A 55,630-nucleotide genomic window follows, 5' to 3' on the forward strand; every position below is an offset into this window, starting at 1 on the left:
GTCAAACTGCGCAGGGCGGGCGCCGGGCTCCTGCCCCGCGCCCGCCCTGGAGACTCATCAGTTAAGAATGCTCATGGTGAAGCTCTGGTTGTCGCCGGTGTGGCAGTCCCACAGCCGCGCGGGGGCGCCGTTGTCCGTGCGCCAGTCCGCGATCTCGAGGCACTTGTGCTGGGCGTACCAGAAGTCCATGACTATCTTTGCCTGGCCAGTGACGAACACCTGGTTGAGGCCCCAGTGGCAGTCCCACTGGTTCGCGGTCGCACCGTTGTTGGTTCCCCAGCCGCCGATCTCCATGCACTTGCCGCTATGAATGTTCCTGTAGTAGTACTCCCCGGGGAGGTCCCTCGAAGGGATCTGCTCCCACTGCTGGTTGGCGCCACCGGTGCAGGTCCACTGACGGATAGCCGCGCCGTTGGCCGTACTCCAGTCCGCCACCTCAAGACACTTGCCAGAGTGGTTCGCACGGAACTCGACGATCCAGTTGTCGGAGAGCGACGCCGTCGTCGCGGCCTGGGCCGGAGCGGCCGACAGGCCGAAGACGATGCCCAGGGAGGCGGCAAGAACAAGCAGCCCGTGCCTGGCACGGGTAAACGCGGTGAGTTTCATGGTCCTCGGCTATCGATGAGAGAGATCCGGCAAGCGGCCGGAAAGCGACGTTCATGATCGCATAGGGCTGCCACGTAACTCATCGTCTGGACGCCCCACTTGGACCGCGACACGTCGTAGGTTCCGCCGGATCGACGGAACTCACCCTTCCGCTTCATTCCTCCACCAAGCATTCATGAAGAGCCTGATCACAGCCCTCGACCCCGTCGCCCCCCGCCCGGATCATCGGCGTGGAGGCATCACCTCGACGCTAGGCAGTGTCTTCAAATGATCTAGCCCGTTGGATCACGGTGTCGTGATACGTCGTCATGAGCTGTCCGATGCGGAGTGGGAGTTCGTCCGGCCGTTCCTGCCCGAGTCGTCGCGGGGACGTAAGCGGCTGGACGACCGCACGGTCCTGAACGGGATCGTGTGGAAGTTCCGGACCGGGACGGCCTGGCGGGACGTGCCCGAGCGCTACGGCCCGTGGGCCACACTGCACACGCGTTACCGCAGGTGGGCGGCGGACGGAACGTTCGACCGGATACTGCGGGCCGCGCAGGCGAAAGCGGACGCGGCGGGCGATCCGGTCTTCGACCTCACCCTGGACTAACTGGCCACGTGGTACGACACCGCGTCCGGACAGCGTGAACGGGACGCCGCCGCCCGCGGCATCGACCGCGAGCTCCGCGGCCAGCTGATGCCGACCTGGCGGCTGATGTGGCAGGGCGTCCACAGACTGCGCGAGCTCCCGCCGGGGGCGCATGTGGACCCGCGCCGGGTGTACGACCGGCGCCAGTTCGGCGAGTTCGCCGCCTACCTCGACGACGACGGCCGTCTCAGGCCCGCCGCGACCACGCGGTCGGCGCGGCCCGCCGCCTGGCCCGCATGGAGGAGGCCCAGGAGCGGTACGAGGCCCAGCGCGCGTACGACGATCCCTGGTGATGGCGGAGCACGAACTGACGGGCAAGGCCTTCACGGGCGTCGTCACGGACCGGGACGAGGAGCGCACCGTGCCGGGCGACCGGCCCGGCTCCGCGCTCTGGCGCCCCTCCCTCACCGTGCGCTGCGAGCTCCCGGTGCCGATGCCGGCCGGGACCGCGGTCAAGTCCCCCGCCCGGCCGGGGCAGAAGGCCGCGATCCTCGACGTCGTCCCCGACGGCGCCGGACCCACCGTACTGATCCAGCTGAACGGCGGCTTCGCCAACAAGCGCAAGCCCCCGGCGCCCGAGGGGACCATGGCCACCCTGGGCGAGACCGTCACCTTCACCTCCATCGACCCGCAGAACATGCCGTCCCGGCTGCCCGACGACGAGGACACCCCCTGGACGCACGGCGGTCCGCCCCAGCCGTACGAACCCACCGGCGCCGACGCGGAAGAGGCCTCGGCATGACATCCACCCCGCAGGACGGCGACGCCGCGACGCCCGACGCCATGTCGCCCGGCGCGCTGGCCGACCGGGCGGTCGCCACCGTCCTGTCCGACCTGGAACATCGCCCGGGAATACCCGGACCTCCCCGTCGGCCGCCTGCACAAGAGAGACTTCCTCCTGCCCGAACGAGTGCGCCGGCACGCCAACGTGCGGGGCAGCAACGAGGCACCCGCCCTCCGCGACCTGCCGGTCGTCGTCTCCACCGCCAAGAAGTGGTCGCACGTCCCCGCGAGAAGTGCGCGCCGTGGCGCTGGGTCATCGTCGACGAGGCCTACCAGACGCGCTCGCAGCTCCTCGAGCGGGTGGAGAAGCTGCAGCCGGCGGTGAAGTTCGCCCGCGAGGAGGCGAACAGCGCCGAGGTCACCGACCAGCGGGTCGGCGACGCCGTCTTCGGCACTCCAGGCTCAGCATGCGGCGCTCATCGCCGGATCGACCGGGCCCGGGCCCTGGTACGTCGAAATGCCAGTTCGAATCTGGTCCGCCGCGCTCGATCGGCGGTGGTCCAAAGACAGGACGCGACGCAATGACGAATGACCCGGGTCCTCGAGCGTGCCGGCGTGTGATGGGAGCGGCATCCACAGGGTCCGGGGGCAGGCCACGCCCCCGGACCCGCTCCTTTTCCCGTGCCTGTCAGCTGGGCTGGGCCGTGGGCATGAGGGTGACCTGCTGCAGGTTGGCCCGCGGCGGGAGGCTCGCGACGAAGCCGACGGTCTGCGCGACGTCCTCGGGCGTGAGCCACTCCATGGTCTCCTTGGAGTCCTCCAGCCATGCGAGGGCGCCCTCGTCGGTGACGTGGCTCTGCAGCTCGGTGCCGACGATGCCCGGCTCGATCGCCGAGACCCGGACGTTCTTCGCGCCCAGCTCGGCCCGCAGGTGCCGGGAGAGGTGGGTGACGTACGCCTTCGTCGCGGAGTAGACCGCGAAGTTCGGGAAGATGTTCTGCGCCGCGATCGACGAGGTGTTGATCAGGTCCGCGACGCCACGCTCCGCGGCCGCCCGCACCAGCTGCGGGGTGAACGCACCGATCACGTGCATCAGGCCGGTGATGTTGAGGTCGATCTGGCGCTGCCACTGCTCGGTGGCCAGCTCCTCGACGGGGGCCGGCAGCATCACGCCCGCATTGTTGAACAGCAGGTCGGCGCCGCCGCGTTCGGACGCCACCCGCTCCGCGGCCGCCCGTACGGCCGCCGCGTCGGTCACATCGACCGGCAGCGCCGTGGCTTGGCCACCGTCCTTCTCGATCCGGGCGACGAGTTCCTCCAGCCGGTCCGCGCGTCGCGCCAGGACGACGACCCGGGCTCCCAGCGCGGCGAGGTGCTCGGCCGTCGCCTCACCGATGCCGCTGGAAGCACCGGTGACGACCGCGACGCGGCCGGTGAGGGGGCGGACGGAGGTGTGCGGGGTGTGCGTGGTCATGGGACACGCCTTTCGGGGTGGGTGAGGTGAAGGGGTTCAGGGCCTCGGCCTCGTGCCGTCGGCCCCCGAACAAGAACACCACCCCGAGGCGGCCTCCGGGACGCCCGAAAGTGCCCTGACCAGGCAGGTATCCCCGGGGCAGGTACCGGCAGTACCACCCGCCGCCGGGCTGCGGCCCGCGCGCGCCCGTCACACTGGGGGCATGGATGACCGTGGCCGCGAACTCGCCGATTTCCTCCGCACCCGCCGCTCCCGGGTGACCCCTGACCAGGCCGGACTTCCCGAGGACCACCGGGTACGCCGCGTGCCCGGCCTGCGCCGCGACGAGGTCGCCCGGCTCACCGGAGTCAGTACGGAGTACTACACGCGCCTCGAACAGGGCCGGGCCCAGAACCCCTCCCCCGAAGTCGTCGAAGCCCTCGCCGGCGCCCTGCGCCTCGACCCGTCCGAGCGGGAGCACCTCACGGACCTCCTGGCGCGGCCCGCCCCGGCCCGCCGTTCCCCCGCCGGGCCCCAGCGGGTGCGCGGCGGCCTGTACCTGATGCTGCAGACCCTCGACCACGTGCCCGCGTTCATCCTGGGCCGGCGCACCGACGTCCTGGCCTCCAACCGGCTCGCCCGCGAAGTCCTCACCGACTTCGACGCCCTGCCCGCGCCGCACCGCAACCTCGCCCGCTACTACCTCCTCGACCCCGAGGCCCGCACACGCGTCGGCGACTGGGGGCGCATCGCCGCCGAGACGGTCGCCATCCTCCGTCTCGAGGCGGGCCGCAACGCGCACGACCGTCGACTCGCCGACCTCATCGGCGAACTCACCGTGAAATCGGCGGAGTTCACGACGTGGTGGAACGACCACCGGGTGCTGCGCCGCACCCACGGGGCGAAGCACTACCACCACCCGAGCGCCGGTGAGCTGCACTTCTCCTACGAGTCCTTCCAGGTCCCGGGTGACGCCGAACAGACCCTGTGCGTCTACAACGTCGAACCGGGCTCCGCCACGGCCCGGGCGCTCCGGAGCCTCACAGGTCTCACCGCCGAGGCGCCGGACGACATCGGAGCCGTACAGGCGTTCTGAAGGCGGTGGGCGCCGTGAAGCCGGTGGGTTTCGTGGTGAAGCCGGTGGGCGTCGCCTCCGTGCGCCGCTCGCTGCGCCGGGCGCGCCTCTCGGCGGGGCCACCACGTCGCGCGCTCGCTGGATGAAGTGAATACAGATGCCTGCGTGTTGGTCTGTTTATGCCATCGGGCACCTTCCCGTCAGCGGTTCTCACCGTTGAGAGGGACACGCAATGACGAGCCACGCTACCGAAGTCGAGCTGGAAGACCTCCTCCGCCGAGCGCTGCACGCCACGGGTACGGGTGCGCGCTGGGCGGTCGAGGCGGACGAGATGTGGTGCCGGGTCGCGCCCGTGGCCGGGACGCGTCGCGCACAGGGGTGGAAGCTGCACCTCTCGGCCACGGCCGCCTCCGCGCCGGCGGTCCTCACCAGGGCCCTGGGCGTGCTGCTGCGGGAGGAGGCGGGCTTCAAGTTCGCGCGGTCCCTGGAGCAGGTCAGTGCCCTCAACTCCCGTGCGACGCCCCGCGGAAGCTCCGGGAAGTTCATCACCGTCTACCCGCGGTCGGACGCCGAGGCCGCCGCGCTCGCCCAGGAGCTGCACGGCGCCACGGCGGGCCTTGCCGGCCCCAGGATCCTCTCCGACCAGCCGTACGCCGTGCGCAGCCTGGTGCACTACCGCTACGGGTCGTTCGTCGGCCGCCGGCGTCTTTCGGACGACGGTCTGCTGGTGTGGTTCATCGAGGACCCCGACGGCAATCCCGTGGAGGACCGGCGCACCGGCCAGTACGCCCCGCCGCCCTGGGCCGAGTGTCCGTTCCCCGCCGTGGTGCCGGTGGCGCCGCCCAGCGGGGATGCGAAGAACCGTCCGGTGGTGCTCGGTGGCCGCTTCGCGGTCCGGGAGGCGATCCGGCAGACGAACAAGGGCGGTGTGTACCGGGGCAGCGATGCCCGTACGGGCGAGGGCGTGGTGATCAAGGAGGCCCGACCGCACGTGGAGGGCGATGCCTCCGGCGGCGACGTGCGGGACTGGCTGCGCGCCGAGGCCAGGACGCTGGAGAAGCTCAAGGGGACGGGGCTCGCCCCGGAGGCCGTGGCGTTGTTCGAGCACGGCGGGCATCTGTTCCTGGCCCAGGACGAGGTGCCGGGCGTGACCCTGCGCACCTGGGTCGCCGAGCACTTCCGCGATGTGGGGGGCGAGCGCTACCGCGCCGACGCGCTCGCGCAGGTCGTACGGCTCGTGGACCTGGTGGCGGAGGCGCACGCCCGTGGACTGGTCCTGCGGGACTTCACGCCGGGCAATGTGATGGTCCGCCCGGACGGCGAACTGCGCCTCATCGACCTGGAGCTCGCCGTCCTGGAGGACGAGACCGCGCTGCCGACCCGCGTGGGGACGCCCGGGTTCAGCGCCCCCGAGCGCCTGGCCGACGCGCCCGTCTCCCCGACGGCCGACTACTACAGTCTCGGGGCCACCGTCTGCTTCGTCCTGGCCGGGAAGGTGCCGAACCTGCTGTCCGAGGAGCCCGGCGACAGGCCCGCGGAGGAACGGCTCGCCGCCTGGCTGACGGCCTGCACCGGCCCGCTCCAACTCCCCGACGGCGTCGTGGAGATGATCCTCGGCCTGATGCGCGACGATCCCGCGGGGCGGTGGAATCCGGCCATGGCCCGCGCGGCCCTGAGGCCGGCGGACCCGGCGTCGCCAGGCGGTGCCGTACGGTCGGCGCCCCGTGCCGACGCGGGCGGCGCGGCGCATGGCGGCACGGTGCACGGCGGCGCGGTGCAAGGGGGAGCGGTGCAGGGCGGCACGGCGCAAGGTGGATCGGCGCAAGGTGGATCGGCACACGGCGGCACGGCGCACAGCAGCACGGTGCAAGGCGCCTCGGTTCACGATGACGCGGTCGCCGGGCTCGTGAACCACCTCGTCGACTCGATGACTCCCGAGGACGACCGGCGGCTCTGGCCCGTGTCGACCCTGGCCGGGGAGAGCGACCCCTGCACCGTGCAGCAGGGTGCCGCGGGTGTCCTGGCCGTACTGACGCGGTACTTCGAGGTCACCGGCGACCCGCGCCTCCCCGGGCTGCTCTCCACCGCGGGTCACTGGATCGCGGAGCGCACCGACCTCCGTTCCCAGCGCCCCGGTCTGCACTTCGGCGGCCGCGGCACGGCCTGGGCGCTGTACGACGCCGGGCACGCCGTCGACGACCGCCGGCTCATCGACCACGCCGTGGCCCTGGCGCTGGCGCCGCAGCAGGTGACGCCCCATCACGACATCACGCACGGCACGGCGGGGAGCGGACTCGCCGCCCTCCATCTGTGGCGGCGCACGGGGGACACGCGGTTCGCCGAACGGGCCGTGGACGCGGCCGACCGGCTGGCCGCCGCCGTCACGCGCGAGCCGACGGGGGTGGGCTGGGCCGTGCCCGGGGAGGCCGATTCCCCCGAGGGCGGCAAACGCTACCTGGGCTTCGCGCACGGGACGGCCGGCATCGGCTGCTTCCTCCTCGCCGCCGCGGACCTCTCCCGAAGTCCCGATCACCGGGAACTGGCCGTGGAGATCGGCGAGGACCTGCTGTCCGCCGCCGTACGCACGGGGGAGGCGGCCCAGTGGCCCGCTCAGGCGGGTGACGTGCCCACGGCTCCGTACTGGTGCCACGGCTCGGCGGGCATCGGGACCTTCCTCGTCCGACTGTGGCAGGCCACCGGGGACGACAGGTTCGGTGAGCTCGCCCGCCGCAGCACCTGTGCCGTCACGGAACGCGCCTCGCGTGCCGCACTCGCGCAGTGCCACGGGCTCGCGGGCAACGGCGACCTCCTCCTCGACGTGGCGGACGCCACGGGAGAACCGGTCTACCACTACATGGCCGAGGATCTGGCCGGGCTCCTCCTGGCCGAGAGAGCACACCGTCGGGACCAGGTGGTCTTCCCCAACGAGTACGGGGACGTCTCGACGAGCTGGAGCGACGGGTCCGCCGGGATCCTCGCCTTCCTCCTGCGGGTCCGCCGCGCGAGCCCCCGGCACTGGATGGTCGAGCCGGCGGCTTGAGCGCCACCCCTCCCACAGACTCCCGGCGCCGGCTCGACCGGACGCCGGGGCGAGCGGCAGAGCAGTGCTGCCGCCATCCCAGAGAAAGAAGGAAGATCCCATGGAGAACCAGGACCTCGAACTGCTGGCCCGTCTGCACGCCCTTCCCGAGACCGACCCCGTCGGCGTCGACGGAGCGCCGTTCGCCGCGACGTGTGAGTGCGTCGGCCTGCTGACCCTCCTCAACACGGTCTGCATCGGCGTCAGCTGCGCGTAGGACAGCCGGCACCATCCGGCCGGCGGCTGTCCCGGGCAGCCGCCGGCCGGAGCACCGACGGGAAGAGCGGCACGCACCTGTGCCCGCCGATGCGGCGAACGCGGAGACGAGGACCAGACCCCATGCAGCGACACGCCGGTGAAGACGGGCTCGCCCCGGCGGCCCTCAGGACGGCCGCGGCCGCGCGCCCGCACGCCGCACAGCACCCGCCCGGGCCTCCGTACGCCATCAGCACGCGCGGTCTGGTCAAGAGCTATCCGGGACCGGAGGGTACGAGCACCCACGCCGTACGCGGCCTGGACCTGGACGTGACGGAGGGCGAGACGTTCGCCTTCCTCGGCCCCAACGGTGCGGGGAAGTCCACCACCATCGCCCTGCTGTGCGCGCTCGCCCGCCCCACCTCCGGTCACGCGACGGTGGCCGGCGCCGACGTGCTCACCGAGCCTCAGGAGGTACGGCGGCGGGTCGGCATGCTCTTCCAGCACGGCGCCGTGGACCCGGACCTGACGGCCGAACAGAACCTCCACATCCACGCCCGCCTCTACGGACTGTCCCGCCGCGACGCCCGCGAACGCACCGCCGAGGCACTCGAGACCGCGGGTCTCGCGGACCGGCGCCGCTCCCCCGTACGGACCCTGTCCGGCGGCATGCGGCGCCGACTGGAGATCGCCCGCCAGCTGCTGCACGCCCCCGCGGTGCTGTTCCTCGACGAGCCGACCACCGGGCTCGACCCGCACGCCCGGGCCCAGGTCTGGGAGCAGCTGCGGACCCTGCGGGAACGGCACGGCAGCACCCTCTTCGTCACCACCCACTACCTGGAGGAGGCGGAGAACTGCGATCGCCTCGCCATCATCGACCGCGGGCGACTGGTGGCACAGGGCACGCCTCTCGCGCTCAAGTCCGCGATCGGGGACGACCGGATCGTCCTGCGCACCGGCGACGACCGGGCGGCGCAGCGCGTCGTGCGCCGGATCGTGCCGCCCGACCGTGCCGTCGCCGTGGACGGCGACGGCGTCTGTCTGCGGCTGCCCGGCGGCAGTGGCTGGATCCCCCGGCTGTGCGCTGCCCTGGAGGCCGACGGCATCGCGGTGCACGCCGCCTCGGCGACCCCGCCCACGCTGGACGACGTCTTCTTCCACCACACCGGCCGCAGCATGGACGCCGCACGCCCCGTCCGGCCGGTGGCCGAGGTCGTGGAAACCGGCGGCGGCCGATGACCACCCCCACACGGAAGCCCGCGGAGGCGCCGGCCGTTCAGCGGGGCAGCCGTCTGCGGCACGAACTGCGCGCGGTGCACGCCCTGATCCACCGCGACCTGCTGCGCCTCGCCGGCCAGCGCAGCCACACGGCGCTGATGCTGCTCCACCCCGTGCTCTACCTCTTCATCCTCGGAGGCGGACTGGCCGCCCTCATCCCCCAGTCCTCGCTGGGCGTCGGCTACCAGACGTATCTCTTCCCCGGCATGCTGATGATGACCGTGCAGACGCCCGCGATCATGGTCGGGATCCGTCTGATCACCGACCGGGAGAGCGGCTATCTGCGGGAGCTCCTGATGGCGCCGGTGCACCGCTCCACCCTGCTCCTGGGAAGCTGCGCCGGCGGCACTCTGACGGCCGCCGTGCAGGGTGCCGTCCTGCTCGGCCTGGCGGGCGTGGCGGGCCTGCCGTACGACCCCGTGCTCCTGGTGCTGCTTCTCGCCGGGATGATCCTGGCGTCGTTCACCATCACCGCGCTGGCGCTCGCGCTGGCCGTGGGCCTGCGGAGGGCCGAGACGTTCCACACGCTGCTCGGCCTGGTGATGATGCCGCTGCTGTTCCTCTCGGGCGGCTTCTTCCCGCTCGCGGCCCTGCCCGGGTGGGTGCGCGCGCTGTCCGACGTCAACCCGCTCGCGTACGCGGTCGACCTCCTCCGCCGCACGATCGCCCTGCGGGTGCCGGACCGGGCGGCCACCGCCGGCATCGAGTGGGCCGGCGGGCCACCGCCCCTCTTCCTGGAAGCGGTCCTCCTCCTGGCGGGCGGCGTCCTCGCCCTGTCGTGGGCCGCGCACCGGTTCCGCCGTCCCGAATGACCGGCGGCGCCTGGGGCTCCATTCCCCCGCCTCGGCGTCCGAGGTCGATTGTCAGTGGTGGATGAGAAGGTAGAACCATCACGACGGAATGAGGGGGAACCTGTCTTGTCCGGAAAGCAGAACTACATCAATCACGTCGCCCTTGTGCTGGACGCCAGTTCGTCCATGTCGCATCTGAGCGGCAAGGTCGTGGAAGTCGCCGATCAGCAGATCGCCTATCTGGCGCGCCGGTCCAGGGAGCTGGACCAGGAAACGCGAGTCACGGTGTACGTCTTCGCGGACAAGGTGGAGTGCGTCATCTACGACAAGGACGTGCTGCGAATGCCGTCGCTGAAGCAGCTGTACCGGGTCGGCGGAATGACGGCGCTTCTCGCGGCCGCGCTGAAATCGCAGCGGGAGCTGGCGCAGACGGCGCAGCTGTACGGCGACCACAGCTTCCTGACGTTCCTCCTGACGGACGGCCAGGAGAACGCCAGTCACCGCTGCCCCGACAGCCCCATCCGGAACGCTCGTCAACTGGTGGACGCGGTCGCCGAGATGATCCAGGGCCAGGAGGACAACTGGACCCTCGCCGTGCTCGTACCGGACCAGATGGGCAAGCGCGAGGCCATGAACTGCGGCTTCCCGAAGGAGAACATCGCCGTCTGGGACGCGACGAGCACACAGGGTCTCGAGGAGGCCGGTCAGGTCATCCAGGAGGCCACCGAGAAGTTCATGGTGGGACGCACCAAGGGAATCCGCGGATCGCGGGCCGTGTTCTCCACGGGCGCGGACGCGGTCAACAAGGACACCATCAAGGCGGCCGGTCTCACCCCGGCGGATCCGTCGGCGTACCAGCTGATTCCGGTGGCCCGTGACGCGGGGATCCGGGAATGGGTCGTCGAATCCGGGCACACCTATCGCACGGGGTGCGCGTACTACCAGCTGAGCAAGCCGGAAAAGATTCAGGCGCGTAAGCAGATCGCGGTACTGGAGAAGAAGACGGACCGGGTGTACACGGGACCCCAGGCACGGGCTCTGCTCGGCCTTCCGAACGTGGAGACGCGCGTCAAGCCCGACCAGAACGACGAATTCACGATCTTCGTGCAGAGCACGAGCGTGAATCGGAAGCTGGTCTCCCAGACGCGGCTTCTCCTCATGGTCTGAGAAATTCCGTTCGGCGAAGAATCGTCATTCGACACCGAGATGCGCGGCGATGCGTGAGATGGTCCGGGCGTTGTCCTCGAACAGATGGGCGTGCATGCCCGCCGCCCGGGCCGCCTCCACGTTGACCGCGACGTCGTCGATGAGGAGACAGTTCTCCGGCCGCACGTCCAGGCTGGTGCACGCTGCCTCGAAGGCGAGCCGGTCGGGCTTCTCGATGCCGATCTCGTGCGAGTAGACGATCCGCTCGACCAGTTCGTCGAAGCGGTACAGCGCCGTCTCCCGCTCACGGGCGCCGACGAAACTGTTGCTCAGGATGCCCAGTCGGCAGCGACCGCGGAGCTCTCGCACATGGTCGATGAGCTCGGTGTTCGGGGTCCCCAGGTATTCCGTCCAGAGATCGTCCATGAATTCCTGGACCTGGGGACCGTCGAGCGCGAGACGTTCCGCCACTTGTTCGTGCACATGACGCTCGCTGATGCTCCCGACGCTGCCGGCCAGCCAGACGTCACGCATCCGCTGATGCACGGTGCCGGCGGGCAGCACCAGCCGCTCCTCCCACCGTTGCACCCATCCCGTCTCCGGCGTGAGCTCCAGCACGCCACCGATATCGAAGATCACGCAAGCCTCGGACACAAGCACTCCCCCTCATCGCTCAGGCCCCACCTTCGCCACTCCCCCCAGGCCGTGGTCAAGCGATCTCCGCAGCCTGTGACGCCCCTGTCGCCATCGCGGACCAGGTGGCTGTTCCGTACCCTGGCGGCATGCGCATGCGCCCCACTCTGAGCTGGATTCCCGACGAGGACCTGCCACCGGGTACGACGGACCTGGGGCCGGTCGCCGAGGCGCTGGGGGCCGGTGGTGTGCTGGTGCTCAGTGGTGCGGGGATCTCCACGGAGTCCGGGATCCCCGACTACCGGGGCGAGGGCGGAAGCCTCAGCCGGCACACGCCGATGACCTACCAGGACTTCACCGGCAGCGCCCAGGCCCGCCGCCGGTACTGGGCGCGCAGTCACCTGGGCTGGCGTACCTTCGGGCGCGCCCGGCCCAATGCCGGGCACCGGGCCGTGGCCGCCTTCGCGCGCCGCGGCCTGCTCTCCGGCGTGATCACCCAGAACGTCGACGGCCTGCACCAGGCCGCCGGCAGCGGAGGCGTCGTGGAGCTGCACGGCAGTCTGGCCCGGGTCGTCTGCCTGTCCTGCGGCACGTACAGTCCGCGCCGCGAGCTCGCCCGGCGGCTGGAAGAGGCCAACGCGGGCTTCGAGCCGGTGGCGGCCGGAATCAATCCGGACGGTGACGCCGACCTCACCGACGAGCAGGTCGCGGACTTCCGTGTGCTGCCGTGCGCGCACTGCGGCGGCATCCTCAAACCCGACGTGGTGTTCTTCGGCGAGACCGTCCCGCCGCAGCGGGTCGAGCACTGTCGCACGCTGGTCGGCGAGGCGGCGTCGCTGCTGGTCCTCGGCTCCTCACTGACGGTGATGTCGGGCCTGCGGTTCGTCCGTCAGGCGGCGCAGGCCGGGATCCCGGTGCTGATCATCAACCGGGACCCGACCCGCGGCGACCGGCACGCCCTCACCCGTATCGCGCTCCCCCTCGGAGCGGCGCTCACCAGCCTCGCCGAGCGGCTGGGCGCCCCCGTCGGCGAGCAGGCCGGGCTGGACTGAAGCCCGCGGTGCTGCCGGCTATCGGTGCTGCAGCCAGTACACGAGCCACGTCACGGCCGCGGAGCCGGCGGCCCCTGCCGCGCCGATCGCGGCTTGCAGGAGCAGACGGCGCCACACGGGGGTACGGGGCTGCTCGCGTGTGACGTCATCGGTGCCGCTCATGGGGTCGTCCTCCTGGGTCCGCCGGGTCGCCGTCCATCGACGATCCCGGCCCGTGGTGTGTCGCGATCAACGGTGCCCGGCCGAGAGCCCGAACGGGGGCCTGCGCTGTTGCCGCTTGGAGGTGGCATCGGACGGGCGGGCGTCCGCGAAGTCCGGCCGACGAGCGTCGTGTTGCCGTTTCAGGTGGCAACACCCGCAACAGGACACGCCCTTGGCACACGGCGGATACTGCGGGCATGCCTGACAGCACCTTCGAGACGACCGATGCGAAGCCCGGCCGGCAACGCAAGCCCGCGCAGCTGGCGGCGCTCAAGGACAGCCTGCCCGCGGAGAAGCGGGCGCTGGCCGAGGACCTCCGCGCACTGTTCGGTGCTCTGGGCATCAGCGTGCGGCGCTACGCCGCCCGCCGGCACCTCGACGCGAGTTCCGTGACGCGCTACCTCAACGGCGAGCGGGTCCCGCCGTGGGAGTTCGTCGCCGACCTGATCGGCACCGTCCGGGAACTCTCCGCCCCGTTGACGCCGCAGGCCGAGGCCGCGCTCCGGGAGACCCACCGGACGGCCCTGAAGACGAACCGCCGCAGCAGCAAGATGCAGGAGCTCCAGGACGAACTCGCGGACGTCGACGAGGAGAGCCGCCGGATCAGGACCCGGCAGCGCGCCCTGGAGGAGGCCCTGCTCGACCGCGAGCGCAGCCTCTCCGATTCGCTGAGGCGCTGCGAGAGCCTGGAACTGAAGCTGGACGAGCAGCAGTCGGCCCATCGCGCGGACGTCGCGCTGTGGGAGGGCGAGTACGAGCAGCTGCGGAGCGAGTGCGGCGACCTGCGCCAGGAGGTGCTGTTCCTGCAGGAGGCGCTCGCCGTCACCAGGGCCGAGCTGATCGCCGCGGAGGACCAGTGCCATCGACTGGAGGTCGAGCTCGACGCGCTGGCCGCGCTGGAGCAGCCGGGCGAGGGCGCGTCGTCGTTGATGGCGGCCCTTGAGGCGGCGGACCGTACCGCTTCCGTCGCGGAACTGGTCGCGGTCGTCGGCGATCTGGAGGCCCGTACCCAGCAGGCGATCGCGCGGGAGCTCGTCTCGTCGGCCAGTCGTTCCCGTCGGGTGGAGGAGGTCGCGGCGCTCCTTTCGGGCTTACGGCAGGCCGGCCTGCACGCCCACGCGGAGACGGCGGTTCCGGCGCTGGTGATGACGCGGCCCGTGGCCGAGACGGCGGCACTCGCCGCCGAGCTGCACCGCGCGGGCTTCGAGGACGGCGTGGCGACGCTGCTGCGCTCCTCGGTGGAGCTGCACGCGCCGTGCGACATCGTCGGTCTCGGCCTCGGTCTGCACCGGGCTCACCTGGGGGAGCTGGCGGAGAGCCTCCTCGCGGCGGCCTTCGCCGTCCGCACGGTGACCGATGTCGTCGCGATCGTGGTGTGGGCCGCCGGCACCGAGGTCGAGCAGGCGACCGCCTCGGCGCTCGGGCTCGCCGCGGCCCACCGCAACGCCCAGGAGCTGGCGCAGCTCACCATCGCCCTGCGCAACGCCGGTCGCGACCGGGAAGCGCTCGCGCTGCACGACGCGGTGGCCGACCGCGGTACGGCCAGGGACCTCGTCCACACCGTCGAGTACTTCTGGGCGCGGGGGTTGGGCGCGGACGCCGACCGGATCCTGAGCGCGACGCAGGACCGGGGTGTGTCGCATGTGCTCCCCCTGGTGAGGTGCCTGGTGCAGGCGGGGTACAGCGGGGCCGCCTCGACGGTCGTGGACCGTGCGGTGGAGCGCTGGCGGGCCGACGACATCGCCACGATGATCGCCGCGCTGTACAGCACGGACTTCTTCCCGCAGGCCTCGCAGGCCTTGATGGGTGCCATGGGCCACTCGGCCGAAGCGACGAGGGTCCTCTTCCGCTCCCTGGACGATGCGTACCCCGGCGCCGAGGCGGTGGTGGAGATGGTCTCCGCGTCGGGCAGCCCCGAGCGGGCCGCCTATCTGCTGACGTCCCTGGACCGCGGTGGACTGCCGTCGCTGGCCGAGGTGGTGTTCCAGCAGACCCTGGAGCAGCGGCCCACGGGCTACGCGGGTCTGTTTCTGCAGGTCCTCGACGTGTCCGATGCGGCGGTGATGCGGGAGGCCGCCTTGTACGAGCGGGCGTGCGCGGCGCCCGGGCCGGAGATGGCGCCGCTCCTGCTCGCGCTGGCCGCCGCCCGTCTGCTCTCCGCGGTCGACGCGGTGGGGCGCGGTTGTGTCGGCAGCCGCGACACGGGTGCGCTCGTTCTGCTGTTCAAGCAGCTCCATCACCTGGACCATCCGACGCAGCCGCGCGCCGAGTCCGTCGTCGTCCGGATCACGGACGTGGTGACGGGCTCCTGGACGGTGGAGGAGCAGGTGTCGCTGGCGATCGCCCTCGTCCGGGCCGAACTGACCGACGACGCGGAGCTGTTCACTCGCCGGGCCGGTGTCCGGCCGGGGTTCAGGAGCGCCTTGAGGCAGGAGCAGAACAAGCACGCGCAGAAGGTCTTCTCGCGCGCGTTCTGGAAGAAGGGCGTCCACGGCGCGGAGTAGCGCACCCGCCCCTTCGCTTTGCCGTACCGGCAACTTCGTTGGCCGCGAGCGAGGGTGCGGGCGCAGCCTGTCGTTCCACCGACGGTCATCGAGAACCGGGAGGAACAGCACGATGACGACCCAGGACAACGCGCCGAGGAACAACCGCGTCCACCACGTCCGCTCCGGCCGGTTGGACGGCTACGCCGCGATCAGCGGAGGTACGGTCGGTTCGCGGAAGCTGTGGATGGGCCTCGTGGAGAACCCGCCGCTGAGCACGACGGACAACCACCATCACGGTGATTCGGAGGCGGGGATCTACGTGGTCAGCGGGCACCCCGTGTTCGTGTTCCACGACGGCACCGGCGAGGTCCGACTCCCCGCCGCACCGGGCGACTTCTTCCTCGTCCCGCCGTTCGTCCCGCACCGCGAGGAGAATCCGGACCCGCACGAGCCCGCGGTCGTCGTGATCGCCCGTACGACCCAGGAACCGATCAAGGTCTCGGTGCCGGAGCTGTACCAGCTCACGGAGCCCGGGACGGACGACGGATCCCGCGGTTGACCCCGTCCGTACAGGCCCTAACGTGGGCGCATGCTCACGACGACGCCGCGGGTCGAACTCCACCCGCTCACCCTCTCCGACCAGGACGAGTTCTGCGCGCTCGTGCGGGCCAGCGCGGAGCTGCACCATCCGTGGATGCAGCTGCCCGCGACCGCGGAGGACTTCCGGGCCTGGATGCACCGCTTCGACGACGGCAGCAACCTGGGCTTCCTGATCCGGGTCCGGGAGACCGGTGCGGTGGCCGGCACGGTCAACATCAACTCGATCATCCGGGGGCGCTACCAGGGCGCGTCCATCGGCTACGCCGCCTTCGCCCCGTCCGCGGGGTCCGGCTACATGACCGAGGGAATCGCCCTCTCCCTCCAGTACGCCTTCACGGAACTGCGGCTCCACCGGGTGGAGGCCTCCATCCAGCCGGGCAACAAGGCGTCCCTGGCTCTGGTCCAGCGGCTCGGCTTCCGCTTCGAGGGGGTGTCGCCGGCCTACCTCTACATCGACGGCGAGTGGCGTGACCACGAACGCTGGTCCCTCACGGCCCCCACCCCCTGGACCCCGGACCCGTCGCTGCCGGAGGTCTGACGGGACGTCCGGTCGTGGCCCGTGATGCACCGGGACCGTCGACCACGAGACCCGGTGCGTCGCTTTTCCGTTCGGAAACTGCCGCGAGGCATGGAAACATGCCCCGGGCGGGGTGGTGCCTGCCTCCCCGGGTCGAACCAGACGAAGGGGTGCTCACATGGGGGACATATCGGCGGAGCGGCGTCGCATCCTGCAGTCGCCTCCGCCCGAGCTCGTCGCGGAGGCGGCTGCGAACCCGGGCGGGTCGGTTGCGGTGATCGACCCCGAACTCATCGGCGACCCCGACGGCTACGTCCCGGGGGAAGCCGTCCAGGGCGTCTGGGTGGTCGGTGCGGACGGGAAGCTGACCGGCGAGTTCGTGGAGAACCCGAACTACGGACCGCCGAAGGACGACTTCAGCAAGTTCACGGACACCGACCACTGGCTGGACTGGCTCGGCGAGCAGCCCGCCGTTACCGTGCGCGACTCCATCGCGGGCATCTTGCAGGAGCAGGTCGCCGGAGCGGTTCTGGAGTGGATCAAGGTCGTCGACCTTCCGCGCTACCTCACCGGGGGTCGTCCCCAGCCGGACGACGCCAGCCGCATGGTCGTCACCCGGGCCGGTCTCGCCCTGCCCTTCGCGCTCTCCGTGACCAGCCCCGGCCGCAGGCGGGAGATCCTCCAGGGTGTGTTCTCCTGGGTCGCGGTCCATCTCGACCAGCCCGGACACCGCAAGGACCGGGTCTGGCTCGATCTGCGAGCCGACCTGGACTGGGCCGAGACGGAACTCCGCGACCGGATCTACCTCGTCGGCCAGGCCCCCTCCCCCGGTGCCACCACCTGAAGCCGGCCCCGCAACCCGTCCTCACGTGCGGTCGGTCATGAAGTCGGTCAGGTCGCGGAGTACGCGTTCCGGGTCCTCCCAGTACGCGACGTGGCCCACGCCCTCGTAGACGAGGAGCCGGGAGTCGGGGATCGTGTCGAGGATCGTCTGCTGGTCCTCGCGGGTCAGGATGGGGTCCTGGTCGCCCCAGACGACCAGGGTGGGGACGAGGATCCCCGACAGGGTGGCCCGGAGGTCGGTCTCGAGCAGGCCGCGCAGGGTCTCGCGCCAGACGTGGGCCGGGGCCTTCAGGGTCTCGTCGACGAGGGTCTGCAGGAAGCCGCGTCCCATGGGGGTCGCCGTCCAGCCGTCCACGAAGGACGACGCGAGCTCCGGATCCACGGGGTCCTTCAACTCTCGTACGGTCGCCCAGAGTTCGGCTGCCTTCGGTTTGTCCGTGAGGGTGGCCGGGACGCCGAGCAGGACGAGGCCCGCCACCCGGTCCGGTCGTCGGCCCGCGACGATCCGGGCGTACACCCCGCCGCTCGATCCGCCCACCAGTACGGCTCGTTCGATGCCGACGCTGTCCAGGAAGGCGACCAGGTCGTCGGCGAAGTCGTCCGGCAGGTAGCCCTCGGCCGGTTTGTCGGCGTCTCCGTGGCCGCGCTGGGTGGGCGCGTAGGCGTGCAGCCCGGCCGGCAGACGGCGCAGCATCGGTTCGAAGGCCCACCAGGAGTCCAGGTAGCCGTGCACCAGGACGAGCGGTACGCCCCCTGAACGGCCGGCCTCCGCGTACGGAAGCGTGGGGCGCCCCTCCCCCAGGACGGCGCTGTGCACGGCGACGGCGGCCATCGCGGCCCTCCTCACCTCTCCTTCCTCCAGCATAGGAAGGAGAGGGGTGGGGGGACAGTCGGGGCGTTCCACAGAGGCGCGCTCAGCGGGTCAGCGTGGTCTCCCGTCCCAGGTGGGACGGCTTCTCCGGGTTGCGTACGGCGTACGGGCCGGTGATGAGGCCCTCGTCGATCCGCGTCGCCAGGACCGTGTCGATCTCGCCTCCCAGGAGGACGATCAGCGCCGGGTCGCCGTTGGAACGCGTCGACCGTGCGGCGCGTGTCCGCGGCCGATGCGACCCCGCGTGGGCGGCGCGCGGCGACGTGGGCCCGTGCCCGGTGGGCGATCTGGCGGACCGCCGCCGGGGTCTTGTCCACGACCTCGGCGATCCCCTCGACCTGCGGGAAAGAGCGCGGGCCCGTGCCGTACGGAGGAGCTGTTCAGCTCCGCGCGGCCGCTCTGTCGCGGACGTGCCGGCGCAGGCCGTCGAGGGACACGTGCTCCAGGCTGTCCGCGAAGATCCGGGCCGGGCCGGGCGGCACGGGCAGCATGGAGGGGACCACGAGGACCGTGCAGCCGGCCGCGTCGGCCGAGGCGGCTCCGTCCGGGGAGTCCTCGACGGCCACGCAGGCCGCCGCCGGCACGCCGAGACGGGCGGCGGCCGTGCGGTACGGGTCGGGGTGCGGCTTGGTGCGCGCGGTGTCGTCGGCGGAGAGCGTGAGGGCGAAGGGGACGTGCGCGAGCGCGCCGCCGACGACCGAGTCGACCACCGAGCGGGGCGAGGCGCTGACCAGCGCGAACGGCAGTCCTGCCTGCTCCAGTTCGGTGAGGAGCCGGTCCGCTCCCGGGCGCATGGGCGCGCCCTCGTCGATGCGCTGCTGGAAGGCGGTGGTCAGGGCCGTCGCGATGCCGTCCGGGTCGGGCGTGCCGGTGGCTCGTACGAGGTGGGCGGCGGTGTCGTCGACGGCGCGGCCGACGACCTCGGGCGCGTCGGTGTCCGTGAGCCGGTGTCCGAGACGGGCGGCGACCTCCTCCGTCGCCTGCCACCAGAGGACCTCGGTGTCGACGAGGGTGCCGTCCATGTCGAACAGGACGGCCGCGAGTCCGCTCACCGCTTCCTCCACGGTGGTACGCGTCACCGCTCCGTCCTCGGGACGACGAGGGCGGGGTGCGGGGCGAGGCCGACGGTGGCGCGGGTCCCGGGGGTCAGGTCGGCCGCGTCGCGCGACGGGAGGTCCGCCTTGACCGTCGTACCGCGGTGGTCGAGGTGGACGCGGGTGACGGAGCCGAAGAAGGAGGTGGAGACGATGACGGCCTCGCCGTCGGTGTCGGCGGTCACGGTGACGTTCTCGGGGCGGACGAGCACCTCGACGTCACGGGTGTCGGGGACGTCGCCGTCGACGGGGAGCCTGCTGCCCGCGGCCTCCACGAGGCCGGAGTCCGTGAGGCGGCCCGGGAGACGGTTCATGGTGCCGACGAACTCGGCGACGAAGGCGGTCGCCGGCCGGCGGTACAGCTCGGCCGGGGCCGCGCACTGCTCCAGCCTGCCCGCGTTGAGGACGGCGACGCGGTCCGCCATGGACAGCGCCTCCTCCTGGTCGTGGGTGACGAACACGGTGGTGATGCCGAGGGAGAGCTGGAGCCGGCGGATCTCCTCGCGCAGGCTGAGCCGGACCTTGGCGTCGAGGGCGGAGAGGGGCTCGTCCAGGAGCAGGACGCGCGGGCGCAGGGCGAGGGCCCGGGCGAGGGCGACGCGCTGCTGCTGGCCGCCGGACATCTGGTGCGGGTAGCGGTCGCCGTGCTCGGGGAGGCCGACGAGTTCGAGGAGTTCGGCGGCGCGGGCGTGGCGCTCGGCGGCTCCGGTCTTGCGGACGCGGAGGCCGAAGGCGACGTTGTCGCGGGCGGTGAGGTTGGGGAAGAGGCTGTACGACTGGAAGACCATGCCGGCGTCGCGGCGGTTGGCCGGGACGTGGGTGATGTCGGCGCCGTCCACGAGGACTTCGCCGGAGTCGGGGCGTTCGAAGCCGGCGAGGACCCGCAGGGCGGTGGTCTTGCCGCAGCCCGACGGGCCGAGGAGCGCGAGGAGTTCGCCGGGTTCGACGGTGAGGTCGAGGCCGTCGAGGGCGAAGGTGGTGCCGAACGCGCGGCGCAGGCCGCGGAATTCGACGCGGGCCCCGGTGGCGGCGGTGGACTCGGTCCGTTCCGCTGTGGCAGAGGTCATGGGTCAGGACTCCTTGCGGGAGGTGCGGGGGGCTCCGGGCGTGCCGGTCGGGGCGGTTCCGGCCCGGGACAGGACGAGGAGCAGCGCCCAGGTGATGAGGAGGCTCAGGAGGGAGACGGCCACCGACATGCGGGCCTGGGCGCCGGAGATGGAGACGATCCAGACGGCGAAGGGCCGGAAGCCGAGGATCGAGGCGATGGTGAACTCGCCGAGGACCAGGGCCAGGGTGAGGAAGGCGGCGCCGGCGAGCGAGGAGCGCAGGTTGGGCAGGATCACCCGGAGCATGACGTACGGCCAGGACGCGCCGCAGTTGCGGGCGGCCTCGACGAGGGTGGGGACGTCGACGGCGCGCAGTCCCGCGTCGAGGGAGCGGTACACGAACGGCAGGGCCATGACGGTGTACGCGAGGACCAGGACGAAGGGGAAGTTCTCGTTCTGGACCGCGAGGAACGTCTGGTAGAGCGGGGTCCGCGACAGGTGGTCGGGGCCCCAGCGCAGTACGGTGCTGATCCCGGTGACGAGCGCGATCGGCGGCACGACGAGCGGCAGCATGCACATCACCTCGACGACCGGCCGCAGGCGGGGCGCGCCGAGGCGGACCGCCACCAGGGCGGGTACGGCGAGCAGCAGGGCGAGCGCGATGGTGGCGGCGGCGAGGCCGAGGGAGAGCAGCAGGCTCTGGGTGAATCCGTCGGCGGAGAGCAGTGCGGTGTACGCCTCGAAGGAGACGCCCTGGCCGGGGGTGTGCACGGTGAAGACGAACGAGGCGATCAGCGGGACGAGGAAGTACGCGCCGCCGAGGCCGAGGACGAGGCCGCGCCACAGGCGGGGGCGGCGTCGGGTCCGTACGGGGGTGGTGGGCCGGGCCGCCGCCCGCGCCGCGGAGTCCGGGGTGACGTCCGGGGCGGTGGGGGTCATCGCAGCCATCGGGCGCTCCTGCGCTGGAGGGGGAGGTAGACCGCCATGACCAGGCCGGCGATCAGGATCATGTCGACGCCGAGGGCGAGGGCCACGTTCTCCTGGCCGACGAGGACGTTGCCGGAGAGGGCGTCGGCGATCTTCAGGGTGACCAGGGGTACGGAGCCGCCGACGAGGGCCGCGGCGGTGGCGTGGGCGGCGAAGGCGCTGCCGAAGAGCAGGACGAAGCCGCCGAGCAGCGAGGGCGCGAGGACGGGGATGCCGACGTGGCGCCAGTACTGCCATCCGCCGGCGCCCGCGTTCTGCGCGGCCTCCCGCCACTGGGGGCGCAGGCCGTCGAGGGCGGGCAGGATCACCAGGACCATGAGGGGGATGAGGAAGTACAGGTAGACGACGGCGAGGCCGCCGAAGGAGTACAGGTTCCAGCCGAGGCTCGTGAGGTCGGCGAGCTGGGTGACGACGCCGGAGATGCCGACGGTCGCGATGAACGCGAACGCGAGGGGGACGCCGCCGAAGTTGGCGAGGACTCCGGAGGCGGTGAGGACGGCGCTGCGCAGGGCCTGGGACCGGGAGGTGACGACGGCCTGGGCGATGAGGACGCCGAGGACGGAACCGATCAGGGCGGTGAGCGCGGAGAGCTGCAGGCTGCCGAGGAGCGAGCCGAGGTAGGGGCCCTGGAGCGAGCGGCTCAGGTGCTCGCCGGTGAGGGCGGTGGTGCCGGTGGCCGGATCGGTGCGGGTGACGGCGCCGTACAGGAGGGCGCCGAGGGGCAGTCCGAAGGCCAGGGCCGTGAAGGCGATCAGGGGGAGGGCGGCGAGCCAGGTGCGGGGGCCGCGCCGCCGGCGGCTGGTGCCGCCGGCGGTTCCCGTGGCGGGGGTGGCTGAGGACATCAGGAGAGGGCCTTGTCCCACTTCTCGGCGAGGGTGGCCTTGGCCTTGTCGAGCTCGGCGGAGGCCGGGAAGGCGGGGGTGCCGTCGACCTTGGGGAGCTTGGCCACGAAGGTCTTGTCGGCGGTGCCGTCGGCGGTCATGGCCGGGAGCAGGACGGGGCGGGCGTAGCCCTTGAGCCAGAGGTTCTGGCCCTCGGTGCTGTAGAGGAACTCCATCCACAGGCGGGCGGCGGCGGGGTGCGGGGCGTCCTTGCTGACGGCCTGGGAGTAGAACTGCGCGTAGACGCCGTCGGTGGGGACGGCGACCTGCCAGTCGACGCCCTTGCCCTTGAACTGGTCGGCGTAGCCGGCGTTGAGGTAGTCCCAGTCGATGCTGATGGGCGTCTCGCCCTTCTCGACGGTGGCCGGGGTGGACTCGACGGGGATGAAGTTGCCGCTCTTCTTCAGCGTGCCGAAGAAGTCGATGCCGGGCTGGATGTCGGCGAAGGAGCCCTTGTTGGCGAGGGCGGCCGCGTACACGCCGCCGAAGGCGGAGCCGGACTTGGTCGGGTTGCCGTTGAGGGCGACCTTGCCCTTGTACTCGGGCTTGAGGAGGTCGGCGAAGGTCTTGGGGCAGTTCGGGATGCGCTTGGCGTCGCAGCCGATGGAGACGTAGCCGCCGTAGTCGTTGTACCAGCGGCCGTCCGCGTCCTTCTGGGCCGCGGGGATCTTGTCCCAGGCCTCGACCTTGTACGGGGCGAACAGGCCTTCCTGGGCGCCGCTGCGGGCGAAGGCGATGCCCAGGTCGAGGACGTCGGGGGCGCGCTTCTGGCCCTTGCGGGACTTGACGGCGGCGATCTCGTCGGCGCTGGAGGCGTCCGGGTTCTCGCTCTCGACCTTGATGCCGTACTTCGTCTCGAACGCCTTGATCAGCTCGCCGTAGTTGGCCCAGTCCGGCGGCAGCGCGATGACGTGCAGCGCGCCTTCCTGCTTCGCCGCCTTGACGAGGGCGTCCATGCCTCCGAAGTCCTTGGCCGACGCGGCCGTGGCCGACTTCGCGCCCTCGGCGCCGGCGGCGCCCTCGGGAGCGGCGCCACAGGCGGTGACGGTGGTCAGGACGGCTGCGCCGAGCAGGAATGCGGCGCCGCGGAGGGGGGTTCTGCGCACGGGTTCTCCCAGGAGCGAGTGACGGAACTTGTCTGAACAAGCCGCCCTTAGTTCGCCCGCGCCTCCTGTCCGGAAAGTGAACGGGACATGGCCAGATCCAGACGCCTCCCGGAAGAGCCGGTTGTGGTGAACCACAGCTGAACCACATGGACTTGAGATGAATCGACAGATCGTTCCGGCGTCGGCCCGGCGGGTTAGGGTGGCGGTCGGGACAGCACACCCCGTGACCGGGTGTGCACAGTCGAGAACGAAGATGGGGGCACTGTGACGGCGCTGTACGTGGAGATCGCGGAGGAACTCCGCCGCTCGATCCTCAACGGCGAGTACGCCGTCGGCGCCCGCCTGCCCTCCGAGAGCGACCTCGCCGACCGCTGGTCCGCCTCACGCGGCACGGTGCGCCAGGCCGTCGCCCTGCTCACCTCGGAAGGCATCATCGGCTCGCGCCAGGGCGCCCGCCGCATCGTGCTCCGCAGGGAGCGCCGGCACAGCTTCGCCGAGCTCCACAGCTTCGCCCAGTGGGCACGGACGATGGGCTACCGCTCGGCGAGCCGCTTCCTCCACCGCGAGCGGCGCCGGGCCACCCCGGAGGAGGCGCGCCGCCTCGCCCTGCCGGACGGGGCCGGGGTCCTCGACGTCCTGCGCCTGCGCTGCCTGGACGACGAACCGGTGATGGTGGAACGCACGGCGTACGCGGAGTGGGTCGCGCCCACCGTCGAGTCGCTGCCCGTCGACTGCGCCTCGATCATGGACAGCATGGCCGAGGACGCGGGGATCGTCGCCCACTACGGCGAGCACCTCATCGACGCGGTGCCCGCCGGGAGCGACGACGCGCGTCTGCTCCGCGTCCGCCGGGGCAGCCCGCTCCTGCGGCAGCGGCACCTCACGAGCAACCAGGACGGCCGCCCCATCGAGTGGACCGAGGACCGCTACCGCGCGGGGAGCGTCACGTTCAACGTGAGCAACTCGGTGGGCACGGCGCCGCTGGTACGGGACCCGGGCTCGCTGCTGATGTGACCGACGCCCCCGGTGGATCAACCGGCACACGGGAGCCGCCTTATGACGGCGCGTCACGACGGGTTGGCACGTAGACTCGCCGTCATGGCATCCCGCATCAGTGAGCTGGTCCTCGACTGCGCCGACCCCGAGCGGCTCGCCGCGTTCTGGAGCGAGGTCCTCGACTACGTCGAGGTCGGCCGCGAGGACGACGGAAGCATCGAGATCGGACCGGCCGGCATCGGCTTCGGCGGCGCGCAGCCCACGCTCATCCTCAGCCCCAGCAGCGAGCCCCGGACCGGGAAGCTGCGTCTGCACATCGACGTCAACGCCACCGACCGTGACCAGGACGCCGAGCTGGAGCGCCTGCTCGCGCTCGGCGCCAAGCCCGTCGACATCGGCCAGACCGGCGCCGAGAACTGGCACGTCCTGGCCGACCCCGAAGGCAACGAGTTCTGCCTCCTGCACCGGAGGCTCAAGCCCCTCTGACCGCCGCGCACCGGCGGCGGACCACACTCCCGCCCCCACTCCCACCCGGCCGGCGGACACGCGGCCTGGGCCGAAGCCCCGCCCGGAAAGTATGATCAAGCGATGTCCGACATGACTGAGACCACACCCGGCTGGCTGACCACGGACGAACTGGACACGGCCAGGTCCCGGATGCCGATCCTGTACGTCGAGGCCGTCCCCGTGCGCGTGGACGACAGCGGCGAAGTCACCAGCATCGGGCTGCTCCTGCGGATCGGCGCCGAGGGAACGATCAGCCGCACCCTGGTGTCCGGCCGCGTCATGCACCACGAGCGGGTCCGTGACGCACTGCTCCGCCACCTGGAGAAGGACCTCGGGCCCGTGGCCCTGCCCCGCGTCCCCGCCTCCCTGCAGCCCTTCACCGTCGCCGAGTACTTCCCCACCGCCGGCATCACGCCCTTCCACGACCCGCGCCAGCACGCCGTCTCCCTCGCGTACATCGTCCCCGTCACCGGCGACTGCCGCCCCCGGCAGGACGCCCTCGACCTGGTGTGGTTCAGCCCGCAGGAAGCCGGCTCCCCGGCCGTGCAGAACGAGATGCCCGGCGGCCAGGGACACCTCCTCAAGCAGGCCCTCGCCCACGTCGGACACACCTACTGAACCCCGCTCCCCGCAGGGCCGCCGGCACGGCACCGCTTGACCTTGACACGGTGACAAGGTCTTCAGTGGGGCCCCAGGAGGTGGTCCCATGACCATGGCGAACGAGGCCACGAACACGATGCCGGCCCTGCGGGGGCTCGGGAGCGACAGCGCGTCGGTGCGGCTGCGAGCGGCGCTCGCGGTGGGCTCGGCACCGGACCCGGGGTACGTCGACGAGCTTGTCGGCCGCTGCGCGATCGAGCCGGACTTCCAGGTACGCGAGATGCTCACGTGGGCACTCACCCGCCACGCACCGGCGCTCACGCTCCCCCGGCTCCTGGGCGAGCTCCGCTCGGAGCCGGCCCAGGCACGCAGCCAGGCCCTGCACACCCTGTCCAAGATCGGGGACCGGCAGGCCTGGCCCTCGATCACCCGGGAGCTCCTGACCGACCCGGACGACGAGGTGGCGCGGAGCGCCTGGCGGGCGGCGGTCGTCCTCGTGCCCGAGGGCGCGGAGTCCGGGCTCGCGGGGGTGCTCGCGACCCAGCTCGGGCGGGGCGGGCGCGAGACGCAGCTGAGCCTCAGCCGGGCGCTCATCGGCCTCGGCGAGGCGATGACGCCGGCCCTGCGCGCCGCGCGGTCGGATCCCCGCCCCCAGGTACGCCGGCACGCGATCGCCACGGAGAAGCTGTCGCACGACCCGGATGCCGGGTTCGACTTCGCGATCGAGGAGGCCAAGCGGATCATGGTGCTCGGCCCGGCCTGCCAGGAGGAGTGACCGTCGGTGTTGATCGGTGATGTGGCGAAGCACTCCGGGGTCAGTGCCCGCATGCTCAGGCATTACGAGGCGCTCGGCCTGGTGCGGCCGACGGGCCGCACGGGCGGCGGCTACCGGGAGTACGCGGACGCGGACATCCGGCGCATCTTCCACATCGAGAGCCTGCGGTCCCTGGGGCTCTCGCTGCGCGAGGTCGGGCGCGCCCTGGACGATCCCGGCTTCGCGCCCTCGGAGCTCGTCGACGACCTGATCCGGCAGACGCGCGCACGCATCGCGGCGGAGACGGAGCTGCTCACGCGGCTGCGTCGGATCGGTTCCGCGGAACCCGCAGGCTGGCAGGACGTCCTGCAGGTCGTCGCCCTCCTCCAGGCTCTCGGCTCGAAGAGCCCGGAGACGCGGCAGCGCGCCGCCCTGTCCTCGGCGGAGGAAGCGCCGGTGCCGGTGGAGGCGCTGGTCGAGGCGGTACTGGGCGAGGCGGACCCGATCGTCGCGGGAGCCCTCCGCTGGGCCCTCGCCCGCTCGGACGACGGCGGGCTGCCGCTCCTCGCGCGCGGCCTCGGCTCACCGGTGGCCGAGGTCAGGAAGCGCGCTGTGCAGTCCGTCACCGAGATCCCCGGCGAGGAGGCGACCGCCCTGCTGCGGGAGGCCCTCGCCGACCCCGACCTCGCCGTGCGGAGGTGCGCCGCCCTGGAGCTGGGGTCACGCGGCGTGGCCGACGCGGTCCCGACGCTCGTCGACATGATCGCCGAGGAGGCGAACGACGTCGACGCCGCCGACGCGCTGAGCGGCCTGGCGAGCCGTCCCGCGCTCGCGGACCGGATCACCGGCCTGCTGGTCGACCGCCTCGCCCACGGCACGACGGGGGCGTCCGACCGGCGGCGCCTCGCGCAGGCCCTGGCGGACATCCCGGGGAACGCGGCCGCACAGGCGCTGACGGAGCTGTCCGAGGACGAGGACCGCGCGGTCGCGCTGACCGCGACGTACATCCTCGGGCTGCGCGCAACGCGCTGACGGACCCGGCCCCGGGGCGACGGCCGGGACACGGTGACGTACGCCGCGGGGGGCCGCCCGGCCTACCGGCCGGCCCCTCGGCTCACGGCCGGGTGTAGCGGCGGATGCGGTAGCGCAGGCCCGTCGTGGAGTCCCGCCAGCCGGTGTCCTCCGTGGCCTGCCAGTCGGCTTCGACGGTCGGGGCGTAGGTGTCGCCGTCGACCGCGGTGTCGACCTCCGTCACCGAGAGCGTCCGGGCGTGGGGCAGGGCGGCGCGGTAGATCTCGCCGCCTCCCATGACCCAGGCGACGGCCTCGTCGGCCGGCTCCGCAGACCCGGTCGCCAGGTCGAGGGCCGCCTCGATCGATCCGGCGCGCTCCGCGCCCTCGGCCGTCCACCGCGCGTCCCGGGTCACCACGATGTTGCGGCGGCCCACCAGGGGACGGAAGCGGACGGGCAGCGAGTCCCAGGTCTTGCGGCCCATGATCACGGGGTGGCCGAGGGTGGTCGCCTTGAAGTGCGCCATGTCCTCGGGGAGCCGCCACGGGATCGTGTTGCCGGCGCCGATCACGCCGTCGGTGGTCTGCGCCCAGATCAGCCCGATGTTCACACCCGTACTCACACCGCCACCGGAGCCTTGATGCCGGGGTGGTGCTGGTAGCCCACGATCTCGACGTCGGAGAAGGCGTAGTCGAACAGCGAGTCGGCCTTGTGCAGCTTCAGCTCGGGGAACGCGTACGGAGTGCGGCTGAGCTGCTCGGTCACCTGGTCCACGTGGTTGTCGTAGATGTGGCAGTCGCCGCCGGTCCAGATGAAGTCGCCCGGCTCGAGGCCGGTCTGCTGCGCCACCATGTGGGTGAGCAGGGCGTAGCTGGCGATGTTGAACGGGACGCCGAGGAACAGGTCCGCGCTGCGCTGGTACAGCTGGCAGGAGAGCTTGCCGTCGGCGACGTAGAACTGGAAGAAGGCGTGGCAGGGGGCCAGCGCCATCCGGTCGAGTTCGGCGACGTTCCAGGCGGACACGATCATGCGGCGGGAGTCGGGGTCGCGGCGCAGCGTGTCGAGGACCTGGCTGATCTGGTCGATGTGCCGGCCGTCGGGCGTGGGCCAGGAGCGCCACTGCACTCCGTAGACGGGCCCCAGCTCGCCCTTGTCGTCGGCCCACTCGTCCCAGATGGAGACGCCGTTCTCCTGGAGCCAGCCGACGTTGGAGTCGCCGCGGAGGAACCACAGGAGCTCGTACACGATCGACTTGAGGTGCACCTTCTTGGTGGTGACCAGCGGGAATCCCTGCGAGAGGTCGTAGCGGAGCTGGTGCCCGAAGATGCTCCGGGTGCCTGTGCCCGTCCGGTCGGCCTTCGCCGTTCCCGAGGTGAGCACCGTCTTCAACAGGTCTTCGTACTGGGTATCCGCCACGGTCGCCGAGTCTACCGTCGGCCGGGGCGCGACCTCGACGGGTGGGCCTGTCCCCTGGTCACCGTCGTGCGGGCGGTCTCGTCGACGTGGAGGGTGAAGACGTCGGGGCGGGCGTAGTGGCCGGTGGTGTCGAGGTCGAAGCGGGCGCCCGCGAGCTCGTCGAGGTCGAGCTCGGCGGTCAGGATGCCCTCGCCGTCGCGCAGCGGCCCGGCGAGGACCTCGCCCAGCGGGGAGACGATCACGGAGCCGCCGCCGATCAGTACGGTGTCGGGCGCGTCGCCCTGGACGGGGTGGAGGTCGTCCGGCAGGCCGTCGCGGCGCAGGTACTGGCAGGCGGAGAGGACGAAGCAGCGGCCCTCCAGGGCGATGTGCCGCATGGTGGCCTGCCAGGCGTCGCGGTCGTCGACGGTCGGCGCGCACCACAGGTCGACGCCCTTGGCGTACATCGCGGTGCGCAGCAGCGGCATGTAGTTCTCCCAGCAGATGGCCGAGCCGAGGCGGGCCGCGCCGGTGTCGACGACGGGGAGGGTGGAACCGTCTCCCTGGCCCCACAGGTAGCGCTCGGCGGCCGTGGGCATGAGCTTGCGGTGCAGGCCGAGGTAGCCGTCGGGGCCGAAGAAGAGCGCGACGCAGTACAGGGTGCCGCCCTGGCGTTCGACCGCGCCGATCACGGCGTGGCAGCCGAGTTCCCGGGTGACGGCGGCGAGCGTCTCGGTCTCCGGGCCGGGGACCTCGACGGCGGCGGCGTGGTAACGGCGGAAGAGGTCGCGGCCCTCGGGGCTGCGGCTGCCGACCGTGATGCCGAAGTCCAGTCCCTTGGGGTAGCCGCCGATGAACGCCTCGGGGAGGACGACGACCTCGGCGCCCCGGGCGGCGGCCTCGCGGAGGAGTTCCTCGGCACGGGCCACCGCGGCCGGGGTGTCGAAGAGCGGGGCGGCCGCCTGGACGACGGCGACGGTCACGGTGCGGCGTCGCTCCGCGGAGATCGGTGTCATGCCCCGACGCCAGGAACACCGCGGCTGATCGGCAAGCACACCGTGACGGGGGGGGCCGGGCCGGGCAGCGCGCGACAGACTCCGGCGCAGGCCTTTGAATGGAGAGGTGAGCACCGTTCGATGGCTTGCCGCCGCAGGACTCACCGCGCTGCTCGGCGCTGCGGCCCCGGGGCCCTCGCCGCCTCCGGATCAGCCTCCGCCCCAACTCGACGACGCGGACGTGCAACGTGCCGTCGACCGGCTCGACGGAGTGGTCCAGGACGCCATGAAGCGGACCGGGGTGCCGGGCGTGGCCGTCGCCGTCGTCCACGACGGCAAGGTGATCCACCTGAAGGGGTACGGCGTACGGAAGGCCGGCGAGAGCGCGGCCGTCGATGCCGACACCGTTTTCCAACTCGCCTCCGTCTCCAAGCCGATCGCGTCCACCGTGGTCTCCGGGGCGGTGGGCACCGAGGGCTGGACGCGGCCGGTGGCCCCCCATGTGCCGGGCTTCGCCCTCAAGGACCCGTGGGTCACCTCCCACGTGACGGTCGCCGATCTGTTCTCGCACCGCAGCGGCCTGCCCGATCATGCCGGGGACCTGCTCGAAGATCTCGGCTACGACCGGCCGTACATCCTGTCGCATCTGCGGTACGAGCCCCTCACCCCGTTCCGCGCGAGCTACGCCTACACCAACTTCGGTCTCACGGCCGCCGCCCAGGCGGTCGCCGACGAGAAGGGCGTGCCGTGGGAGAAGCTCGCCGCCGACACGCTCTACAGGCCGGCCGGCATGAACTCCACCAGCTCGCGCTTCGAGGACTTCGAGAAGTCCTCCGACCGGGCCTGGGGTCACGTGAAGGTCGACGGCGCCTGGAAGCCGGAGTTCGTCCGGGACCCGGACGCGCAGTCCCCCGCCGGCGGCGTCAGTTCCAGCGCCCGTGACATGGCGATCTGGCTGCGGCTCCAGCTCGGCGACGGCAAGCTCGACGGCCGTCAGATCGTCGCCGCCGACGCCCTGGAGCGCACCCACTGGCCCGAGTCGGTCGCCAGTCCCGCCCGTGCCCCGGCCGGCCGGACCGGCTTCTACGGCCTGGGCTGGAACGTGAGTTACGACGACGAGGGCCGGCTCAGGCTCTCGCACACGGGAGCGTTCGCGGAGGGCGCGCACACCAACGTGACGATGCTGCCGGGCGAGCAGCTCGGCATCGTCGTCCTCACCAACACCTCACCGGTCGGCGTCGCCGACGCCGTCGCCCTCGACTTCTTCGACATCGCGCAGACCGGCGAGATCAGCCGCGACTGGATTCCGCTCGTGGACGCGCTGTACCAGCAGCAGGCGGACGAGGGCCGGTCGAAGACCGACTACGCCCACCCGCCGTCCGGCGCCGCACCGGCCAAGGCGGCCGACACGTACGCGGGCACGTACGAGAGTCCCTACTACGGGCGCGCGCAGCTCGTCGCGGACTCGGACGGCACCCTGTCGCTCGACCTGGGCCCGAAGCCTCAGAGGTACCGGCTCACGCACTACGACGGCGACACGTTCAGCTTCCCGACGGCGGGCGAGAACGCCGTGGGCCTCACCGGGGTCACCTTCACTCCGGACGGAAAGTCGTTCACCGTCGAGTACTTGGACACGGAGGGCCTGGGCACGTTCCACCGCACCGGCGGCTGAGGGCGTGGAATGCCCGGGCGCTCGTACGAGTTGATCACGTCATGACTCAAGGACCAGCACCCAGGCCCCTGTCCGACGACGCCCTCTCCGCGCTGCTGAGCACGCAGCGGTTCGGCACCCTCGCCACCAACAAGAGCAGTGGCCATCCCCATCTGACCACCATGCTCTACAGCTGGGACCCCGAGGCGCGCGTCGTGCGGTTCTCGACCACCGCCGACCGCGTCAAGGTGAAGCAGCTCCGGCGTGACCCGCGGGCGGCTGTCCACGTGCCGGGCGGGGACGTGTGGTCGTTCGCCGTGGCCGAGGGCGAGGCGGAGGTCTCCGAGATCACGACCACTCCTGGGGACGCGACCGGGCAGGAGCTGCTCGCGATGATTCCGGAGGAGGCGAGGCCGGAGGACGCGAGCGGGTTCCTGGAGCAACAGGTCGCCGAGCGCCGCGTGGTGATCCGGCTGAAGGTCTCGCGTCTGTACGGGACGGCGCTCGACATCGCAGGCTGAGCCCGGCCCCGGCCGCCCGCCGCGGGGATCAGAACCGGTCGTCGCGGGGATCAGGACCGGTTCTTCGTCCCCGCGGACCAGGGCCAGGCGGCCGCTCGGCCCGCCTCGATGAGCCCGACCATGCGGAAGGCCGCGTCCGTGAGGCCGCCGAAGGTGTGCCGGTGGCGGCCGGTGGGGCCGTGGGCGGGCTGGTATCCCGCCAGGTTCCAGGTGTAGACGGGGGTGCGGGCCGGGACGGTCTCGGCAGGCGTGGCGGGCGTGTACGGGGCGGTCTGTTCGTCGGTGACGATCAGGATCCGGTCGTGGGCGGCGAAGTGTTTCCGTATCGCGTTCGCGGTGTACGTGCCGCCCATACTGCGGAAGCGTTTCAGCACTTCAAGCACCGGCTCGCCCGGCGCGTACGGCACCTTCGCGCTGCCCCAGCCGAACTCCACCAGGTCGGCCTGCTCGGCACGCATGGCCAGCGCGGTGCCGAACACGGCGGCCGCGTCCGCGCGGGTCAGCTTGGACCGCTCGGAGACGGTGTCCCAGAACATGGAGTCGGACCGGTCCACGAGGATCAGCGTCCGGCCGGGCAGGGCCGGTACGTTGGCCAGGGAGTGGCCGAGTGCCTGTTCCAGCGGGGCCGCCCAGCGCGGTGACGGCGCGTGCTGATGGGCGGCCAGGTAGCGGAAGGGGAACTGCCGGGACCGGGCGACCTCGGAGGGGTCCGAGAGGCGCTCGGCCACCCGGGCCGCGACCTCGTCCGAGATTCCGGCCTCGTCGAAGTTCCGCAGGTTCCGCAGGAGCGCCATGGGCCCCATCGTGGGGATCAGGGCCTCCCAGACGGCCGCGTCCATCGGTCCGTGCAGCCAGCCCGCGACGGCCTCCCACGTCATGCCCGCCGCCGCGAGCCGCTCGGAGCCGCCCGGACCGGTCACCAGGGCACGCCGCTCCTCCGGCGCCGATTCCCTCAGCGCCCGGTGGGCGGTCAGCAGCTGGTCGGAGGCCGGCGGGACCGCCCGCTCGGGGTGGTGGCGGCGGTCGAGCGCGTACCGGAACAGCGCGCCCTGCCAGGGCTTGTCCGGGGCGGGTGTGGCGTGCACGAGGTTGAGCACGTCGCCGAAGCGGAAGGCCTTGGACGCGGTGTCGTACTTGAGCAGGGACCGGGACGTGTACAGCCGGCGCACGGCGTCGGCGACGCCCCGCTTCACGGGCTGCGGCACGTTCCGCCCGTGGGCCGAGATCCAGTGGGCGAGCAGTTCGCCGGGCTCGTCGGCGCGCTGGAGCACGGAGTCGATCACGGACCGGTTGGACGGGCCCTCGGTGGCCCCGGCCTTGAGCCGGGCCCGTACGTACGCGGCGGCGCCCACCAGGGACGCCGTGCGCATGTTGCCCTCGCCGCGGAGCCAGCGCAGCAGGCCGGCCGTCCACTCGGGGTCCTCGACGGCGAGTCGGCCGACGAGCCGGGCGTAGCGCGCGTCCCGCTCCTCCCCGCCCTCGTAGAACGTCCCCTGGGAGACGAAGTTGCCGACGGCGAGGAGGAAGAGTTCGTCACGGGGCTCCCGGACGAAGGCCGGACCGCCGGGGTAGGTGCGGAGTTCCGGCCCGAGCGGCGGGTGGTAGGACCGTGGTGCTGGTGTGGGCATGGCGCGGGCGGCCGCCAGGATGTGTGGGGCGACGAGCATGTCGGACCACATCTTGGAGACACGTCGGGCGTGACGAGGCAGTGAATCCCCCCGGATTCAAACGATCGGACGGCCCCGGGCACGTGGTCCGGCGGGGCGGAGGCGCCCGCGCCTGCCGAGATCAGAAAAGGGCGGCGGCGTCACTTTGTTTCGGAAGGAAGTAGCCGCAGCCGGGCGCATCGGGAGGCGCGGTCGCGAAGCCAACCTACAAGGCCCACCGACCGGTGCGCCAACCGATTTAACGCGGGTCGGGGATCCGTGAGCCGCTCTCCGGCAGGCGGCGCAGGGCGAGGCCCAATAGAACCGCCACGTACGCGATCAGGACGCCGAGCCCGGCCCACCACGGGAGGGGGAAGTAACCGGTGGAGGGCGCGTAGTGGGCGAGCACCTGCGGATACTCGACGAGGGACTGCTGGGTGGCGAAGCCGGCGGCCGGGGTGACCCGCAGGAGCCAGTCCGCCACTCCGTCGGCGAGCAGCGGGAAGGAGGTCGCCACGTACGGGACCGCGATCGCCAGGACGGCGACGGGAATCGCGGACCAGGCGCGGCGCAGCAGGGCTCCGACCGCGAAGGCGAGCACGGCGGCGAGGGCGAGGGCGGCGGCCGTGCCGACGACGACCCTCGCTCCGGTGAGCGCGGACACTACGGGGACGGGGATGCCGTTGCCCTTCAGGATCGTCACGCCGACGGGCATCACGATGCCGATGGCGAGGAGACCGGTCACGAACGTGACGGCCCCGACGACGATCGCCTTCGCCCCGAGTTCCGCGCGGGTGACCGGCGCGCCGCCCGCGGCCTCGCGGCGGTAGGCGGAGGTGGCGAACCGCACGGCGACGACGAGGACGATGAGCAGCGCGAGGGCCAGGCCGCCGAGCGTGCGCTCGACCGGCCGTGCGCCGTCCTCCCCGCCCGTCGGACCGATGTCGCCGGAGCCGTAGACCGTGATCGTGCCGTTCTTCTCCACCCCGCCGGCGGCCTGGAAGTACTTCTCCCAGTCGGTCCGGTTCGCCTCGCCGACGGTCTCGCTCCTCCAGCGTGCCTGCGCGACGGCGCCCTTGAGGCCGACGTGGTCGAAGACGCCGCCCGCCTGGGTATGACGCACCTGTTCCGTGGCGCCGCCGAGGCCGGCGCGCCGGAGGGTGAGGTCGCCGGGAGAGGTGGCGAACAGGCCGACCCGTACGGTCTCGGGCAGTCCCGGCAGGCGTGCCGTACCGACCTCCGTCCAGCGCGTGCCGTCGGCGGACTCGTGGCCGGTGACGGTGTCGCCCGCGCGGGTCAGCCGCAGCCAGCGGGGGGCCTGGGCGGAGACCTCGCCGCCGCTGCCGGTGCTGCCCGCGATGTCGTGCCGGTAGTCGTACTGCATGCGCACGCCGTGGCTGCCGGTGACCATGAGGGCCGCGTACGAGGATCCCTGACGGGTCCCGTCCTTGATCATGATCCCTGCCTTCGCCCAGGGCACGAGGCCGGGGACGAGCTTGTCGTGGTGCGGCGGCGGGTAGGTGATCGTGCCCTTCATGGACGTCACCCGGACGGTGATGCTGCCGTTCTCGCCGAGGTCCCGGTGCATGAAGGAGAACTGGTCGTTGACGAGGGCCCCGTCCGGTCCGGTCGGGTCGGCCGGGCACGGGCCGTCGCAGGACGCGTGGTTGCCGGAGGCGTAGAGCAGGCCGAGGACGATGACGGCCAGGGCGGCGGTCGCCAGGGCGATCAGCCGGCCGGGACGCCGGAAGCCGGTGCACTCGCGGTGGACCGCGTGGAGTGTCGTGTGGGTCGAAGACATGACCACGGTTGTACGGAGGTCGCCGTGACGGGGTCCGAACCGCGTCTGTCACCTCGTTGTTAGGTGCGGCGGGGCATGCTGATCTCCGGCCGACACGGGCGGGAAAAGGAGCGAGGACATGCTGCGGGGCGGGACTGTCGGACGACGCTTCACGATCTTGTACGCGGCGGGGTACCTCGTCTCCGGGATCGTGCTGCTCGTCCTGACCTACGTCATGTCCGGCGTACGGCTCTCCGCGCCCGCGCCCGGAAACGTCCCTCCTGCGAGCGGCTCCTCCGACCTCGCCGCCGCACACGAGCAGATCCGGGGCCTGCAGAAGCAGCTCGCGGAGGTGCAGGCCCAGCAGGAGCACCGGATGCTCGTCGCCTGGCTCCTCGCGCTGGTGGTGATGGTGGGCCTCTCGCTCCTGCTCGGCCGTCTCCTGGCCCGGCGGGTCCTGCGTCCGTTGCGGCTCATCACGGCGGCGACGCGGCGGATCTCCGCGGAGAACCTCCACGAGCGGCTCGCGGTGCCCGGCCCGGACGACGAGGTCAAGGAGCTCGCCGACACCGTCGACGGTCTCCTCGAACGCCTGGAGGCCTCGTTCGTCGCGCAGCGCCGCTTCGTCGGCAACGCCTCGCACGAACTGCGCACCCCGCTGGCGACGATCCGGGCGTCCCTGGACGTGGCCGTCGCCAAACCGGAGCCCGCGGCCCAGACCCTCGCGCTCGCCGGCCGGGTACGGACCGAGCTGAACCGCGTGGACCACCTGCTCGACGGGTTCCTCCTCCTCGCCCGTGCGCAGCACGGCGCCTTCGCCGACCGGACCCTCGTGTCGCTGGGTGAGCTGGCGCGGGAGGCGCTGGGCGGCCGGGCTCCCGACATCGCGGCGAAGGGCCTGGCCGTGGACGCCGGGGCGGAAGAGGCGGCGTGGACGCGGGGCAGCGCGGTGCTGCTGTCCCGGATGGTGCAGAACGTCGTCGACAACGCGATCGCGCACAACGAGGACGGGGGTCCGATCCGGGTCGCCACCGACAGCGACGGCTCCGGCGTGCACCTGGTCGTCGAGAGCGGCGGACCGGTCCTCGACCAGGGCCGGGTGGACCGCTTGGGGCAGCCGTTCGAGCGGCTCGGCGCGGCCCGTACGGGATCGGAGGGGGGTTCGGGCCTGGGCCTGTCGATCGTGGCGGCGATCGTCGCCGCGCACGGCGGGGACCTCGTCCTGCTCGCCCGTCCGGAGGGCGGTCTGCGTGTCGCGGTGACGCTGCCGTCGGCCTCCCTGGAGAACGACGCGGTGCGGACGGGGGTGCGGGCGTGAGGGTTCTGGTCGTGGAGGACGCGCGGTCGCTCGCCGAGGTCGTCGCCGAGGGTCTGCGGGATCAGGGGATGGCCGTCGACCTGGCGCACGACGGCCTCGCGGCCGCCGCCAAGCTCGATGTGAACGCGTACGAGGTGGTGGTCCTCGACCGGGATCTGCCCGGCATCCACGGTGATGTGCTCTGCCAGATGATCACCGGGCGGGACGACCGTCCGATGGTGCTGATGCTGACCGCGGCCGGGGCGCCCGGCGACCGGGTCAGCGGGCTCACGCTCGGCGCCGACGACTACCTCGCCAAGCCGTTCCACTTCCCCGAACTGATCCTGCGCATCCGGGCCCTGGCCCGCCGCAGGCCGGCCGCCCGCCCCCGTACGCTGCGTGCCGCCGGTCTCGAACTCGACCCGGTGCGCCGCACCGCCGTCCGGGACGGCCGCCCGCTCGCCCTGTCGGTCAAGGAGTTCGCCGTCCTGGAGGCGCTCCTGCGGGCCAGTCCCGGGTTCCTGAGCGCGGAGGCTCTCCTGGAGCAGGTGTGGGACGAGAACGCGGATCCGTTCACCAACACGGTGACGGTCACGGTCGGCCGCTTGCGCCGGAAGCTGGGCAGCCCGCCGGTCATCACGACGACGACCGGCGTGGGCTACCGCATCGCCGACGACGCTGCGACCGGCTGAACTCAGCCCTCGCTCATCGGCTGGGTGGCCGCCAGCCGCTCCAACAGATGGGCGAGTTGGGCCTGTTCGTCCTCGTCGAGCCCGGCGAGGAGCCGGCGCTGGTTGTCGAGGTGGACCGCGATCAGTTCGTCGGTCAGGGCGACGCCCTCGGGGGTGAGGGTGATGAGGCGTCCGCGCGAGTCGGCCTCGTCGACGGTCCTGGCGACCAGTCCGCGGGCTTCGAGCCGGTCGACGCGCTTGGTGATGGCACCGGTGGTGACGAGGACGGTGCGGCTCAGCTCGCCCGCGGAGAGGGCGTAGGGCTCGCCGGTCCGCCGGAGCGCGGCGAGCAGGTCGAAGTCGCCGCTGCCCAGGCCGGCGTCGGCGAAGGGCGGGCGCAGCTGCTGGTCGAGGGTGTGGGTGAGGCGGAAGAGCCGGCCGATGACGAGCATCGGGGACGCGTCCAGATCCGGGCGCTCTCGTGTCCACTGGTCGACGATGGCTGCGATGGCGTCGGGCTGCATCTCTTCACCTTATCTTCCACGGATGATAAATTATCTTCCGTGGAAGATACTCGCGTTCACGAGGCCGCCGCACCCCTCCCCCACAGCACCGACACCCCCTCCCCCGCGCGCCGCAGGCTCATCGCCTCCAGCCTGGCCACCTCCCTGGGCGACGGCATCTACGTGCCGCTGACCATGCTGTTCATCCACGGCCTCACCGGTCTGTCCCTCACGTCGATCGGCACGGGGCTCACGATCGCCGGGCTCAGCGCCCTGGCCTTCATGCCGACCGCGGGGACCCTCATCGACCGCTTCGGCGGCCGCCGCGTGCTCATCGGGGTGCTCGCGCTGCGCGCGATCGGCTTCGCCGCGTACCCGTTCGCCGACTCCTACCCCGCCTTCCTGACGATCGCCCTGGTGGTGGCGGTCGGAATGTGGGCGTCCGCGCCGAGCCAGCAGTCGCTCATCGGCGACCTCGCCCGGGGCGCCGAACGGGACCGGCTCCTGGCGTGGGACCGCAGCCTGCGCAACGCCGGGATGGGCGGCGGCAGTCTGGCGGCGGCGGGCATGCTCGCGTGGAACGGCACCACCGGCTTCATCGTCGCCGCCGAGGTGCTGGCCGCGGTCTTCGCCGTCGCGGCCGTACTGGTCGCCCGGATCCCCCAGGTCCGCAGCGCCACCAAGCACCGGGAGACGCGCGGCGGTTACCGCCAGGTGCTCGCCGACCGGCCCTATCTCCTCCTGACGACGGCCAACTTCCTCATCGCCTTCGGCTACACCGCCCAGGCCATGGCCCTGCCCGTCTTCCTCACCCGCGACGTCGCCATGCCCGACGCCCTGGCGGGGGCGGTCTTCGCGGTCAACACCGTTCTGGTCGCGGCACTCGGCGTACCGGCGGCCCGCCTGACCTCGCGCGGCCGACGCACCCGCACGGCCGCCCTCGGCGCGGTCACCTTCGCGCTCTCGTTCGCCGCGTTCGGGGCGCTCCCCCGGCTGGTCCACGGCGCGGACGCGCTGGTCGCGGTCCTGGCCGTCGCCGTGCTCTACACCGCCGGCGAACTCGTCCACTCCGCCCCCTCGCAGAGCCTCTCCGTCCAGGCCGCCCCCGACCACCTGCGCGGCCGCTACCTGTCGGTCCACCAGCTGTCCTGGTCGGTGTGCCGCACCGTGGCCCCCATGCTCCTGGGCTTCCTGCTCGACACGGGACCGTGGCACCTGTGGGCGGTACTCGCCGCGCTCGTCCTCACCGGCGCGGCCGTCCTCCTGTGCGCGGAACGCTCGCTCCCGGCCCACACGAACATGCCCGTGTGAGGTGGACTGGGCGACCGCCCGTACTGTTGCATCGGGAGGCGAGGGGGAGGTTCGTCGTGCGAGACGCGCTGCTGCTGGGACTGGCCGGGAACCCGGCTCTGCCCGCCGACCTGTTCGCCCGGCTGGCGGCCACGGGCGACGACGACGTCCTGTACGCCCTGGCCACGCGGGAGCAGCTGACCACGGCTCAGGCCGGAGCGCTGCTCGCCGCCGGCGACCCTACGCTCACGACCTCTCTGATACGGAGCGGGCGGGTGCCGTGGCCGGACGTTCCCGAAGAGCACCCCGGGCGGGCACTGGACGCGGTGCTGGGCGGAGTGGCACCCCTGGCCGTCTGGTGGGAAGCCGCCGCCGATCCCGACGCCGGGGTGCGGCAGGAGGTCGCCTACGAACTCGACGCGCCGAACGAGGTCGTCGCCGCCCTCGCCCATGACGCGGACCCGGGGGTCGTGGCGAGCGCCGCCGGCCACCCCCGTCTCCCACCGGGACTCCTCCCGGGTCTCGCCCGCCACCCCAGTACGGTGGTACGGGAGGCGGTCGCCGACAACGAGAACGCGCCCGCCGATGTGCTCGGCGCCCTTCTCGCCGACGGCGGTCACCCGGCCCCGACCCGCTGCGGCGCCTGCCACCGGCGCGAAACGCCCTGCCGCGACCACGCGCCCGGCGTCCGCCGCGTCCGGCTGGCGGCAGCAGCCCATCCGGCCGTGCCACCGGAGGGACTCGCCCCGTTCCTGGACGCGCCCGAGGTGTGGACGGTCACGTCGTTCGCGGCCCGCACCGACCTGCCGACCGGCTTCCTCGAACGGCTCGCCGAGCACCCCGCCGACGACGTCCGCGCCGTGGTCGCCGCCAACCCGGCCGTCCCCGAACCCCTCCTGCGGACACTCGCCGCCGACCCGGCTCCGGACGTCCGCCGAGCCGTCGCAGCGAACCCGGCCGTCCCGCTCGACCTGCTCATCACCGTCGCGACCCACGAGCGACTGCCGGACGAACCGGCACCGCGCGTCGAATCAGCCACGGAGACCGAACTCCACGCCCTCGCCACGAGTCGCGTGGCTCAGGTCAGAGCACTGGTCGCACACCGCACCGAGCTCTCCGCCGCCCTCGTCGAACAGCTCGTCACCGACCCGGACCCCGGGGTCGCCCGGCGCATCGCGGCCCACCCGGCACGCACCCCCAAGCAGCTCGCCGCACTGGTGGAACGCCACGGGCCGCCCGTCTACACCGCCGCCGTCCGCCACCCCGGCTGCCCCGCCGCCCTGCTCCACCACATCGCTTCGTCCCCCGCCGCCGGCCGTCGCGTACTGCGGGACATAGCCCGGCACCCCGCAGCTCCCCCGGAGACGCTGCTCCTCTGCCTGGCGGCCGAGTCCCCGGACGTACGGGAATACGCGGCCACCCACCCGGCCCTCCCGGTAGCGGTCCTGCAGTCACTCATCGACGGCCCGGACGAGGCGCTGGCCCGTGCGGCCGCGGAGAACCCCTCGCTGCCGGAACCCCTGATGGAACGGATCACCCGGGAGGGCCTGTGAAAAGTGAGCCTCCGATGTCGCCCCTCCCCCCGCGCCGACTGGCTCTCCTCGGGGGCGGCTTCTCCACAGAGGGCGACGGGCTGCTCGACGACTGGGTGCTCGGTCATGTGCGCGCCGCTCGTCCCAAGGTCTGCTTCGTCCCCACGGCCAGTGGTGACGCCCCGGGTTACGTCGAGCGGTTTCTCGACGCCTACCGGTCGCGCAGCTGTGTACCCAGTGTCCTCCCCCTGTTCCGGCGCGAGCTCGACGACGACGCCCTGCAAGCGTTCCTGCTCTCGCAGGACGTCGTGTACGTGGGCGGGGGCAACACCGCGAACCTGCTCGCGGTGTGGCGGGCGCACGGAGTGGACCGCCTGCTGCGCGAGGCGTACGACCGGGGGACGCTGCTGTGCGGGATCAGTGCCGGCGCCAACTGCTGGGCCGACGGCTCGCACACCGACTCCTTCGGGCCGCTGACCCATCTGTCCGACGGCTTGGGCCTGCTGCCCGGCTCGGTCTGCCCCCACTACGACAGTGAGCCGGGGCGGCGCGCGTCCTACCGGGCCGCCGTGGCGAGCGGTGCGCTTGCCGGTGGTTGGGCGGTGGAGGACGGTGTCGGTGCGCTGTTCACGGAGGGCCGGCTGACGGACGCCGTGAGCCGGGTCCCGCAGGCGCGGCTGTACCGGGTGGAGCCGGACAAGGACGGTGGGGTGAGGGAATCGACCCCCTCCTGTCGGCTCCTGGGAGTCACTCGCAGCGGTACGTGAAGGTGCCCTCCGCCGTGTGGGAGGTGGGGGACGTGATCACCAGGCGGGCCACCGCGTGGTGGGTGCCTCGGCCCTCGAAGGTCCAGAGGAGGTGGAGTCGGGCCTCTTTCTCTCCGCGGGGCACCGTCTCGTGCAGCGGTGCGGAGCGGGTGCCGTCGCTGCGTTCCCAGTGGTACGTGAGGGTGCCCGGGCGCCCGTCGGTGTGGACGACGGCCTGGACGTTCGCCGTGGCGCCGCAGGTGAGTGGCTGCGCGGGGGCCTTGACCTCGACGGACCGCACCGCGACCCGGGGGCCGTACTCGCGCCACGCGAGAAGGGCCAGGACGGCGAGCAGGATCACGGCCGCCGGCGCGTACCGCAGGGGCCACCGGGTGCGGGGCCTGCGGGGTGGTGGGGTGCCGGGCAGGGTGCCGTGCCAGATCTGGGCCGCCGTGGGCGTGTTCTCGGCGCGTCGGGCGGCGGCCGCGGTCACCCCCGGGCCGAAGCGGAGGACTTCGCCCTCCACCCGGTCGGGCGTCGGGTCCGGCGTGGGGCCCTGGAACCAGTGGCTGCCCAGTTCGGTGGCGCTGTAGTCGTCGTTCACGTGATCACACACCGCCTGATGAAGATCTGCTGGAAGGAGCCGCCGTTCGCGGCGGCGGGATCCGTGGTCGCGCGCACTCCCCAGTAGCAACCGGCGCCCCGGACTTCGTGCTGGAGGGTCAGGGTGTAGCGGTCCGCTCCCTCTCGCCGGACGGTCTCTGAGCCGTCCGGTGTGCCCGGCGCGTCCTTCTCGTCGCTGGTGGACCACTCGACGAGGAGGGTCACCGGGCCCGTTCCGTCCGTCGTGAACTCGACGGTGGTCTCGGCCGTCGTCGGCCCGGTCTGGCGCAGGCTCGTGACGGAGACGGAGGTGACCGAGACCGGCGGCGACGTCGGGGGCGTCGTCGGTGGGGTGGTGGGGGGAGTCGTCGGGGGGCTGGTCGGTGGAGTCGTGGGCGGCGTGGTGGGTGGGGGCGTCGGTTCCGTCGTGGTGGGGGTGGGTGGTGGTGTCGTGGTCGGCGGGGGTGAGGTCGTCGGGGTTTCCGGCGTGGCAGAGGGCTCCTCCGTCGTCGGAGACGTACTCGGGTCCGCTGGACCGGGGCTCGGGCTCGGTGACGTGTTCGTCGTCGCGAAGGCCTGCGCGGCCTCGTCTCCGTCCGACTGCTCTCCCCCCGCCTGCGCCGCGAGGGCGAGCAGCAGCGCCAGGGCGAGGGCGGCCGCGCCCGCGGGCAGCCCGTGCGGAAGCCATCGGCGCAGTCCCCGCGCCGGGGGCCGGGGCAGGGTCGTCGTGGCGAGCGCGGTCGTGCCCTGGGCCGTACCGCCCGCGGAGGGGAAGAGCAGGGGCAGCAGGGCCGCGAGGGCTGCGAGGCGGCCCCGGCCCCGCTCCTCCCAGTCCGGTCCGTACGCGGCCGTGGCCACCGACTCCAGTTCGCTGACGAACGCGTCGGCGTTCTCGGGCCGTTCGTGCGGGGCCTTGGCGAGCCCCCGGCGGATGAGCGGGCGCAGCGGCTCCGGCGCCTGGCCGTCGGGTACGGGCGCCTCCAGGTGCTGGAGGGCGAGTTCGGCGAAGTTGTCCCCCGCGAAGGGCTTGCGGCCGGTCAGGCACTCGAAGAAGGTCGCGGTCGCCGCGTAGACGTCGGCCGCGGGCGAGGCGGGGGCGCCGTTCCACTGCTCGGGTGCCATGTAGGCGGGTGTCCCGGCGATGCCGGGGCTGCTGTCCCGTCCGGCCGCGATCCCGAAGTCGACGAGCTTGGAGGACCCGTCGGCGGCGACGAGGACGTTCTCCGGCTTGTAGTCCCGGTGGACGACGCCCGCCCGGTGGGCGGCGGCGAGGCCGAGGAGCGAGCCCTTGAGGACCACGAGGGCGGCCTCGGGGCCGGTCGCGCCCTCCCGGGCGAGGAGGGCGCGCAGCGCGACGCCGTCCACCAGCTCCATGACGATGGCCGCTCCCCGCGGCGCTTCGACGTACTCGTAGAGCCCCACGACGTGGGGTGTGTCGAGGGCGCCGAGGAGCCGGGCCTCGGAGCGGAAGCCGTGGACGAACGCCTCGTCGGAGCGGAGCCGTTCGCTGAGGTACTTGACGGCGACGGGTATGCCGGTCGCGTCATGGGTGGCCAGCGCCACCCGTCCGCTGCCGCCCGCACCCAGTTCCCGGGACTCCGTGTAGCCCGGGACCACCCATGCGCTCATCCCCGCACCCCCTACGGCCGCCGTGGCAGGGCCTCGGCGAAGCCGCCCGGCCTTCCTTCCACAGGGACAGATTCTCGCCACGGCCGGTTCCCGGCAACAGTAGGCAGACGGGGTGAAAAGGGGAACGGCCCCCCACGATCGTGGAGGGCCGTCCGAGGTGCGAGGTGGTGCGGTTACGGGGTGACCTTGAGGAGCTTGTTCGCCGTGCCGGCCGAGGGGTTCTTGATGGCGTCCGCCGTCGCCGCCCCGGTCAGCGCGGCGGCCGTGTCGGCGGGCGTCGCCGACGGATTGGCCGCCAGGTAGAGCGCCGCGGCGCCCGTCACGTGCGGCGTGGCCATGGACGTTCCGGAGATCGTCTTCGTACCGGTGTCACTGTCGTTCCAGTCCGACGTGATGTCGGAGCCGGGTGCGTACAGGTCCACCACCGCACCGAAGTTGGAGAAGTCCGACTGCTCGTCGTCCTTGGTGCTGGAGGCCACGGTGATGGCTTCGGGCACCCGGGCCGGCGAGCCCTGGCCCGCGTCGGAGGACTCGTTGCCGGCCGCGACCGCGAAGGTCACGCCGGACGCGATGGCGCGCTGGACCGCGGCGTCGAGCGCCTCGTCGGCGCCGCCGCCGAGGCTCATGTTCGCGACGGAGGGCCCTGAGTGGTTCTGCGTCACCCAGTCGATGCCCGCCACGACCTGCTCGGTGGTGCCGGAGCCCTGGTCGTCGAGCACGCGCACGGCGACGATCTTCGCCTTCTTGGCGACGCCGTGGGAGGTGCCGGCGATGGTGCCCGCGACGTGCGTGCCGTGACCGTTGCCGTCGTCGGCCGAGTCGTCGTTGTCCACGGCGTCGAAGCCGTGGGTGGCCCGGCCGCCGAAGTCCTGGTGGGTGATCCGGACACCGGTGTCGATGACGTACGCGGTGACGCCCTCGCCCCCGCCGTCGGGGTAGGTGTACTTGTCGTCGCCGGCGGTCTCGGCCTGGTCGATCCTGTCCAGGCCCCAGGACGGGGGCTTCTCCTGCGTCTCCTTGATGCTGAAGCGCTTGTTCTGGACGACCGTCTCGACGGCGGGGTCGGCGGCGAGGTGCTTGGCCTCCTCGACGGTCAGGCCCGATGCGGAGAAGCCGTTGACCTCCGAGCCGTAGGAGCGCTGGAGGGTTCCGCCGTACTTCTTCGCGAGGTCCGCCTTGTTCGCGGATGCGTCGAGGATGACGACGAAGCTGCCGGAGATGGCGCCCGGGGCGCCGAGTCCGTGCACGGTGCCCTCGGCCGGGGCGGCCGCCCCGGCGAGATTGCCCGCGAGCAGCACCGCGGTGGCGGCGCCTGCTACTCCTGCGGCTATGGCCGCGTTGCGAAGTCCGCGGGATCGCTTGTGAGTTGCCATGAAAAGGGTCTCTCCTCGTGTTGACGTGTGGGGCGTCAAACGTTCGAGGGAAACCCTGTGCGAGTTGGCAGGAGCAAATCAAGTGCGAACCAGGGGTAAGGGGTTCTTCAACAAGGTTTCTTAATAAGCCCTCCGCATCGCCTCCACCTCGCACACGCCGCACCGCGAACTCCTCCTTGAAATGGGCACGTTCGGCGCGGCCCCCGAGCCGGACGGGGAGTCAGTGACGCAAGCGGGTGTTGAGGCGCGCGGCCTGGCGGGTCAGATGGTCGCGCTCCAGGAGGTCGGTCGCCTTCTTCGCCGCCTCGGCGTACAGCCGCGCCGCCGTCGCGGGATCGCCGGCGCGTTCGTGGAGGTACGCCGACACCGCCGCGTACCGGGGCAGGGCGGCGTCCAGTTCGGCGAGCGCCGCGAGACCGGCGCGCGGCCCGTCGGCCTCGCCGACGGCGACCGCGCGGTTGAGCCGGACGACCGGGCTGTCGGTCAGGCGCGCGAGTTCGTCGTACCACTCGACGATCTGCACCCAGTCGGTCTCCTCCGCCGTGAGCGCGTCGGCGTGGAGCGCGGCGATGGCGGCCTGCGCCTGGAACTCGCCGAGGCGGTCGCGGGCGAGCGCCGCCTGCAGGATCTCGATGCCCTCGGCGATCGCCCCCGTGTCCCACCGTCCGCGGTCCTGCCCGGCGAGCGGCACGAGGCTGCCGTCGGGCGCGGTCCTGGCGGCGCGGCGGGCGTGGTGGAGCAGCATGAGGGCGAGGAGCCCCGCGACCTCGGGGTGGTCGATCGCGGCTGCGAGCTGCCGGGTGAGGCGGATGGCCTCGGCGGCGAGGTCGACGTCGCCGGAGTACCCCTCGTTGAAGACCAGGTAGAGGACGCGCAGCACGGTGGCGACGTCGCCCGGGCGGTCGAGCGGTACGCCGGAGACGGTGCGCTTCGCACGGCTGATGCGTTGCGCCATGGTCGCCTCGGGCACCAGGTAGGCCCGGGCGATCTGGCGGGTGGTCAGGCCGCCGACGGCGCGCAGCGTGAGCGCGACCGCCGACGAGGGCGTCAGGGACGGGTGGGCGCAGAGGAAGTAGAGCTGGAGCGTGTCGTCCACCGAGGGCGCGGGCCCGGGGGCGGGCTCCTCGTCGACGCGGTCCTCACGGCGGCGCCGGGCGGTGTCCGCGCGGGTCGCGTCCAGGAACTTGCGCCAGGCGACGGTGACCAGCCAGCCCTTCGCGTCGCGGGGAGGATCGTCCGGCCAGACGCGGACCGCCTCCACGAGTGCGTCCTGGACGGCGTCCTCGGCCGCCGCGAAGTCGGCTCCGCGGCGGACGAGGACGGCGAGGACGCCCGGCGTGAGGCTCCGGAGCAGGACCTCGTCCATCGGTGACGTCACTCCGTGATGGTGGGCGGCGCGGCCATGAACGGGCGCAGCTCCAGCCACTCGTGGATCGGCTTCCCGTCGGCCCCGGGGGCGGCCGAGAGCTCCCCGGCGAGCTCGACGGCGCGCTCGTAGCTGTCGACGTCGATGACCATCCAGCCGGCGATGAGGTCCTTGGTCTCGGCGAACGGACCGTCGGTGACCGGCGGCCGGCCCTCTCCGTCGTACCGGACCCACGTTCCCTCGGGGGCGAGCCCCTGGGCGTCGACGAACTCGCCGGTCTTCTCCAGCCGGGCCGCGAAGTCGTGCATGTACTGGATGTGCGCCGAGATCTCCTCCGGCGTCCACTGGTCCATGGGCACGAAGCCGTCCGGGCACGGGGCGCCGCGGTAGTGCTTCAGGAGCAGGTACTTGGCCATGGTGCTCTCCTCGGTGCGGATGCGACCCATTCTGGTCGCTCTCACACCGGGGACGGAGCAGCCCACGGGTTCTCGACATCGCCGCCGGATTTTTCTTCCGGATCCGTCGGCCTGCCCAGGTACCAGACGGGGCCGGGGTCGTCCACGGGCAGCAGCCGGAAGCCGAGCCGGTCGTAGAACGCGCGTGCCGGAGTGTTCGCCCGCGCCATACAGAGGTGCACGGCGGGGACGCCGTGCCGGTGCAGGGCCTCCAGGAGGGTCGACATGAGGGCGCGGCCGTAGCCCCGGCCCTGCCATGCGGGCAGCAGGTCGATGTGGAGGTGGGCGGGGAAGTCCGTGAGTTCGTCGCGGACCATCCGCTCCGGGGTGTGCAGCAGTCCGGTCATCTCCTCGGCCGGAGTGCCGGCCGCTCCCGTGAGCGGCGGGTACCGGTCCGTCACCCGCGGCAGCCACTCTGCGCGGAACCTCCCGGCGAACGCGGTCGTGTCCGGCACCCCCAGGACGTAGCCGACGGCGTTCCCGGCACCGTCGTCCAGGACGAAGGCGAAGTCGGGTGCGAAGTCCACGTACGGGTACGCGAAGATCGTCGGCAACAGCTCGGGGTCGGGGTACAGGAGGGACGCGTCACCGCCCTCGTGCGCCGTCCTGACGCAGATGTCGCCGAGCGCGACGCGGTCCGAGGGCCGGTACGGGCGGATGAACGGTTCGGTCGTCACCCGGTGCACCCTGCCACTTTGGGAGCGCTCCCGCAGGGTTTTTCCGCAGCCGGAAGGTCACGGCGCCCGCGCAGCGGAGACAGGAGCGTCGGCAGGAAGCTCAGGCAGAGCAGGACTCCACCCGCCCAGAGGGCCGCGCGCGGCGAGGAGTACGCGCCGATGACACCGGCGAGCGCGGCGGCGAGCGCCATCGATCCGGTGAGCAGGAACCGGAAGGTGGCGTTCATGCGGCCGAGCAGAGCGGCCGGGGTCAGACGCTGACGGAGGCTCACGCCCAGGACGTTGGCCGTCCCCGTCCGTACGGCGAAGGCGAACCATCCGGCGCCCGCCACCCACCACCACCCGCCCCGGTCCATCAGCGGCACCAGGAGACCCGCCGGAGCCAGGCACAGGTCGGCCACGACCTGCCCCCGGCCGTGCCCGAACCGGTCGGCGAGCGGACGGGCGCAGCGGGCCCCGACGAACAGCCCGGCGCCCCCGATCGCCCAGAACAGACCGAGCGCGCCCGCCGACAGACCGAGGTCACGGGTGAACAGCACGGGGAGCATCGTGTTCACCATGACCGATCCGAGGTTCCCCACCGCGCCGGTGAGCGCGAGGGCGCGCAGCTCCGCGTGGCGCAGGACGTGACGCAGCCCCTCGGCGATCTGCGCGCGCAGGTTCGGCCCCGGGCCCGCGGCCTGGGCGACCGGGGTCGGGGGCGCGGGCGCGGGCGCAGGCGCAGGCGAAGGCGCGGGCGCAGGCGAAGGCGCGGGCTTGCGGGCCATCCACATCAGCTGGAGCCCCGACCCGAGGTGGGCCGCCGCGGAGCACACCACGGCGAGTGGGGCGCCCAGGAGCTGCACCAGCGCGCCGCCCGCACCCCGCCCCGCCACATTGCCCGCGGCCATCAGGCTGACCAGGGCCGAATTCGCCGGAACCAGGGCGGCGGGGCCGACGAGCCGGGGCAGGGCGCTCTGCCCGGCCACGTCGAAGAGCACCGTGGCCACGCCGTTCAGGAACACCACCGCGCACAGGCTCCAGAAGGTCAGCAGGCCGCACCACCACGCCACCGGGATCCACGCGAGGAGCGCGGCGCGCACCAGGTCCGCCGCGATCAGGACCGAACGGTGGCGCATCCGGTCGACCCACGCGCCCGCGGGAAGGCCGATGAGCAGGAACGCCGCCGTACTCAGGGAGCCGAGGAGGCCGACCTGGCCGGGCCCGGAGTCCAGGGCGAGGACGGCGATCAGCGGGACGGCGACGTACGAGACGTTCGTCCCGAGAGCGCTCAGGACGGAGGCGGAGAACAGGACGCGGAAGTCCCGCGTACGCCACGGGGACCGGGCATCACGAGGATGCCGCGCGGGCCGGGGAGACCGCGTGCGCCGGAGAGACCGCGTGCGCCGCGAGGCGGGAAGGAAGGTCGGCATGGCCGGTACGGTGGCCGGTCGTCACAGCCCGGGGCCAATGTTTTAGCCTCACGTGAATCCAAGGAACGCCGGCCTGGCAGGAGGGGGCACCCGTGCTGGAGATCGAGTTCTCGGCCGAGGACGTCGCACGCACCCGCTTCGCCATCTCACCGCTCTGGGAGGTCGTGGCCGGCGCCCGGGTGCTCCTGGGGGCCGACGAGCAGGCCCTGCACCGGCGCTGGGCCGCTCAGGTACGCGCAAGGATCGCGGCCGCGCGGCTCGATCTGACGCCGCTGACCTCGCTGGTGCCGGTCCCGGCGCCCTCCATCCCGGGTTTCCTCTGTCCGCCGCCCAGCACGTCAGGCCCGACGCTCGCCGTGGAGCTGGCCGCGCTGCGCGCCACCCCGCCCGAGCGGCTCCGGGCCTCCGCGCCCGAGGCGGGGCCCGGCGTCGACGCGCTGCGGGCCGATCCGGAGCGCGGGCTCGGGCGGCTCGCCGATGTCATCGCCGCCTTCTGGGAGCTGGCGATGGCCCCGTACTGGCCGCGGATCCAGACGCATCTGGAGGCCGACATCCAGTACCGGGCGCGCCGCTTCGCCGAGGGCGGGACGAGGACCCTCTTCGAGGACCTCGAACCCCGACTCGCCTGGAACGCGGGCACGTTGAGCGTCCAGCACCGCTTCGTGCACGGCGTGCGCAGGCTGGACGGGCGCGGGCTGCTCCTCGTGCCCTCGGCGTTCGTCTGGCCCCGGATCTTCTCGACGACGGACCCCCTGTACCAGCCGACCCTGCGCTATCCCCCGCGCGGCATCGGCACCCTGTGGGAAGCCCCGCCCGAATCGGCCTCCCAGGCCCTGTCCGGGGTCCTCGGCCGGTCGCGGGCACAGCTGCTCGCGGAGCTCACGGCCCCGGCGTCGACGACGGAACTGGCCGGGCGCACCGGCCTCACGCCCGGTGGGGTGTCCCAGCACCTCGGCGCCCTGCGCGCGGCCGGTCTCGTCTCGGCCCACCGGGCCGGACGGGCCGTGCTGTACGCACGCACGCGCGTGGCGGAGGAACTCGTCGCCGGGGCGGGTCGGTAGCGGCCCGGATCAGGGGGTTGAAGTTACCGTTGCGGCAGCTTCTACCGTCCTGACCAGGGCCGGAGAGACCGGCCCGTGACGCACTCGTGGGGAGGCGGCAATGGACTGGCCGATCGCGGAGGTCGCCCGGATGTCGGGCGTGACCGCCCGGACCCTGCGGCACTACGACGAGATCGGCCTGCTGCCGCCGGCCCGGATCGGCGCCAGCGGCCACCGCCACTACGGGGAGCAGCAGCTCCTGCGCCTGCAGCAGATCCTCGTGCTGCGGGCGCTGGGCGTGGGGCTGCCCGAGATCGGCCGGATCCTCGCCGAGCAGGTCGACGAGGTGGAGGCCCTGCGCGGCCACCACTTGCGGCTGCTCGCCGAGCGGGACCGGCTCGACGCCCTGGCCGCCACCGTCTCCCGCACGATCGGCGAACTGGAGCAGTCCAGGAAGGACGGCACAGCCATGACCGCGATCAACCGACCCGAGAACCTTTTCGAGGGCGTGCAGCCCGCCCAGTACGAGGAGAGCCTGCGCGACTTCCCCGAGCACCGCGAGGCGGTCGCCCGCCAGGTCACCGCGATGAGCCCGCAGGCGATCGAGGCGGGGCAGCGCGAGCGCACGACGCAGATGGTGCGGCTCGCCGAGCTCATGGCCGCGGGCCTGGCGGCCGACGCCGAAGCCGTACAGGCCGAGACGGACGCCCAGTACCGGGCCCTGAGGGAACTGAGGGCCGGGTCCGGGTCCAGGTCCGAGTCCGGGTCCGTGTCCGTGTCCGTGGAGGAGTTCCGCGCCATCGGGCGCTCCTGCGTGGAGAACGAGCAGTGGCGCGCGGCGTACGAGGCGATCGCGCCGGGCCTCGCCGTGTACCAGCGCGACGCCATCGAGGCGTACGCGGCGTCCAGGCTGGGCTGAACCGGCGGGGGCCGCCGGAGGGGGCCGCCGGAGGGGGCCGCCGGAGGGGGCCGCCGGAGGGGGCGCCGGCGGGTGATACCGGAGGCAGTGCGCTGTCATCTGCGGCGCACTGCCGTCCGGGACTGACTGTCAGCCATGGCGTGCTCACACGGCTGGTTTGCTGTCACCGCCGGCGTGCTGTCACCGCTGGGCCAGGCTCGCCGTCGTCGGCGGGGTCTGCGCGCCGCCCCGGGGCCCGGGGAGGTGCGGGCGGAGGTGCGGTGTCGGCGCGCCGGTCGCCGTCGCGGACAGGTCGAGGGCGGCGAGGAGAAGGAGCAGGGCGCGGCGTGCCTGTGGGGCGTCGAGGCGGGCTTCGAGGTCGGCGAGCGCGCGCCGGGCCCGGTGCCGGGCGCGGCCCGTGCGTCCGGCACGGTGGTCGGCGAAGGCGCGGGCGTAGTGGGCGAGGGCCGCGGCCCAGGCGTCGTTCGCGCAGCTCGCCTGCGCGAGAGCCCGGCGCGCGGTGCGGGCCGCCGCCGCGGGGGCGCGGTGGGCCTGGACCACGGCGAGGGCGGCCAGACTCACGGTGGGCGGCGGGCCTCCGGGGACACCGGTCGGCGTGGTGTCCGCCGCCTGCCGGTAGAACTCCGCGGCCGACTCCCGGTCCTGCCGCTGCCACGCGAGCGTCCCGTGCACATGGGCGATCCGACCGAGGAGGGCGTCGTCACCGGCCAGTACGGCCGCCGGCCAGGCGAGGGACAGCAGTCGGTGCGCCGTGCGCGGGTCCCAGGCGGCGCTGAGCCAGGCCGCGAGCCATCGGCCCCGCGCCACCAGCGGGGCGTCGGCGGGCAGCCGGGTCAGCAGGGCGTGCAGGTGGTCGCTGCCTTCGCGGGCGTGGTCGTGGACGGCCCACCAGAACCACAGGTGCAGCATGGTCTCCAGGGCCGTCTCGGCGTGACCGGTCCCGTCGCCGGCGCGGTGGACGAGGGCGATCAGGTCGTCGTGTTCGTCCCGGACGCTCTGGAGCGCCTGGCGCTGGAGGCCGGTGTTCCACAGGGTCTCGGCGACGGCCGCCACGCCACGGAAGTGGACCGCGTGCCGGTCCCGTGTCACCGTCCCTTCGCCGGCCGCCGCCAGCCGTTCCGTACCGAAGTCCCGGGCGGCCCTGGCCATCCGGTAGCGGGGCGGGCACACCGCGCCCGCGTCCCCGAGCGCCTGGAGCACCCCCATGGCGCTCAGCATCGCCAGGGCGGGGGCCACTTCGTGCGGCGCGAGGTCGGAGCCCGAGCACACGAACACCGCCGCCGCCTCCGTGAAGGGCCCGGCGAACACACTCAGCCTGCGCCAGACGCTGCGCTGCGCCGGCTCGCACAGGGCGTGGACGGCCCCGATGGACGTACGCAGCGTGCGGTGCCGCAGGAGGAGCGGGGCGGGGTCGGCCAGTCGGCACTGGCCGGATTCGAGGTGGGTGGCCAGCTCGTCCATCGTCCACTCCCCCAGTCGGCCCGCGGCGAGTTCGAGGGCCAGGGGTACGCCTTCGAGCAGCCGGCAGACCCGGGCCACGGCCGCCGGATCGGCCTCCTCGCGCCAGCCGCGCTCCCGCGCGCGGGAGACCAGGAGTTCCGCGGCGGGTGACGAACCCGGCCGGCCCGGTGCCGCCTCCAGCGGCAGGGGCGCCAGTCTGATCACCCTCTCGTCGCCGAGCCCGAGCGGCCGCCGGGCGGTCACCAGGACCCGTACCCCCGGCTGGTCCATGAGCAGCGTCTGGACCAGGCCGACGCTCTCCGTGTGCACGGGATCGACATCGTCCAGGAGGAGCAGCACGTCACCGGCAGAAACGTCGACGTCCGGCACGGGAGCGTCCGAGATGGCGAGCTCCGGCACGGCAGCGTCCGCGATGGCGCGAGCCGAGACGGCGCGGCCCGGGACGGCATGGTCCGGCGCGGCGCGGTCCGGCACGGGGCGGTCCGGCGCGGCGACATCCGGCGCAGCGAGGTCCGTTCGCATCGGGTTCCGGGACGGCCCGGCAGCGGCGAGCGCTCGGGCGACGCGCGCCGTCAACGCCCGGCGCCCCACGGGGATCCCGTCGTGCCATCGGACCCGGACCACCGTCCGCCAGGGGCCGTCGAGAGGCGGCGCGACGGCGGCCAGCGCCAGTCGGCTCTTCCCGGTCCCGGCGGCACCCGTCACGGTGACCAGCCGGTGCCCTGACAAGGCGCCCCGGAGCGCGGTGAGTTCGTCGTCGCGTCCGACCAGGGCGGGACCGCCCCGGAGGCGGTCCACGAACCGGGCATCGCGTCCCTCGTCCCGAGTCCACATCTCCGGCACCGCGCACCATCCAGATCTTCGCTGTCGCCGCCGACCCGCCAAGATCGGGAGTCGACTCAGAACCCGCAGGTCCCGGTTGCAGAACCGTCACTGCACCGGGCACCACGGCAACCCCAACGCGCTCCCCCGGCCACGGGTGGCGCGCAGGCGGGACGAACCACCCGCCGCAACGAACGATGGAACGGGTGACCGACGCGAGGAACCACGCGCTCGGACGCCGTCAACGGCCTATCCGGACCCCACCCTTCCGTTGGCTTGAATACGATCTGGTTGACGTTCCTGGCAGTTGATGATCAATTCAAGTACTCTTCGAACGCGCCGGGGGCGTCTTGGGATCACCCGGGATCAGAACCTGGGGGGGGCCAGTGACCAACGCCACCACACTCGACCTGCCGTTTCCGCCTCGCGCCAATCCGAACCAGGCATTCGTCGCGCCTCGCCACCGGGACTGGCTCATCCATCACGAGGGCCTCGCGGCGTCCACAGCCCTGCCGTCGTACGAGAAGTGGGACGTACCGCGACTCGCCGCGTTCACCAGCCCTGATTCCGCCGCCGACGATCTCGTCCTCGCCGCGGACCTGCTCGGCTTCTATTTCCTCTTCGACGACGGCTTCGACTCGGATCTCGGGCGGGCGCCCGCGCAAGTGGCCGAGATATGCACCCGCCTGACGGCCCTTCTGCACGGGAGCGGTCCCGCCCCCGAGGTCCGCACCCCCGTCGAGAAGGCCTTCGCCGATCTCTGGGAGCGGAGCGCCCGCGGCATGTCCGCGCGGTGGCGGGCGCGGTCCGCCTACAACTGGGAGTGGTACTTCGCGTGCCACCCCGCCGAGGCCGCCGGCCGGCTCTCCGGGCGGCTCCCGGACCGGGAGAGCTATCTGGCGCTGCGCCGCGGGACGGCCGCCATGGAGACCCTCTTCGACATGGTCGAGCGGCTCAACCGCTTCGAGCTGCCGCAGGAGGTGCTGCACCACCCGACGCTCCGCCGGATGCGTCAACTGGCTGCCGACATACCGTCGTTCACCAATGACGTGCATTCGTACGCGCAGGAGCTCGCCCGTGGGGACGTCGCCAACATGGTGATGATCGTCCGCGAGGAACGCGGCGGCACCCCCGAGGAGGCGGCGGTGCAGGTGATGCGCGAGGCCCAGGCGATGGTCGACCGCTTCGTCGCGCTGTCCTCCGAAGTACCGGACATCTGCGACCTCTTCGAGCTGAAGCCGACCGCACGCGAGGCGGCTCGCCGCTACGTCGACGGCCTCGCCGCCTGGATCGCCGGTTACCACCGCTGGGAGATCGACACCGGCCGCTACGACCACTGAGCGGCACGACGAGGGAGCCGCACAACCGCCGAGTCGCACGACCACGGAGCCCCACGACCGCCAAGCCGCACGCCCCACGGAGCCCCACGCCCGCTCGGCCGCACGACCACGGAGCCCCACGACCGCCGAGCCGCACGATCCCTGAGCCGCACGACCGCTCGCCTTCCGGCCTCAGGGAATGAGGACGACCTTGCCGAGGTTCCGCCGGGACTCGACGAGTTCGTGGGCGCGTGCCGCTTCGGCGAGCGGGATCTCCGCGGCGACCCGGGGGCACAGCACCCGGTCGCGATGGAGATCCCACAGCTCGTCGCGCCAGCGTGCGTACACCTCCGGCTTGCCCCGCGCGATGGCCGCCATCTGGAAGCCGATCACCGACGCGCCCCGGACCAGGAGCTCGTACGCGTCGATCGTGCCGCCGCCCGAGCTGAAGGCGACCAGCCGGCCTCCGGGGGCGAGCGCGCGCACCGCGGGTCCGAGGAGTTCGCCGCCGACGCCGTCGATGACGATGTCTACGGGATCACCCCAGGACTCGTCCTCGTACAGCACGACCTCGTCGGCGCCGAGGGAACGCACGAACTCCGCCTTGTCCGGGCTGCCGACGGCCGCGACGACGCGGGAGGCGCCGCCCGCCCTGGCGTACTGGAGGGCGAGCGTGCCGACCGCGCTGGCGGCCGCGGTGACCGTGACGGCGTCGCCGGGGCGGGGGTGGCCGGCCTCGTAGGCGCCGCGCGCCACGAGGCCGCTGCGGACCAGGGCCACGGCGTCGACGGCGGTCGCCCCGTCGGGGATGTGGGAGGCCAACACCTCATGGACGAGGGCAAGTTCGGCGTAGGCATGGGAGAAGCAGAGGCCGGTGACGCGGTCGCCCACCGAGTAGCCGGTGACGCCTTCGCCGACGGCGGCGACCGTGCCCGCCACCTCGCCGCCGAGCGGTCCGGGTTCGGCCGCTTCGCGCACCTTGCGTACGGCGGGCAGGGTGACACCGACCGCTTCGGACCGGACGAGCAGCTCCCCCGGGCCGGGCTCCGGCACCGGGGCTTCCTCGACGAAGAGGACCTCGGGACCGCCGGTCACTTCATGGCGGACACGACGCATGGACACCTCCAGGTGCGGCACGAACACAGAATCATTGGGAGCCCCAACGATCTCCACCGTAAAGGCATACCATTGGGAAGTCCAATGAATTCGGGATAGCCTGACGCTCATGACTCCCACGGAAGCCCCGCACGCCCTGGCGCACATCCAGTCCCTGCCGAGCTGGCTGCTCGGCCGCGTGGCGGCGCGCGGCCGGGACCTGGTCGCCGAGGCGATCGCCGGGGAGGGACTGAAGCTCCCGCAGCACGC

At 72.6% G+C, this 55,630-nt stretch carries 54 protein-coding genes and 2 pseudogenes (1 of these 56 running past the window's edge); 30 read left to right on the forward strand and 26 right to left on the reverse strand.

Annotated elements, in window-relative coordinates; translation table 11 throughout:
* Positions 1-57 precede the first annotated feature (57 nt).
* A complete protein-coding gene (locus ACWGN5_RS03390) occupies positions 58-606 on the reverse strand; it encodes an RICIN domain-containing protein (protein WP_453510924.1) in 549 nt (182 codons plus the stop codon).
* A gap of 295 nt (positions 607-901) precedes the next feature.
* Between ACWGN5_RS03390 and ACWGN5_RS03395 the strand changes: the two genes are divergently transcribed.
* The 3 genes and pseudogenes from ACWGN5_RS03395 to ACWGN5_RS03405 all read left to right on the forward strand — a co-directional run.
* Positions 902-1,198: a transposase gene (locus tag ACWGN5_RS03395; RefSeq protein ID WP_453510925.1), complete on the forward strand. Its 297-nt coding sequence runs from the start codon at positions 902-904 to the stop codon at positions 1,196-1,198.
* A 331-nt stretch (positions 1,199-1,529) separates the two neighbouring features.
* Positions 1,530-1,979, forward strand: a complete 450-nt coding sequence (locus ACWGN5_RS03400; protein ID WP_453510926.1) for a hypothetical protein — start codon at positions 1,530-1,532, stop codon at positions 1,977-1,979.
* Positions 1,980-2,302: 323 nt separating this feature from the next.
* Positions 2,303-2,413: pseudogene (locus ACWGN5_RS03405) on the forward strand (DUF7873 family protein); the annotation flags it as partial.
* Positions 2,414-2,648: 235 nt separating this feature from the next.
* Here the strand turns inward: ACWGN5_RS03405 and ACWGN5_RS03410 are convergent.
* Entirely contained in the window at positions 2,649-3,434 is a 786-nt protein-coding gene (locus ACWGN5_RS03410; RefSeq protein ID WP_453510927.1) for an SDR family oxidoreductase, read from the reverse strand.
* A 202-nt stretch (positions 3,435-3,636) separates the two neighbouring features.
* Between ACWGN5_RS03410 and ACWGN5_RS03415 the strand changes: the two genes are divergently transcribed.
* The 6 genes from ACWGN5_RS03415 to ACWGN5_RS03440 all read left to right on the forward strand — a co-directional run bounded on the left by ACWGN5_RS03415 (position 3,637) and on the right by ACWGN5_RS03440 (position 10,998).
* Positions 3,637-4,509 (forward strand): helix-turn-helix transcriptional regulator, encoded by an 873-nt coding sequence (locus ACWGN5_RS03415; protein WP_453510928.1) that lies wholly within the window; start codon positions 3,637-3,639, stop codon positions 4,507-4,509.
* A gap of 211 nt (positions 4,510-4,720) precedes the next feature.
* Positions 4,721-7,528: a class IV lanthionine synthetase LanL gene (lanL, locus tag ACWGN5_RS03420; protein WP_453510929.1), complete on the forward strand. Its 2,808-nt coding sequence runs from the start codon at positions 4,721-4,723 to the stop codon at positions 7,526-7,528.
* A gap of 100 nt (positions 7,529-7,628) precedes the next feature.
* Positions 7,629-7,784, forward strand: a complete 156-nt coding sequence (locus tag ACWGN5_RS03425) for a VenA family class IV lanthipeptide (protein ID WP_167352188.1) — start codon at positions 7,629-7,631, stop codon at positions 7,782-7,784.
* A gap of 122 nt (positions 7,785-7,906) precedes the next feature.
* Entirely contained in the window at positions 7,907-9,001 is a 1,095-nt protein-coding gene (locus ACWGN5_RS03430; protein ID WP_453510930.1) for an ATP-binding cassette domain-containing protein, read from the forward strand.
* Positions 8,998-9,852 (forward strand): ABC transporter permease, encoded by an 855-nt coding sequence (locus tag ACWGN5_RS03435; protein ID WP_453510931.1) that lies wholly within the window; start codon positions 8,998-9,000, stop codon positions 9,850-9,852. Before ACWGN5_RS03430 ends, ACWGN5_RS03435 begins: the two co-directional genes overlap by 4 nt.
* 105 nt (positions 9,853-9,957) lie before the next feature.
* Positions 9,958-10,998, forward strand: a complete 1,041-nt coding sequence (locus tag ACWGN5_RS03440; RefSeq protein WP_453511143.1) for a vWA domain-containing protein — start codon at positions 9,958-9,960, stop codon at positions 10,996-10,998.
* Between the two features lie 24 nt (positions 10,999-11,022).
* Here ACWGN5_RS03440 and ACWGN5_RS03445 read toward each other — a convergent pair whose 3' ends face one another.
* Complete coding sequence (locus ACWGN5_RS03445) at positions 11,023-11,631, reverse strand: HAD family hydrolase (RefSeq protein ID WP_453511144.1); 609 nt, start codon at positions 11,629-11,631, stop codon at positions 11,023-11,025.
* A 128-nt stretch (positions 11,632-11,759) separates the two neighbouring features.
* On the opposite strand from ACWGN5_RS03445, the gene ACWGN5_RS03450 reads away from it, so the two are divergent.
* Positions 11,760-12,662, forward strand: coding sequence for an NAD-dependent protein deacetylase (locus ACWGN5_RS03450; RefSeq protein ID WP_453510932.1), 903 nt, complete (start codon positions 11,760-11,762; stop codon positions 12,660-12,662).
* Between the two features lie 18 nt (positions 12,663-12,680).
* On the opposite strand, the gene ACWGN5_RS03455 is transcribed toward ACWGN5_RS03450, so the two are convergent.
* Complete coding sequence (locus ACWGN5_RS03455; RefSeq protein ID WP_453510933.1) at positions 12,681-12,824, reverse strand: hypothetical protein; 144 nt, start codon at positions 12,822-12,824, stop codon at positions 12,681-12,683.
* A gap of 236 nt (positions 12,825-13,060) precedes the next feature.
* On the opposite strand from ACWGN5_RS03455, the gene ACWGN5_RS03460 reads away from it, so the two are divergent.
* From ACWGN5_RS03460 to ACWGN5_RS03475, 4 genes are all read left to right on the forward strand, one after another.
* Entirely contained in the window at positions 13,061-15,367 is a 2,307-nt protein-coding gene (locus ACWGN5_RS03460) for a hypothetical protein (protein WP_453510934.1), read from the forward strand.
* 112 nt (positions 15,368-15,479) lie between these two features.
* A complete protein-coding gene (locus ACWGN5_RS03465; RefSeq protein ID WP_453510935.1) occupies positions 15,480-15,908 on the forward strand; it encodes a cupin domain-containing protein in 429 nt (142 codons plus the stop codon).
* 30 nt (positions 15,909-15,938) lie between these two features.
* Positions 15,939-16,487 (forward strand): GNAT family N-acetyltransferase, encoded by a 549-nt coding sequence (locus ACWGN5_RS03470; RefSeq protein WP_453510936.1) that lies wholly within the window; start codon positions 15,939-15,941, stop codon positions 16,485-16,487.
* A gap of 157 nt (positions 16,488-16,644) precedes the next feature.
* Positions 16,645-17,310, forward strand: coding sequence for a hypothetical protein (locus ACWGN5_RS03475; protein WP_453510937.1), 666 nt, complete (start codon positions 16,645-16,647; stop codon positions 17,308-17,310).
* 21 nt (positions 17,311-17,331) lie between these two features.
* On the opposite strand, the gene ACWGN5_RS03480 is transcribed toward ACWGN5_RS03475, so the two are convergent.
* The 7 genes and pseudogenes from ACWGN5_RS03480 to ACWGN5_RS03510 all read right to left on the reverse strand — a co-directional run bounded on the left by ACWGN5_RS03480 (position 17,332) and on the right by ACWGN5_RS03510 (position 23,261).
* Positions 17,332-18,141 carry an alpha/beta fold hydrolase gene (locus tag ACWGN5_RS03480; RefSeq protein WP_453510938.1) on the reverse strand — a complete coding sequence of 270 codons (810 nt, stop codon included), beginning with the start codon at positions 18,139-18,141 and terminating at the stop codon, positions 17,332-17,334.
* Positions 18,142-18,223: 82 nt separating this feature from the next.
* Positions 18,224-18,509: pseudogene (locus tag ACWGN5_RS03485) on the reverse strand (RNA polymerase subunit sigma-24); the annotation flags it as partial.
* A 51-nt stretch (positions 18,510-18,560) separates the two neighbouring features.
* Positions 18,561-19,259 (reverse strand): HAD family hydrolase, encoded by a 699-nt coding sequence (locus ACWGN5_RS03490; RefSeq protein WP_453510939.1) that lies wholly within the window; start codon positions 19,257-19,259, stop codon positions 18,561-18,563.
* Entirely contained in the window at positions 19,256-20,341 is a 1,086-nt protein-coding gene (locus ACWGN5_RS03495) for an ABC transporter ATP-binding protein (protein WP_453510940.1), read from the reverse strand. The genes ACWGN5_RS03490 and ACWGN5_RS03495 overlap by 4 nt, the downstream gene beginning before the upstream one ends.
* A 3-nt stretch (positions 20,342-20,344) precedes the next feature.
* Entirely contained in the window at positions 20,345-21,268 is a 924-nt protein-coding gene (locus tag ACWGN5_RS03500; RefSeq protein ID WP_453510941.1) for an ABC transporter permease, read from the reverse strand.
* Positions 21,256-22,149, reverse strand: coding sequence for an ABC transporter permease (locus ACWGN5_RS03505; protein ID WP_453510942.1), 894 nt, complete (start codon positions 22,147-22,149; stop codon positions 21,256-21,258). Before ACWGN5_RS03505 ends, ACWGN5_RS03500 begins: the two co-directional genes overlap by 13 nt.
* The gene (locus ACWGN5_RS03510) at positions 22,149-23,261 is read right to left on the reverse strand and encodes an ABC transporter substrate-binding protein (protein ID WP_453511146.1); all 1,113 of its coding nucleotides are present in this window, start codon (positions 23,259-23,261) and stop codon (positions 22,149-22,151) included. Before ACWGN5_RS03510 ends, ACWGN5_RS03505 begins: the two co-directional genes overlap by 1 nt.
* A 297-nt stretch (positions 23,262-23,558) precedes the next feature.
* On the opposite strand from ACWGN5_RS03510, the gene ACWGN5_RS03515 reads away from it, so the two are divergent.
* The 5 genes from ACWGN5_RS03515 to ACWGN5_RS03535 all read left to right on the forward strand — a co-directional run bounded on the left by ACWGN5_RS03515 (position 23,559) and on the right by ACWGN5_RS03535 (position 27,183).
* On the forward strand, positions 23,559-24,308 hold the full coding sequence (locus tag ACWGN5_RS03515; protein ID WP_453510943.1) for a GntR family transcriptional regulator: 750 nt from the start codon (positions 23,559-23,561) through the stop codon (positions 24,306-24,308).
* Positions 24,309-24,392: 84 nt separating this feature from the next.
* A complete protein-coding gene (locus tag ACWGN5_RS03520; RefSeq protein WP_453510944.1) occupies positions 24,393-24,776 on the forward strand; it encodes a VOC family protein in 384 nt (127 codons plus the stop codon).
* Between the two features lie 111 nt (positions 24,777-24,887).
* Complete coding sequence (locus ACWGN5_RS03525) at positions 24,888-25,415, forward strand: NUDIX hydrolase family protein (protein WP_453511148.1); 528 nt, start codon at positions 24,888-24,890, stop codon at positions 25,413-25,415.
* A gap of 88 nt (positions 25,416-25,503) precedes the next feature.
* Positions 25,504-26,172, forward strand: coding sequence for a HEAT repeat domain-containing protein (locus tag ACWGN5_RS03530; protein ID WP_453510945.1), 669 nt, complete (start codon positions 25,504-25,506; stop codon positions 26,170-26,172).
* A 6-nt stretch (positions 26,173-26,178) separates the two neighbouring features.
* Complete coding sequence (locus tag ACWGN5_RS03535) at positions 26,179-27,183, forward strand: HEAT repeat domain-containing protein (protein ID WP_453510946.1); 1,005 nt, start codon at positions 26,179-26,181, stop codon at positions 27,181-27,183.
* 82 nt (positions 27,184-27,265) lie between these two features.
* Here the strand turns inward: ACWGN5_RS03535 and ACWGN5_RS03540 are convergent, their stop codons facing one another.
* The 3 genes from ACWGN5_RS03540 to ACWGN5_RS03550 are packed head-to-tail and all read right to left on the reverse strand — an operon-like array spanning position 27,266 to position 29,573.
* Positions 27,266-27,772: a dihydrofolate reductase gene (locus ACWGN5_RS03540; RefSeq protein ID WP_453511150.1), complete on the reverse strand. Its 507-nt coding sequence runs from the start codon at positions 27,770-27,772 to the stop codon at positions 27,266-27,268.
* Positions 27,773-27,780: 8 nt separating this feature from the next.
* A complete protein-coding gene (locus ACWGN5_RS03545; protein ID WP_453510947.1) occupies positions 27,781-28,578 on the reverse strand; it encodes a thymidylate synthase in 798 nt (265 codons plus the stop codon).
* A gap of 11 nt (positions 28,579-28,589) precedes the next feature.
* Positions 28,590-29,573, reverse strand: a complete 984-nt coding sequence (locus ACWGN5_RS03550) for a nitrilase-related carbon-nitrogen hydrolase (protein ID WP_453510948.1) — start codon at positions 29,571-29,573, stop codon at positions 28,590-28,592.
* A gap of 106 nt (positions 29,574-29,679) precedes the next feature.
* On the opposite strand from ACWGN5_RS03550, the gene ACWGN5_RS03555 reads away from it, so the two are divergent.
* Both ACWGN5_RS03555 and ACWGN5_RS03560 read left to right on the forward strand, forming a co-directional pair.
* Positions 29,680-31,224 (forward strand): serine hydrolase, encoded by a 1,545-nt coding sequence (locus tag ACWGN5_RS03555; RefSeq protein WP_453510949.1) that lies wholly within the window; start codon positions 29,680-29,682, stop codon positions 31,222-31,224.
* 41 nt (positions 31,225-31,265) lie between these two features.
* Positions 31,266-31,724, forward strand: a complete 459-nt coding sequence (locus ACWGN5_RS03560; RefSeq protein WP_453510950.1) for a TIGR03618 family F420-dependent PPOX class oxidoreductase — start codon at positions 31,266-31,268, stop codon at positions 31,722-31,724.
* Between the two features lie 50 nt (positions 31,725-31,774).
* On the opposite strand, the gene ACWGN5_RS03565 is transcribed toward ACWGN5_RS03560, so the two are convergent.
* Positions 31,775-33,391, reverse strand: a complete 1,617-nt coding sequence (locus tag ACWGN5_RS03565; protein WP_453510951.1) for a TROVE domain-containing protein — start codon at positions 33,389-33,391, stop codon at positions 31,775-31,777.
* 238 nt (positions 33,392-33,629) lie between these two features.
* Positions 33,630-35,171, reverse strand: coding sequence for a hypothetical protein (locus ACWGN5_RS03570; protein WP_453510952.1), 1,542 nt, complete (start codon positions 35,169-35,171; stop codon positions 33,630-33,632).
* A gap of 118 nt (positions 35,172-35,289) precedes the next feature.
* Here ACWGN5_RS03570 and ACWGN5_RS03575 point away from each other — a divergent pair, with 118 nt between their 5' ends.
* Both ACWGN5_RS03575 and ACWGN5_RS03580 read left to right on the forward strand, forming a co-directional pair.
* Positions 35,290-36,468, forward strand: a complete 1,179-nt coding sequence (locus ACWGN5_RS03575) for a sensor histidine kinase (RefSeq protein WP_453510953.1) — start codon at positions 35,290-35,292, stop codon at positions 36,466-36,468.
* On the forward strand, positions 36,465-37,139 hold the full coding sequence (locus tag ACWGN5_RS03580; RefSeq protein WP_453510954.1) for a response regulator transcription factor: 675 nt from the start codon (positions 36,465-36,467) through the stop codon (positions 37,137-37,139). Before ACWGN5_RS03575 ends, ACWGN5_RS03580 begins: the two co-directional genes overlap by 4 nt.
* 2 nt (positions 37,140-37,141) lie before the next feature.
* On the opposite strand, the gene ACWGN5_RS03585 is transcribed toward ACWGN5_RS03580, so the two are convergent.
* Entirely contained in the window at positions 37,142-37,642 is a 501-nt protein-coding gene (locus ACWGN5_RS03585) for a MarR family winged helix-turn-helix transcriptional regulator (RefSeq protein ID WP_453510955.1), read from the reverse strand.
* Positions 37,643-37,681: 39 nt separating this feature from the next.
* Between ACWGN5_RS03585 and ACWGN5_RS03590 the strand changes: the two genes are divergently transcribed.
* The 3 genes from ACWGN5_RS03590 to ACWGN5_RS03600 are packed head-to-tail and all read left to right on the forward strand — an operon-like array spanning position 37,682 to position 41,210.
* A complete protein-coding gene (locus tag ACWGN5_RS03590) occupies positions 37,682-38,932 on the forward strand; it encodes an MFS transporter (RefSeq protein ID WP_453510956.1) in 1,251 nt (416 codons plus the stop codon).
* 56 nt (positions 38,933-38,988) lie between these two features.
* The gene (locus ACWGN5_RS03595) at positions 38,989-40,464 is read left to right on the forward strand and encodes a hypothetical protein (RefSeq protein WP_453510957.1); all 1,476 of its coding nucleotides are present in this window, start codon (positions 38,989-38,991) and stop codon (positions 40,462-40,464) included.
* A 14-nt stretch (positions 40,465-40,478) separates the two neighbouring features.
* The gene (locus ACWGN5_RS03600; protein WP_453510958.1) at positions 40,479-41,210 is read left to right on the forward strand and encodes a Type 1 glutamine amidotransferase-like domain-containing protein; all 732 of its coding nucleotides are present in this window, start codon (positions 40,479-40,481) and stop codon (positions 41,208-41,210) included.
* Here the strand turns inward: ACWGN5_RS03600 and ACWGN5_RS03605 are convergent.
* The 7 genes from ACWGN5_RS03605 to ACWGN5_RS03635 all read right to left on the reverse strand — a co-directional run bounded on the left by ACWGN5_RS03605 (position 41,191) and on the right by ACWGN5_RS03635 (position 48,704).
* Entirely contained in the window at positions 41,191-41,793 is a 603-nt protein-coding gene (locus ACWGN5_RS03605; RefSeq protein ID WP_453510959.1) for a hypothetical protein, read from the reverse strand. The genes ACWGN5_RS03600 and ACWGN5_RS03605 overlap by 20 nt on opposite strands.
* On the reverse strand, positions 41,790-43,421 hold the full coding sequence (locus ACWGN5_RS03610) for a protein kinase domain-containing protein (RefSeq protein ID WP_453510960.1): 1,632 nt from the start codon (positions 43,419-43,421) through the stop codon (positions 41,790-41,792). Before ACWGN5_RS03610 ends, ACWGN5_RS03605 begins: the two co-directional genes overlap by 4 nt.
* A 173-nt stretch (positions 43,422-43,594) precedes the next feature.
* Positions 43,595-44,794 carry a S8 family serine peptidase gene (locus ACWGN5_RS03615; RefSeq protein WP_453510961.1) on the reverse strand — a complete coding sequence of 400 codons (1,200 nt, stop codon included), beginning with the start codon at positions 44,792-44,794 and terminating at the stop codon, positions 43,595-43,597.
* Positions 44,795-45,014: 220 nt separating this feature from the next.
* Positions 45,015-46,160, reverse strand: coding sequence for an RNA polymerase sigma factor (locus tag ACWGN5_RS03620; RefSeq protein ID WP_453511152.1), 1,146 nt, complete (start codon positions 46,158-46,160; stop codon positions 45,015-45,017).
* Between the two features lie 8 nt (positions 46,161-46,168).
* The gene (locus ACWGN5_RS03625; protein WP_453510962.1) at positions 46,169-46,576 is read right to left on the reverse strand and encodes a YciI family protein; all 408 of its coding nucleotides are present in this window, start codon (positions 46,574-46,576) and stop codon (positions 46,169-46,171) included.
* Positions 46,577-46,617: 41 nt separating this feature from the next.
* On the reverse strand, positions 46,618-47,292 hold the full coding sequence (locus tag ACWGN5_RS03630; protein ID WP_453510963.1) for a GNAT family N-acetyltransferase: 675 nt from the start codon (positions 47,290-47,292) through the stop codon (positions 46,618-46,620).
* On the reverse strand, positions 47,289-48,704 hold the full coding sequence (locus ACWGN5_RS03635) for an MFS transporter (protein WP_453510964.1): 1,416 nt from the start codon (positions 48,702-48,704) through the stop codon (positions 47,289-47,291). Before ACWGN5_RS03635 ends, ACWGN5_RS03630 begins: the two co-directional genes overlap by 4 nt.
* Positions 48,705-48,796: 92 nt before the next feature.
* Between ACWGN5_RS03635 and ACWGN5_RS03640 the strand changes: the two genes are divergently transcribed.
* Entirely contained in the window at positions 48,797-49,765 is a 969-nt protein-coding gene (locus ACWGN5_RS03640; protein ID WP_453510966.1) for a DUF5937 family protein, read from the forward strand.
* A gap of 100 nt (positions 49,766-49,865) precedes the next feature.
* On the forward strand, positions 49,866-50,663 hold the full coding sequence (locus tag ACWGN5_RS03645; RefSeq protein WP_453510967.1) for a MerR family transcriptional regulator: 798 nt from the start codon (positions 49,866-49,868) through the stop codon (positions 50,661-50,663).
* A 180-nt stretch (positions 50,664-50,843) separates the two neighbouring features.
* Here ACWGN5_RS03645 and ACWGN5_RS03650 read toward each other — a convergent pair whose 3' ends face one another.
* Positions 50,844-52,922: an AAA family ATPase gene (locus ACWGN5_RS03650; protein WP_453510969.1), complete on the reverse strand. Its 2,079-nt coding sequence runs from the start codon at positions 52,920-52,922 to the stop codon at positions 50,844-50,846.
* 410 nt (positions 52,923-53,332) lie between these two features.
* Here ACWGN5_RS03650 and ACWGN5_RS03655 point away from each other — a divergent pair, with 410 nt between their 5' ends.
* The gene (locus ACWGN5_RS03655) at positions 53,333-54,286 is read left to right on the forward strand and encodes a terpene synthase family protein (protein ID WP_453510970.1); all 954 of its coding nucleotides are present in this window, start codon (positions 53,333-53,335) and stop codon (positions 54,284-54,286) included.
* Positions 54,287-54,457: 171 nt separating this feature from the next.
* On the opposite strand, the gene ACWGN5_RS03660 is transcribed toward ACWGN5_RS03655, so the two are convergent.
* Positions 54,458-55,381, reverse strand: coding sequence for a quinone oxidoreductase family protein (locus ACWGN5_RS03660; protein ID WP_453510972.1), 924 nt, complete (start codon positions 55,379-55,381; stop codon positions 54,458-54,460).
* Positions 55,382-55,490: 109 nt separating this feature from the next.
* Here ACWGN5_RS03660 and ACWGN5_RS03665 point away from each other — a divergent pair, with 109 nt between their 5' ends.
* Positions 55,491-55,630: the 5' portion of a MarR family winged helix-turn-helix transcriptional regulator gene (locus ACWGN5_RS03665; protein WP_453510973.1), read on the forward strand. 304 nt of this gene lie beyond the right edge of the window; 140 of the gene's 444 nt are visible here — the first part of the coding sequence; the start codon lies at positions 55,491-55,493; its stop codon lies off the right edge, out of view.

Source organism: Streptomyces sp. NPDC055815 (genome assembly GCF_053616475.1).

Coding starts and splice junctions, on each gene's coding strand:
- ACWGN5_RS03390 (WP_453510924.1), bottom strand. CDS start 606: ATGAAACTCACCGCGTTTACCCGTGCCAGGCACGGGCTGCTTGTTCTT.
- ACWGN5_RS03400 (WP_453510926.1), top strand. CDS start 1,530: ATGGCGGAGCACGAACTGACGGGCAAGGCCTTCACGGGCGTCGTCACG.
- ACWGN5_RS03410 (WP_453510927.1), bottom strand. CDS start 3,434: ATGACCACGCACACCCCGCACACCTCCGTCCGCCCCCTCACCGGCCGC.
- ACWGN5_RS03415 (WP_453510928.1), top strand. CDS start 3,637: ATGGATGACCGTGGCCGCGAACTCGCCGATTTCCTCCGCACCCGCCGC.
- lanL (WP_453510929.1), top strand. CDS start 4,721: ATGACGAGCCACGCTACCGAAGTCGAGCTGGAAGACCTCCTCCGCCGA.
- ACWGN5_RS03425 (WP_167352188.1), top strand. CDS start 7,629: ATGGAGAACCAGGACCTCGAACTGCTGGCCCGTCTGCACGCCCTTCCC.
- ACWGN5_RS03430 (WP_453510930.1), top strand. CDS start 7,907: ATGCAGCGACACGCCGGTGAAGACGGGCTCGCCCCGGCGGCCCTCAGG.
- ACWGN5_RS03435 (WP_453510931.1), top strand. CDS start 8,998: ATGACCACCCCCACACGGAAGCCCGCGGAGGCGCCGGCCGTTCAGCGG.
- ACWGN5_RS03450 (WP_453510932.1), top strand. CDS start 11,760: ATGCGCATGCGCCCCACTCTGAGCTGGATTCCCGACGAGGACCTGCCA.
- ACWGN5_RS03455 (WP_453510933.1), bottom strand. CDS start 12,824: ATGAGCGGCACCGATGACGTCACACGCGAGCAGCCCCGTACCCCCGTG.
- ACWGN5_RS03460 (WP_453510934.1), top strand. CDS start 13,061: ATGCCTGACAGCACCTTCGAGACGACCGATGCGAAGCCCGGCCGGCAA.
- ACWGN5_RS03465 (WP_453510935.1), top strand. CDS start 15,480: ATGACGACCCAGGACAACGCGCCGAGGAACAACCGCGTCCACCACGTC.
- ACWGN5_RS03470 (WP_453510936.1), top strand. CDS start 15,939: ATGCTCACGACGACGCCGCGGGTCGAACTCCACCCGCTCACCCTCTCC.
- ACWGN5_RS03475 (WP_453510937.1), top strand. CDS start 16,645: ATGGGGGACATATCGGCGGAGCGGCGTCGCATCCTGCAGTCGCCTCCG.
- ACWGN5_RS03480 (WP_453510938.1), bottom strand. CDS start 18,141: ATGGCCGCCGTCGCCGTGCACAGCGCCGTCCTGGGGGAGGGGCGCCCC.
- ACWGN5_RS03495 (WP_453510940.1), bottom strand. CDS start 20,341: ATGACCTCTGCCACAGCGGAACGGACCGAGTCCACCGCCGCCACCGGG.
- ACWGN5_RS03500 (WP_453510941.1), bottom strand. CDS start 21,268: ATGGCTGCGATGACCCCCACCGCCCCGGACGTCACCCCGGACTCCGCG.
- ACWGN5_RS03505 (WP_453510942.1), bottom strand. CDS start 22,149: ATGTCCTCAGCCACCCCCGCCACGGGAACCGCCGGCGGCACCAGCCGC.
- ACWGN5_RS03520 (WP_453510944.1), top strand. CDS start 24,393: ATGGCATCCCGCATCAGTGAGCTGGTCCTCGACTGCGCCGACCCCGAG.
- ACWGN5_RS03525 (WP_453511148.1), top strand. CDS start 24,888: ATGACTGAGACCACACCCGGCTGGCTGACCACGGACGAACTGGACACG.
- ACWGN5_RS03530 (WP_453510945.1), top strand. CDS start 25,504: ATGACCATGGCGAACGAGGCCACGAACACGATGCCGGCCCTGCGGGGG.
- ACWGN5_RS03550 (WP_453510948.1), bottom strand. CDS start 29,573: ATGACACCGATCTCCGCGGAGCGACGCCGCACCGTGACCGTCGCCGTC.
- ACWGN5_RS03560 (WP_453510950.1), top strand. CDS start 31,266: ATGACTCAAGGACCAGCACCCAGGCCCCTGTCCGACGACGCCCTCTCC.
- ACWGN5_RS03565 (WP_453510951.1), bottom strand. CDS start 33,391: ATGCTCGTCGCCCCACACATCCTGGCGGCCGCCCGCGCCATGCCCACA.
- ACWGN5_RS03570 (WP_453510952.1), bottom strand. CDS start 35,171: ATGTCTTCGACCCACACGACACTCCACGCGGTCCACCGCGAGTGCACC.
- ACWGN5_RS03575 (WP_453510953.1), top strand. CDS start 35,290: ATGCTGCGGGGCGGGACTGTCGGACGACGCTTCACGATCTTGTACGCG.
- ACWGN5_RS03585 (WP_453510955.1), bottom strand. CDS start 37,642: ATGCAGCCCGACGCCATCGCAGCCATCGTCGACCAGTGGACACGAGAG.
- ACWGN5_RS03600 (WP_453510958.1), top strand. CDS start 40,479: ATGTCGCCCCTCCCCCCGCGCCGACTGGCTCTCCTCGGGGGCGGCTTC.
- ACWGN5_RS03610 (WP_453510960.1), bottom strand. CDS start 43,421: ATGAGCGCATGGGTGGTCCCGGGCTACACGGAGTCCCGGGAACTGGGT.
- ACWGN5_RS03615 (WP_453510961.1), bottom strand. CDS start 44,794: ATGGCAACTCACAAGCGATCCCGCGGACTTCGCAACGCGGCCATAGCC.
- ACWGN5_RS03620 (WP_453511152.1), bottom strand. CDS start 46,160: ATGGACGAGGTCCTGCTCCGGAGCCTCACGCCGGGCGTCCTCGCCGTC.
- ACWGN5_RS03625 (WP_453510962.1), bottom strand. CDS start 46,576: ATGGCCAAGTACCTGCTCCTGAAGCACTACCGCGGCGCCCCGTGCCCG.
- ACWGN5_RS03635 (WP_453510964.1), bottom strand. CDS start 48,704: ATGCCGACCTTCCTTCCCGCCTCGCGGCGCACGCGGTCTCTCCGGCGC.
- ACWGN5_RS03645 (WP_453510967.1), top strand. CDS start 49,866: ATGGACTGGCCGATCGCGGAGGTCGCCCGGATGTCGGGCGTGACCGCC.
- ACWGN5_RS03660 (WP_453510972.1), bottom strand. CDS start 55,381: ATGCGTCGTGTCCGCCATGAAGTGACCGGCGGTCCCGAGGTCCTCTTC.